41 protein-coding genes and 1 pseudogene are annotated in these 43,519 nt (G+C 60.9%); 26 read left to right on the forward strand and 16 right to left on the reverse strand.

Translation table 11 applies throughout. From position 1 onward, the window contains the following. Window positions 1-156: 156 nt before the first annotated feature. Together AC07VO_RS29385 and aptA are read right to left on the reverse strand one after the other, a co-directional pair. Entirely contained in the window at window positions 157-1,650 is a 1,494-nt protein-coding gene (locus AC07VO_RS29385) for a CoA-acylating methylmalonate-semialdehyde dehydrogenase (protein WP_086944018.1), read from the reverse strand. A gap of 63 nt (window positions 1,651-1,713) precedes the next feature. After that, window positions 1,714-3,063: an omega-aminotransferase AptA gene (aptA, locus tag AC07VO_RS29390; protein ID WP_018928366.1), complete on the reverse strand. Its 1,350-nt coding sequence runs from the start codon at window positions 3,061-3,063 to the stop codon at window positions 1,714-1,716. A 126-nt stretch (window positions 3,064-3,189) separates the two neighbouring features. Between aptA and AC07VO_RS29395 the strand changes: the two genes are divergently transcribed. The 3 genes from AC07VO_RS29395 (at window position 3,190) to AC07VO_RS29405 (ending at window position 5,460) form a co-directional block, all read left to right on the forward strand. Continuing rightward, window positions 3,190-4,110: a LysR family transcriptional regulator gene (locus tag AC07VO_RS29395; RefSeq protein ID WP_007940170.1), complete on the forward strand. Its 921-nt coding sequence runs from the start codon at window positions 3,190-3,192 to the stop codon at window positions 4,108-4,110. A gap of 110 nt (window positions 4,111-4,220) precedes the next feature. Beyond that, window positions 4,221-4,871: a TetR/AcrR family transcriptional regulator gene (locus AC07VO_RS29400; RefSeq protein WP_018928367.1), complete on the forward strand. Its 651-nt coding sequence runs from the start codon at window positions 4,221-4,223 to the stop codon at window positions 4,869-4,871. Window positions 4,872-4,878: 7 nt separating this feature from the next. After that, window positions 4,879-5,460 carry an IMPACT family protein gene (locus AC07VO_RS29405; RefSeq protein ID WP_086944019.1) on the forward strand — a complete coding sequence of 194 codons (582 nt, stop codon included), beginning with the start codon at window positions 4,879-4,881 and terminating at the stop codon, window positions 5,458-5,460. Window positions 5,461-5,830: 370 nt separating this feature from the next. Here the strand turns inward: AC07VO_RS29405 and AC07VO_RS29410 are convergent, their stop codons facing one another. Further along, window positions 5,831-6,007, reverse strand: a complete 177-nt coding sequence (locus AC07VO_RS29410) for a hypothetical protein (RefSeq protein ID WP_156523279.1) — start codon at window positions 6,005-6,007, stop codon at window positions 5,831-5,833. Between the two features lie 30 nt (window positions 6,008-6,037). Here AC07VO_RS29410 and AC07VO_RS29415 point away from each other — a divergent pair, with 30 nt between their 5' ends. The 3 genes from AC07VO_RS29415 to AC07VO_RS29425 are packed head-to-tail and all read left to right on the forward strand — an operon-like array spanning window position 6,038 to window position 9,647. Continuing rightward, window positions 6,038-7,603 (forward strand): ABC transporter ATP-binding protein, encoded by a 1,566-nt coding sequence (locus AC07VO_RS29415; RefSeq protein WP_086944020.1) that lies wholly within the window; start codon window positions 6,038-6,040, stop codon window positions 7,601-7,603. Between the two features lie 11 nt (window positions 7,604-7,614). Then, entirely contained in the window at window positions 7,615-8,721 is a 1,107-nt protein-coding gene (locus AC07VO_RS29420; RefSeq protein ID WP_018928370.1) for an ABC transporter permease, read from the forward strand. Continuing rightward, window positions 8,721-9,647, forward strand: a complete 927-nt coding sequence (locus AC07VO_RS29425) for an ABC transporter permease (RefSeq protein ID WP_019582313.1) — start codon at window positions 8,721-8,723, stop codon at window positions 9,645-9,647. The genes AC07VO_RS29420 and AC07VO_RS29425 overlap by 1 nt, the downstream gene beginning before the upstream one ends. On the opposite strand, the gene AC07VO_RS29430 is transcribed toward AC07VO_RS29425, so the two are convergent. Next, window positions 9,644-10,057 carry a hypothetical protein gene (locus AC07VO_RS29430; RefSeq protein WP_086944021.1) on the reverse strand — a complete coding sequence of 138 codons (414 nt, stop codon included), beginning with the start codon at window positions 10,055-10,057 and terminating at the stop codon, window positions 9,644-9,646. The two genes, AC07VO_RS29425 and AC07VO_RS29430, sit on opposite strands and share 4 nt — an antisense overlap. Window positions 10,058-10,149: 92 nt before the next feature. Between AC07VO_RS29430 and AC07VO_RS29435 the strand changes: the two genes are divergently transcribed. The 5 genes from AC07VO_RS29435 to AC07VO_RS29455 all read left to right on the forward strand — a co-directional run bounded on the left by AC07VO_RS29435 (window position 10,150) and on the right by AC07VO_RS29455 (window position 15,891). Further along, complete coding sequence (locus AC07VO_RS29435; RefSeq protein WP_019582311.1) at window positions 10,150-10,836, forward strand: SDR family oxidoreductase; 687 nt, start codon at window positions 10,150-10,152, stop codon at window positions 10,834-10,836. A gap of 199 nt (window positions 10,837-11,035) precedes the next feature. Next, window positions 11,036-12,394 carry an 8-oxoguanine deaminase gene (locus AC07VO_RS29440; protein WP_086944022.1) on the forward strand — a complete coding sequence of 453 codons (1,359 nt, stop codon included), beginning with the start codon at window positions 11,036-11,038 and terminating at the stop codon, window positions 12,392-12,394. 277 nt (window positions 12,395-12,671) lie between these two features. After that, the gene (locus tag AC07VO_RS29445) at window positions 12,672-13,754 is read left to right on the forward strand and encodes a BMP family ABC transporter substrate-binding protein (protein ID WP_018928375.1); all 1,083 of its coding nucleotides are present in this window, start codon (window positions 12,672-12,674) and stop codon (window positions 13,752-13,754) included. Window positions 13,755-13,890: 136 nt separating this feature from the next. Further along, window positions 13,891-14,856 (forward strand): 2-oxoglutarate and iron-dependent oxygenase domain-containing protein, encoded by a 966-nt coding sequence (locus AC07VO_RS29450; protein WP_086944023.1) that lies wholly within the window; start codon window positions 13,891-13,893, stop codon window positions 14,854-14,856. An 81-nt stretch (window positions 14,857-14,937) separates the two neighbouring features. Continuing rightward, on the forward strand, window positions 14,938-15,891 hold the full coding sequence (locus AC07VO_RS29455) for an adenosine deaminase (RefSeq protein WP_018928377.1): 954 nt from the start codon (window positions 14,938-14,940) through the stop codon (window positions 15,889-15,891). Between the two features lie 55 nt (window positions 15,892-15,946). Here AC07VO_RS29455 and AC07VO_RS29460 read toward each other — a convergent pair whose 3' ends face one another. From AC07VO_RS29460 to vimR, 3 genes are all read right to left on the reverse strand, one after another. Then, window positions 15,947-17,329: an MFS transporter gene (locus AC07VO_RS29460; protein ID WP_086944024.1), complete on the reverse strand. Its 1,383-nt coding sequence runs from the start codon at window positions 17,327-17,329 to the stop codon at window positions 15,947-15,949. 136 nt (window positions 17,330-17,465) lie between these two features. Beyond that, entirely contained in the window at window positions 17,466-18,200 is a 735-nt protein-coding gene (locus AC07VO_RS29465; protein ID WP_028940370.1) for an ArsR/SmtB family transcription factor, read from the reverse strand. 316 nt (window positions 18,201-18,516) lie between these two features. Further along, entirely contained in the window at window positions 18,517-19,446 is a 930-nt protein-coding gene (gene vimR, locus AC07VO_RS29470; protein WP_495007730.1) for a transcription regulator VimR, read from the reverse strand. 119 nt (window positions 19,447-19,565) lie between these two features. Between vimR and AC07VO_RS29475 the strand changes: the two genes are divergently transcribed. Together AC07VO_RS29475 and AC07VO_RS29480 are read left to right on the forward strand one after the other, a co-directional pair. Continuing rightward, window positions 19,566-20,579: a zinc-binding alcohol dehydrogenase family protein gene (locus AC07VO_RS29475; RefSeq protein ID WP_086944025.1), complete on the forward strand. Its 1,014-nt coding sequence runs from the start codon at window positions 19,566-19,568 to the stop codon at window positions 20,577-20,579. 163 nt (window positions 20,580-20,742) lie between these two features. After that, a complete protein-coding gene (locus tag AC07VO_RS29480; protein WP_018928382.1) occupies window positions 20,743-20,913 on the forward strand; it encodes a hypothetical protein in 171 nt (56 codons plus the stop codon). 8 nt (window positions 20,914-20,921) lie between these two features. On the opposite strand, the gene AC07VO_RS29485 is transcribed toward AC07VO_RS29480, so the two are convergent. Both AC07VO_RS29485 and AC07VO_RS29490 read right to left on the reverse strand, forming a co-directional pair. Next, window positions 20,922-22,118 carry a multidrug effflux MFS transporter gene (locus tag AC07VO_RS29485; protein WP_019582302.1) on the reverse strand — a complete coding sequence of 399 codons (1,197 nt, stop codon included), beginning with the start codon at window positions 22,116-22,118 and terminating at the stop codon, window positions 20,922-20,924. A gap of 109 nt (window positions 22,119-22,227) precedes the next feature. Further along, entirely contained in the window at window positions 22,228-22,425 is a 198-nt protein-coding gene (locus AC07VO_RS29490) for a heavy-metal-associated domain-containing protein (protein ID WP_018928384.1), read from the reverse strand. Between the two features lie 174 nt (window positions 22,426-22,599). On the opposite strand from AC07VO_RS29490, the gene AC07VO_RS29495 reads away from it, so the two are divergent. From AC07VO_RS29495 to cueR, 3 genes are all read left to right on the forward strand, one after another. Next, window positions 22,600-22,983, forward strand: coding sequence for a hypothetical protein (locus tag AC07VO_RS29495; protein WP_018928385.1), 384 nt, complete (start codon window positions 22,600-22,602; stop codon window positions 22,981-22,983). Window positions 22,984-23,077: 94 nt separating this feature from the next. After that, complete coding sequence (locus AC07VO_RS29500; RefSeq protein WP_192351874.1) at window positions 23,078-25,471, forward strand: heavy metal translocating P-type ATPase; 2,394 nt, start codon at window positions 23,078-23,080, stop codon at window positions 25,469-25,471. After that, window positions 25,468-25,881 carry a Cu(I)-responsive transcriptional regulator gene (cueR, locus tag AC07VO_RS29505; protein ID WP_007940146.1) on the forward strand — a complete coding sequence of 138 codons (414 nt, stop codon included), beginning with the start codon at window positions 25,468-25,470 and terminating at the stop codon, window positions 25,879-25,881. Before AC07VO_RS29500 ends, cueR begins: the two co-directional genes overlap by 4 nt. Here the strand turns inward: cueR and AC07VO_RS29510 are convergent. Both AC07VO_RS29510 and AC07VO_RS29515 read right to left on the reverse strand, forming a co-directional pair. Then, window positions 25,835-27,061 carry an MFS transporter gene (locus AC07VO_RS29510; RefSeq protein ID WP_495007731.1) on the reverse strand — a complete coding sequence of 409 codons (1,227 nt, stop codon included), beginning with the start codon at window positions 27,059-27,061 and terminating at the stop codon, window positions 25,835-25,837. The genes cueR and AC07VO_RS29510 overlap by 47 nt on opposite strands. A 72-nt stretch (window positions 27,062-27,133) precedes the next feature. Next, window positions 27,134-28,027: a PA4780 family RIO1-like protein kinase gene (locus AC07VO_RS29515; protein WP_086944028.1), complete on the reverse strand. Its 894-nt coding sequence runs from the start codon at window positions 28,025-28,027 to the stop codon at window positions 27,134-27,136. A 600-nt stretch (window positions 28,028-28,627) separates the two neighbouring features. On the opposite strand from AC07VO_RS29515, the pseudogene AC07VO_RS29520 reads away from it, so the two are divergent. After that, window positions 28,628-29,560, forward strand: a pseudogene (locus tag AC07VO_RS29520) (cache domain-containing protein); the annotation flags it as partial. Window positions 29,561-29,689: 129 nt separating this feature from the next. Then, window positions 29,690-30,418 carry a methyl-accepting chemotaxis protein gene (locus tag AC07VO_RS29525; protein WP_370694720.1) on the forward strand — a complete coding sequence of 243 codons (729 nt, stop codon included), beginning with the start codon at window positions 29,690-29,692 and terminating at the stop codon, window positions 30,416-30,418. A 179-nt stretch (window positions 30,419-30,597) separates the two neighbouring features. On the opposite strand, the gene AC07VO_RS29530 is transcribed toward AC07VO_RS29525, so the two are convergent. Then, complete coding sequence (locus AC07VO_RS29530; protein WP_064616082.1) at window positions 30,598-31,389, reverse strand: AraC family transcriptional regulator; 792 nt, start codon at window positions 31,387-31,389, stop codon at window positions 30,598-30,600. Between the two features lie 84 nt (window positions 31,390-31,473). On the opposite strand from AC07VO_RS29530, the gene AC07VO_RS29535 reads away from it, so the two are divergent. Further along, entirely contained in the window at window positions 31,474-32,502 is a 1,029-nt protein-coding gene (locus tag AC07VO_RS29535; protein WP_086944029.1) for a bile acid:sodium symporter family protein, read from the forward strand. Here the strand turns inward: AC07VO_RS29535 and AC07VO_RS29540 are convergent, their stop codons facing one another. Beyond that, window positions 32,503-33,780: an acetyl-CoA C-acetyltransferase gene (locus AC07VO_RS29540; protein ID WP_064616081.1), complete on the reverse strand. Its 1,278-nt coding sequence runs from the start codon at window positions 33,778-33,780 to the stop codon at window positions 32,503-32,505. A 192-nt stretch (window positions 33,781-33,972) separates the two neighbouring features. On the opposite strand from AC07VO_RS29540, the gene AC07VO_RS29545 reads away from it, so the two are divergent. Continuing rightward, window positions 33,973-35,325, forward strand: coding sequence for a 3-oxoacyl-ACP reductase (locus tag AC07VO_RS29545; RefSeq protein WP_086944030.1), 1,353 nt, complete (start codon window positions 33,973-33,975; stop codon window positions 35,323-35,325). A gap of 2 nt (window positions 35,326-35,327) precedes the next feature. Beyond that, complete coding sequence (locus AC07VO_RS29550; protein ID WP_064616079.1) at window positions 35,328-36,182, forward strand: MaoC family dehydratase; 855 nt, start codon at window positions 35,328-35,330, stop codon at window positions 36,180-36,182. A gap of 42 nt (window positions 36,183-36,224) precedes the next feature. Here AC07VO_RS29550 and AC07VO_RS29555 read toward each other — a convergent pair whose 3' ends face one another. Then, window positions 36,225-36,635 carry a response regulator gene (locus AC07VO_RS29555; protein ID WP_064616078.1) on the reverse strand — a complete coding sequence of 137 codons (411 nt, stop codon included), beginning with the start codon at window positions 36,633-36,635 and terminating at the stop codon, window positions 36,225-36,227. 84 nt (window positions 36,636-36,719) lie between these two features. Continuing rightward, the gene (locus AC07VO_RS29560; protein ID WP_064616077.1) at window positions 36,720-36,917 is read right to left on the reverse strand and encodes a Flp family type IVb pilin; all 198 of its coding nucleotides are present in this window, start codon (window positions 36,915-36,917) and stop codon (window positions 36,720-36,722) included. Window positions 36,918-37,244: 327 nt separating this feature from the next. Here AC07VO_RS29560 and cpaB point away from each other — a divergent pair, with 327 nt between their 5' ends. From cpaB to AC07VO_RS29585, 5 genes are all read left to right on the forward strand, one after another. Further along, complete coding sequence (gene cpaB / locus AC07VO_RS29565; RefSeq protein ID WP_018928397.1) at window positions 37,245-38,177, forward strand: Flp pilus assembly protein CpaB; 933 nt, start codon at window positions 37,245-37,247, stop codon at window positions 38,175-38,177. 86 nt (window positions 38,178-38,263) lie between these two features. Continuing rightward, window positions 38,264-39,469 carry a CpaE/TadZ family protein gene (locus AC07VO_RS29570; protein WP_086944031.1) on the forward strand — a complete coding sequence of 402 codons (1,206 nt, stop codon included), beginning with the start codon at window positions 38,264-38,266 and terminating at the stop codon, window positions 39,467-39,469. Then, complete coding sequence (locus AC07VO_RS29575; RefSeq protein WP_018928399.1) at window positions 39,466-40,746, forward strand: TadA family conjugal transfer-associated ATPase; 1,281 nt, start codon at window positions 39,466-39,468, stop codon at window positions 40,744-40,746. Before AC07VO_RS29570 ends, AC07VO_RS29575 begins: the two co-directional genes overlap by 4 nt. 10 nt (window positions 40,747-40,756) lie before the next feature. After that, window positions 40,757-41,641 (forward strand): type II secretion system F family protein, encoded by an 885-nt coding sequence (locus AC07VO_RS29580; RefSeq protein WP_086944032.1) that lies wholly within the window; start codon window positions 40,757-40,759, stop codon window positions 41,639-41,641. After that, window positions 41,638-42,528 (forward strand): type II secretion system F family protein, encoded by an 891-nt coding sequence (locus tag AC07VO_RS29585; RefSeq protein ID WP_064616076.1) that lies wholly within the window; start codon window positions 41,638-41,640, stop codon window positions 42,526-42,528. The genes AC07VO_RS29580 and AC07VO_RS29585 overlap by 4 nt, the downstream gene beginning before the upstream one ends. A gap of 144 nt (window positions 42,529-42,672) precedes the next feature. Here the strand turns inward: AC07VO_RS29585 and AC07VO_RS29590 are convergent, their stop codons facing one another. After that, entirely contained in the window at window positions 42,673-43,047 is a 375-nt protein-coding gene (locus AC07VO_RS29590) for a DUF6124 family protein (RefSeq protein ID WP_086944033.1), read from the reverse strand. Between the last annotated feature and the right edge of the window lie 472 nt (window positions 43,048-43,519).

The raw sequence follows: 43,519 nt of genomic DNA on the forward strand, positions 1-43,519 counted from the left end.
CAAGGAGTTTTCCGTTTCGACTGCGCCGGAAGTGGGGCGAATTATAGACGTCCAGGATCTGCCGTCAACCTCTAATTTCACATTTCTGTCATATCGGTCAAAACAGCCCGAAAACACAAAGGCCGACCTCAAGAGGTCGGCCTTCTGCCCTTCTACTTACAAGCTAGGGAATGCGAATTGCGAAGCTTCATGGCTTGCCCGTTGTGGCCAGCGCTGGGTAATAGCCTTGCGACGCGTATAGAACCGCACGCCATCCGGGCCATAAGCATGCAGATCGCCGAACAGCGAACGCTTCCAGCCGCCAAAGCTGTGATACGCCACTGGCACCGGCAACGGTACGTTGACGCCGACCATACCCACTTCGATCTCATCGCAGAACAACCGCGCCGCTTCCCCATCACGGGTAAAGATGCAGGTGCCATTGCCATACTCGTGATCATTGATCAGTTGCATCGCCTCTTCCAGGCTGTTGACCCGGACGACGCACAGCACCGGCCCGAAGATCTCTTCTTTATAGATGCGCATCTCTGGCGTGACGTTATCGAACAAGCAGCCACCCAGGAAGAAGCCGTCCTCATGACCGGCCACGCTCAGACCACGACCGTCCACCACCAGCTTCGCACCGGCGGTTACGCCGTCTTCAACATAACCGCTGACCTTGTCCCGCGCCTGACCGGTGACCAGAGGCCCCATGTCCAGGCCACAAGTTGTACCAGCGCCGATTTTCAGTGCCTTGATCTGCGGTGTCAGTTTGGCCACCAACGCATCCGCCACCTGGTCACCGACACACACGGCCACCGAAATCGCCATGCAGCGCTCACCGCACGAACCGTAAGCGGCGCCCATCAACGCGCTGACCGCGTTATCCAGATCCGCATCCGGCATCAATACCGCATGGTTCTTCGCCCCGCCCAGCGCCTGGACGCGTTTGCCGCGCTTGGTGCCTTCGGCGTAGATGTATTCGGCAATCGGCGTCGAACCGACGAAGCTCAACGCTTTGACTTCCGGCGCTTCAATCAGTGCGTCCACTGCGGCCTTGTCGCCATGCACCACACTCAGCACGCCTTTCGGCAGGCCGGCTTCCAGTAACAATTGAGCGATCAGCAGCGTGGAGCTTGGATCGCGCTCGGACGGCTTGAGGATAAAGCAGTTGCCACAGACGATCGCCAACGGATACATCCACAGCGGCACCATGGCCGGGAAGTTGAACGGGGTAATGCCGGCCACTACGCCCAATGGCTGGAAATCCGACCAGGCATCGATGTTCGGCCCGACATTACGGCTGTACTCACCCTTGAGGATTTCTGGTGCCGCGCACGCGAACTCGACGTTCTCGATCCCGCGCTTCAATTCACCGGCAGCATCTTCCAGGGTCTTGCCGTGTTCTTCGCTGATCAGTTGTGCGATGCGGGATTCGTTCTGTTCCAGCAGTTGCTTGAAACGGAACATCACCTGAGCGCGCTTGGCCGCTGGCGTATTGCGCCAGGCCGGGAACGCAGCCTTGGCCGAGTCGATGGCTTTCTGAATGGTTTCGCGGCTGGCCAACGGCAGCTTGTGGATAACCTGGCCGGTGGACGGGTTGAACACATCGGCCGTGCGACCGTCTTCGGTCACCAGTTCGCCATTGATCAAATGCGGGATGAGGCTCATGCGGGGCTCCTGAAATTGTCCACAGGCGTCCTTTGAAAGGACGCCTTTATATAGAAGAGGGAATCAGTCGATCTTGTTCAGCACTTCGCCGACTGCATCGAACAGACGATCAAGGTCCTGCGGCTTGCTGTTGAAGGTTGGGCCGAACTGCAGGGTGTCGCCGCCGAAGCGCACGTAGAACCCGGCTTTCCACAGCGCCATGCCAGCTTCGAACGGACGCACGATGGCATCGCCGTCGCGAGGTGCAATCTGGATCGCACCGGCTAACCCGTAGTTGCGAATGTCGATGACGTTCTTGCTGCCCTTCACACCGTGCAGTGCGTTTTCGAAATGCGGTGCGACTTCGGCCACGCTCTGCACCAGGTTTTCCTTTTGCAGCAGGTCGAGTGCCGCCAGGCCTGCGGCGCAAGCCACCGGGTGCGCGGAATAGGTGTAGCCGTGCGGGAATTCCACCGCGTACTCAGGCGTCGCCTGGTTCATGAAGGTCTGGTAGATCTCGGAGCTGGCAATCACCGCGCCCATCGGGATCGCGCCGTTGGTGACTTGCTTGGCAATACACATCAGGTCCGGAGTGACACCAAAGCTGTCGGCACCGAACATCGAACCGGTACGACCGAAACCGGTGATCACTTCGTCGAACACCAGCAGGATGTTGTGCTGATCGCAGATCTCGCGCAGACGTTTGAGGTAACCCTGCGGCGGTACCAGCACGCCAGCGGAGCCGGCCAATGGCTCGACGAATACCGCTGCGATGTTCGAGGCATCGTGCAGTTCGATCAACTTGAGCAATTCATCCGCCAGCGCGATACCACCCTGCTCCGGCATGCCACGAGTGAAAGCATTGCTCGCCAACAAGGTGTGCGGCAGATGATCGACATCCATCATCGCCTGACCGAACAGTTTGCGGTTGCCGTTCACGCCGCCGAGGCTGGTGCCGGCGATGTTCACGCCGTGATAACCACGAGCGCGGCCGATCATCTTGGTCTTGGTCGCCTGGCCTTTCAGGCGCCAGTAGGCACGCACCATTTTCACCGCGGTATCTGCACATTCGGAACCCGAATCGGTGAAGAACACGTGATTCAGATTGCCCGGGGTCAGGTCGGTGATTTTCTCGGCCAACTGGAACGACAGCGGGTGACCGTACTGGAAGCCCGGCGAGTAATCGAGAGTGCCCAATTGCTTGGCCACCGCCTCCTGGATTTCCTTGCGGGTGTGCCCGGCGCCGCAGGTCCACAGACCCGAGAGCGAATCGTAGACCTTGCGGCCCTTGTCGTCTGTCAGCCAACTGCCCTCGGCCGCCACGATCAGGCGCGGGTCGCGCTGGAAATTGCGGTTCGCGGTGTAGGGCATCCAGTGAGCGTCAAGCTTGAGCTGGCTGGCCAGGGAAGTCGGGGCGTTTTCAGGCACGTTCATGGGCAAAACCTCGCAGGGCAAAATAAGCGGCGTGGAGATCAAAAGCGTTCTTGCAGCTAAATTGCCACGGGGATAAAGTCGATGAAATCCAACTTTTCTAACCTTCAGTCAGACCCGGACTAAACTATGAGTACCCGTCGCCCCGATCCGCTGGCGCAAGTCAGTGACTTTGATATCCGCCTGCTGCGGATTTTTCGCAGCGTGGTGGAGTGTGGCGGCTTCTCCGCGGCGGAATCGGTGCTGGGTATCGGTCGCTCGGCCATCAGCCAGCAAATGAGCGATCTGGAGCAACGCCTGGGGCTGCGCCTGTGCCAGCGAGGTCGCGCGGGGTTTTCCCTGACCGAAGAAGGCCGTGAGGTCTACCAATCTGCGTTGCAGCTATTAAGTGCGCTGGAAAGTTTCCGCACCGAGGTCAACGGCCTGCACCAACACTTGCGCGGCGAATTAACCATCGGCCTGACCGACAACCTGGTCACCCTGCCCCACATGCGCATCACCCACGCCCTGGCCCAATTGAAGGAACGCGGCCCCGACGTACAGATCCAGATCCGCATGATTGCGCCCAATGAAGTCGAACAAGGCGTGCTCGACGGTCGCTTGCATGTCGGCGTGGTGCCGCAAGCCAGCGCGTTGTCGGGGCTGGAGTATCAGCCGCTCTACAGCGAACGCTCGCTGCTGTATTGCGCGGTCGGCCATCCGCTGTTCTATGTCGACGACAAACAACTGGATGATGAGCGCCTCAACAGCCAGGACGCCATCGCCCCGACCTTCCGTTTGCCCGCCGAGATTCAGGCCCATTACCAGGCGCTCAATTGCACCGCCAGTGCGTCGGATCGCGAGGGCATGGCCTTTCTGATCCTGACCGGGCGCTACATTGGTTACCTGCCGGATCACTACGCCAGCCTCTGGGTGCAGCAAGGCCGTTTGCGTGCACTGAAACCCAAGGCACGTTTTTATGACCTGAGCCTGGCATCGGTTACACGCAAGGGCCGTCGCCCGCATCTGGTTCTGGAGAGTTTTTTGGAGAGTCTGGCGGCGACTCGCTGAAAGCTTGTGGGAGCGGTGCCCAAGGTTTTATCGCCATAGGACTTGTCTGAGGCCCGTGGGTGCGCTATCAACGCATCTGGTTGCACCCATCTACCTGTTCGGAAGTGCCTATGACCTTTGAAGTCCCAGCCCACGGCGGCAAACCCGCCGGCCGCATTCGTCAGAAGAACGAAGAGACCATCATCAAAGCCGCCGAAGACGAGTTCGCCCGTCACGGGTTCAAAGGCACCAGCATGAACACCATCGCGCAGAAAGCCGGGTTGCCCAAAGCGAATCTGCATTACTACTTCACCAACAAACTCGGTTTGTACGTGGCGGTGCTGAGTAACATCCTTGAATTGTGGGACAGCACCTTCAATACCCTGACCGTCGAGGACGATCCGGCAGAAGCATTGACGCGATACATTCGCGCCAAAATGGAATTCTCCCGGCGCCAGCCACAAGCTTCGCGGGTCTTCGCCATGGAGGTCATCAGCGGCGGTGATTGCCTGACCGAGCATTTCAACCAGGACTACCGCACCTGGTTTCAAGGTCGGGCCGCGGTATTCCAGGCGTGGATCGACGCCGGCAAAATGGACCCGATCGACCCGGTGCACCTGATTTTCCTGCTGTGGGGCAGCACCCAGCATTACGCCGACTTTGCCACGCAGATCTGCCGTGTCACCGGGCGCACCAAGTTGACCAAGCAAGACATGGAAGACGCCGGCAGCAACCTGATTCGCATCATTCTCAAAGGCTGCGGCCTGACGCCGGCTATTTAAGACACCCATGCCTTTTACCCTCAGCGATTTTTGCGAATACCGCGAAGAGATTCGCAAGAGCCGCTTCATCGCCCTCGCCGCGCCGATCGCCAGCGCAGCCGATGCCCAGGCGTTCATCGAGCAACACAGTGATTTGAACGCCTCGCACAATTGCTGGGCCTGGAAGCTCGGCGATCAATACCGCAGCACTGACGATGGCGAACCCGGTGGCACCGCTGGCCGGCCGATCCTTGCGGCGATTGAAGCGCAGGATTGCGATCAGGTCGCGGTCGTAGTGATCCGCTGGTATGGCGGCATCCAGTTGGGCACCGGCGGCCTCGCCCGAGCGTACGGCGGCAGTGCCAACAAATGCCTGCAAGGGGCACCGAAAGTCGAGTTGATCAGTCGGGTGCCGGTCAGTTGTGCCTGTGCATTTGGCGAGTTGGCGTTGGTGAAGCTTCGGGTCGCGGAGCTGGGTGGTTTGGTGGTGGAGGAAACCTTCACGGCCAGTGGTGTGGAACTGCAATTGGCGATTGGCGACGGGCAGATAAGTACGCTGCAAACGCAGCTGGCGGACTTAAGTCGCGGGCGTATTTTGTTGCAGCGTTAAGATCAAAAGATCGCAACCTTCGGCAGCTCTACGCGCCTGTGGCCGCTGCGATCTTTTGGGGCACCCCGATTTTCTTTGCTCTCGACACTTGCCCACATCTGCTGTGCACCCGGCTGTGGATAACCTGAGCACATTCTGCTGTAACCCTTCTGTCATGCGGCTTTGCGGGCTTTGCTCATTTTTCGTCCAACTCGCCATCCGCGACGTTTATTCCACGTAAAAACAATCAGTTAGAGTGGTTTATCGCCATTAGAAGAAAGCCCCTCGGTGCTTATGCCCACACGGTCGGCTTGCGCACAGATACTGTGGAACAAGCTGTGGATAACCCGTTCATGGCTGGCGCAGCCCCATGCCTGACAATGCCTGCAGCTTATTGCTCGTTTTTTGACCAATTGATCACGCGCAAAACCGGAGCCTGATCAAAAGGCTTGCCCTCAAGTGGTGCCTCTCCAGGAATTGGAATAGGTCGAGGCAGCGTCCGCAACGCCTGTGCCAGCAGGCTTTTGTCGATTTCCTGACTCAATGGCCAGGAAATTGCTTTATCCACAGGCATATTCTTTTGCGACCCGAGCCTGTCATGTCCAACCCTGCACCTCCCCCCGATCAAACACCCCGCCTGCAATTGCGCAGAATCAGCAAACGTTACCCCGGTTGCCTGGCCAACGATGCCATCGACTTGAGCATTGCGCCCGGTGAAATCCACGCCCTGCTCGGCGAAAACGGTGCGGGCAAAAGTACCCTGATGAAGATCATCTACGGCGTCACACACGCCGACTCAGGGGAGATGATCTGGCAGGGCCAGCGCGTGACCATGCGCAATCCGGCCCAGGCCCGCAGCCTCGGGATCGGCATGGTGTTCCAGCATTTCTCGCTGTTCGAAACCCTGAGCGTGGCGCAGAACATCGCCTTGGCGATGGGCGCTGCGGCCGGTACGCCGAAGCAGCTTGAACCGAAAATCCGCGAGGTGTCCCAACGCTATGGCATGGCGCTGGAACCGGAGCGACTGGTCCACAGCCTGTCCATCGGCGAGCGTCAGCGGGTGGAAATCATTCGCTGCCTGATGCAGGACATCCGCCTGCTGATTCTCGATGAACCGACGTCGGTACTGACCCCGCAAGAGGCCGACGAATTGTTCATCACGTTGCGCCGACTGGCCGCCGAGGGCTGCAGCATTCTGTTCATCAGCCACAAGCTCGGCGAAGTGCGTGCGTTGTGCCACAGCGCCACGGTGTTGCGCGGCGGACGAGTGGCCGGGCATTGCGTGCCGGCCGAGTGTTCGGACCAGCAACTGGCGCAGTTGATGGTCGGTGAAGCCGCTGAGCTGATTACTGACTATCCGAAGGTCAGGGGGGCTGATGCGTTTCTGAACGTGACCGGATTGTCCTGGCACAACCCGGACCCGTTCGGCTGCTCGCTCAAGGGCATTGATCTCGAGGTGCGCAGCGGCGAAATCGTCGGTGTCGCCGGGGTGGCCGGCAATGGCCAGGATGAGTTGCTGGCCTTGCTTAGCGGTGAAGAACGGCTGCCGGGAAATGACGGGGCGAAAATCAGTTTCGGCGGGCAACCGGTGGCGCACCTGCGGCCGGATGCACGACGCAAACTCGGCCTGGCCTTCGTCCCCGCCGAGCGTCTGGGCCATGGCGCGGTACCGGAACTGAGCCTGGCGGATAACGCCCTGCTCACCGCATTTCAACAAGGGCTGGTCAGCAATGGATTGATCCAGCGCAGCAAAGTCGAGGCACTGGCCGAAGACATCATCCGCCGCTTCGGGGTCAAGACACCCGATGCCCAGGCAGCGGCTCGCAGCCTGTCTGGTGGCAACTTGCAGAAATTCATCCTCGGCCGGGAAATCCTTCAGCAACCCAGGTTGTTGGTGGCCGCGCACCCGACCTGGGGCGTGGACGTCGGCGCCGCCGCAACCATTCACCGAGCACTGATTGCCTTGCGCGACGCTGGCGCGGCGATCCTGGTGATCTCCGAAGACCTCGACGAACTGTTCCAGATCAGCGATCGCCTCGGCGCCCTGTGTGGCGGTCGACTGTCGACACTGCAGCCCACCGTCGACACCCGCCTGATCGATATCGGTGGCTGGATGGCCGGCCAGTTCGACACCCCTCAATCACCTGCACCCGTAACGCTTTAACGGAGTTTCACATGCTGCTTTCTCTCGAACCCCGTGGCCAGCAATCGCGCCTGATGTTGTGGTGCTCGCCGTTGCTGGCGGCTGTGTTGACCCTGGGCTGTGGCTCATTGTTGTTTATCGCGCTGGGCCACGACCCGTTGCTGACCTTGCACACCTTGCTGATTGCACCGATCAGCGACCTGTACGGGGTCTCTGAGTTGTTGGTCAAAGCATTGCCGATTCTGCTCTGTGCATTGGGCCTGGCAGTGGCGTATCAGGCACGGATCTGGAACATCGGCGCCGAAGGTCAGTTGCTGCTCGGCGCCTTGGCCGGCAGTGCATTGGCGGTGAACATCATCGACCTGCAAAGCCGTTGGGCGCTGGTGTTGATCCTGCTCACCGGCACCCTGGCCGGTGCCGCATGGGCCGGGCTGACGGCATGGTTGCGCACACGCTTCAACGCCAATGAAATCCTCACCAGCATCATGCTCAATTACATCGCGTTGAACCTGCTGCTGTTCTGCGTCCACGGGCCGCTGAAGGACCCGGCCGGGTTCAACTTTCCGGAGTCGGCGATGTTTGGCGATGCCAGTCGTTTGCCGTTGTTGATGGAGGACGGTCGGGTCCATGCGGGCGTGTATTTCGCCTTGCTCGCGCTGGTTGCGGTGTGGGTGTTGTTGCAGAAGAGCTTTGTCGGTTTCCAGATCAAAGTGCTCGGGCTGGACAAGCGCGCGGCGGGTTTTGTCGGCTTTCGCGAGAAGCGGCTGATCTGGCTGGCGCTGTTGATCAGCGGTGGCTTGGCGGGGCTGGCCGGGGTTTGCGAAGTCACCGGGCCCATTGGACAACTGGTGCCGCAGGTTTCGCCGGGTTATGGCTATGCGGCGATCACCGTGGCGTTTCTCGGGCGGCTGAATCCCATCGGCATTCTGTTTTCCAGCCTGTTGATGGCGCTGCTGTACATCGGTGGCGAAAGCGCGCAGATGAGCATGAACCTGCCGCAAGCCATCACTCAATTGTTCCAGGGGATGATGCTGTTTTTCCTGCTGGCCAGTGACGTGCTGATTCTCTACCGACCACGTTTGAACCTGCGCTGGGTACGGCGCACCTCGACCACCGCCGTACAAGCAGGAGCCTTGTGATGGATATCGATCTGCTGAGCAATATTTTCTATGCCATGGTTCGCTGTGGCACACCGCTGTTGTTGGTGGCGTTGGGCGAGTTGATCTGCGAGAAGAGCGGCGTCCTCAATCTTGGGCAGGAAGGCATGATGCTGTTTGGGGCGGTGATCGGTTTTATCGTCGCCCTGAACAGCGGCAACCTCTGGCTCGGCGTGTTGCTGGCGATGTTCGCCGGGATGTTGCTGTCGTCGCTGTTCGCCCTGGTGGCGCTGGTGTTCAACGCCAACCAGGTGGCGACAGGGTTGGCATTGACGATCTTCGGCGTGGGCCTGTCGACCTTCGTTGGCGCTGCGTGGGTCGGCAAACCGTTGGCGGGTTTCGAGCCGCTGGCGATTCCTTATCTGAGTGAAATTCCGCTGATCGGGCGGATGCTGTTTGCCCAGGACCTGCTGGTGTATCTGTCGTTTGCCCTGTTTGCGCTGGTGGCCTGGGTGATTGTGAAAAGTCGCGTCGGGTTGATTATTCAGGCGGTCGGCGAAAGCCCGGACGCCGCCAGTGCAATGGGCTTGCCGGTGTTGCGCGTGCGTACGCTGGCGGTGCTGTTTGGCGGGGCGATGGCGGGATTGGCTGGGGCATATTTGTCCCTGGCCTATACGCCGATGTGGGCGGAGAACATGAGCGCCGGTCGCGGCTGGATTGCCCTGGCGCTGGTGGTGTTTGCCAGTTGGCGAGTGTGGCGGTTGCTGCTTGGAGCTTATCTGTTCGGTCTCGCCAGCATCCTGCATTTGGTGGCGCAGGGCTTGGGGCTGGCGATTGCGTCGAGTCTGCTGGCAATGCTGCCGTATGTCGCGACCATAGTGGTGTTAGTGCTGCTGTCCCGGGATGCCGTGCGCACACGATTGTATGCGCCGGTGTCGTTGGGGCAGCCGTGGCGGGCGGGGCATTAAGTGGTGGCCCGCGAAGGCGTACGAACAGGCAACGCTTGGGCCACACCCCACATCAGTTCAAAGAACAGGAAAATCACCAATAGCGAACTCGCCCCATGGGCCAGCGCATAAACCTGCCAGGCCGAAAACAGAAACCTCCCCACCGCGTCATATCGCCCAAACATCTGCTGCGGATCGCGAATCCGCAGCACGGCCCATACGCACACAATCGAGCCCAACAGATTCGCCATCAACATGTGCACCGGCTCGAACGGCGGTAGCTCGCCGGGCAGATTGAAAGTCTGACTCAGGTTTAACAGCACGCCATGCAACGCCGCAAAACTCCACGGCGTGGCAAATGCCGCCGTGACGATCAGGTCGTACCATGCGCTGCCACGCACCAGTTGACGATATTGCGTTGAAGTCCACATTGGCATTGCTCCATACATTCAGGGAGCAACAAGGCTAAAGCCTGGAGTATGCTCCAGGGTCAAGCCCTCTCGAGACATCAAGGAAGCCATTCATGTCCACGGCAAAAACCGCACTCATCATCGGCGCCTCCCGGGGACTGGGCCTCGGTCTGGTGAAAACCCTGCTGGCCGACGGCTGGCAAGTCACCGCCACCGTGCGCAACCCACAGGGTGCCGAAGCCTTGCAGGCGTTGGGCAAGGTACGGATCGAAAAACTCGACATGGACGACCAGCAAGCGGTCATCGCCCTCAGCCAACAGCTCAAGGGCGAGGTGTTTGACCTGTTGTTCGTGAATGCCGGGGTCAAGGGGCCGGAGGTCCAGACGCCGGGTGGCGCGACCCTGGCCGAGGTCGGTCAACTGTTCTTCACCAACGCCGTGGCGCCGATCAACCTGGCCCAGCGTTTCGTCGCGCAGATTCGTGAAGGCAGTGGCGTGCTGGCGTTCATGAGTTCGGTGCTGGGCAGCGTGACCATGCCCGACGCGCCGGAGCTGGCGCTGTACAAGGCCAGCAAAGCGGCGCTGAACTCGATGACCAACAGCTTCGTCACGCAATTGGGCGAACAGAAACTCACCGTGCTGTCGCTGCACCCGGGCTGGGTGAAGACCGACATGGGTGGCGAAGGTGCCGACATCGATGTGGAAACCAGCACCCGCGGGCTGATCGATCAGGTGAATGCGTATGCCGGCAAGGGCGGGCATCATTTTGTGAACTACCGGGGTGAAACCATTCCCTGGTAATCGGGTGTTGGATTTGACGCCTTCGCGGGCAAGCCTCGCTCCTACAGGTCCGACGCATGACTCTGTAGGAGCGAGGCTTGCCCGCGAAGCTTTTTTGATTGAAACTCCGCACCTCGCCCCCCGCGGCGACCCTGGATCAGCAGACAGGGCAACACTGAGCTGGCAACCCTGAACCCCACTTTCAGAGGAGCCGGCCACTATGCCTGCGACCCGTACCTGGTTAAAAAATCCCCTCGCCATTTTCACGGCCAACGCGCTCGATGCCCGTGGCGGTCTGGTGCTGCAAGACGGTTTGATCGTCGAAGTGCTCGGCGTCGGCCAGCAACCGTCAGCACCCTGTGGACAAGTCTTTGATGCCCGCGAACATGTGATCTTGCCGGGGCTGATCAACACCCATCACCACTTCTATCAAACCCTGACCCGCGCCTGGGCGCCGGTGGTCAATCAGCCATTGTTCCCGTGGTTGAAAACCCTCTATCCGGTCTGGGCCCGGCTCACGCCGGAAAAACTCGCCCTCGCCACCAAAGTCGCCTTGGCCGAGTTGCTGCTGTCCGGCTGCACCACCGCGGCCGATCACCATTACCTGTTTCCGGAAGGCCTGGAAAATGCGATCGACGTGCAGGTCGAGAGTGTCCGCGAACTGGGCATGCGCGCCATGCTCACTCGCGGTTCAATGAGCCTTGGTGAAAAAGACGGGGGGCTGCCGCCGCAGCAGACCGTGCAGCAGGGCGAAGTGATTCTCGCCGACAGCCAACGCTTGATTGCCGAGTACCACGAACGGGGTGACGGCGCGCAAATCCAGATCGCTTTAGCGCCCTGCTCGCCGTTTTCAGTCACCCCGCAAATCATGTCCGCCAGCGCCGAACTGGCGAATACCCTCGACGTGCGCCTGCACACTCACCTGGCCGAAACCCTCGACGAAGAAGAGTTCTGCCTGCAACGCTTCGGCCTGCGCACCGTGGATTATCTGGACAGCGTCGGCTGGCTCGGCCCACGCACCTGGCTGGCCCACGGCATTCATTTCAACCCCGACGAAATCGCCCGCCTCGGCGCGGCCGGCACCGGTATTTGCCATTGCCCGAGTTCGAACATGCGCCTGGCTTCAGGGATTTGCCCAACCATCGAGTTGACCGACGCTGGCGCGTTGCTGGGCCTGGGCGTGGACGGTTCGGCGTCCAACGACGCCTCGAACATGATGCTCGAAACCCGACAGGCGCTGTACATCCAGCGTCTGCGTTATGGCGCGCAGAAGATCACCCCGGAACGCGTACTGGGCTGGGCCACCAAGGGCTCGGCGCAGTTGCTCGGGCGCAGCGACATCGGCGAACTGGCGGTGGGCAAGCAAGCGGATCTGGCGCTGTTCAAACTGGATGAGCTGCGCTTCTCCGGCAGCCATGATCCGGTGTCGGCGCTGCTGCTGTGCGGCGCGGACCGGGCAGACCGGGTGATGATCGGCGGCAAGTGGCGGGTGATCGATGGGCAGGTTGAGGGGCTGGACCTGAAAGGGTTGATCGCCGATCACAGCCAAGCGGCTCGGCAGTTGATCGCCGGCGTCTAAGTCGACGCAGACCTATTGCGGGAGACACTCGCACCAGCGGATGGCGTGAATTCGCGAGGGTGCACCGGGATGGTTCTGTGGTGGTCGTTAGGGCCCCTTCGCGGGCAAGCCTCGCTCCTACAGGAATTGTGCCTATCGCGGGATTGGGTGCAACGCAAAACCTGTAGGAGCGAGGCTTGCCCGCGAATGCCGTTATGCGGCCCCGGATTTTGTTGTCCTGTTGGTCAGCAATTTGCATTGACCCGGTACACCTCACAACAAAATGGAGTTCCAGTTCATGCACAAACGTCCGTTGAAGCAGCTGCTTTGCGCTGTCGCCGCAGCCATCGGTCTGAGCGCCAGCCTGACCGCCAGTGCTGCCGCCCCGCTGAAAGTCGGCTTCGTCTATATCGGCCCGATCGGTGATCACGGCTGGACGTATCAGCATGAACAGGGACGCAAGGCACTGGCGGAGAAGTTCGGTGACCAGATCACCACCAACTACGTGGAGAACGTCGCCGAAGGCGCCGATGCCGAGCGGGTGATCCGCAACATGGCCAAGGACCAGTACGACCTGATCTTCACCACGTCTTTCGGCTATATGAACCCGACCCTGAAAGTTGCCAAGCAATTTCCCAAGGTGACCTTCGAACACGCCACCGGCTACAAGCAGGACAAGAACCTCGGCACTTACCTGGCACGCACTTACGAGGGCCGCTACGTCGGCGGTTTCCTTGCGGCGAAGATGACCAAGACCAAGAAAATCGGCTACGTCGCTTCCTTCCCGATTCCAGAAGTGATCCGCGACATCAACGCCATCCAGCTGGCCCTGAACAAGTACAACCCGGGCACCGAGATCAAAGTGGTGTGGGTCAATTCCTGGTTCGATCCGGGCAAGGAAGCCGACGCCGCCAATGCGCTGATCGATCAGGGCGTGGACGTGGTGTTCCAGCACACCGACAGCCCGGCGCCGATCCAGGCAGCAGAACGGCGTGGCGTGTATGCCGTCGGTTATGCATCGGACATGGCGCACTTCGGGCCGAAAGCGGTGTTGACGTCTATCGTCAACGACTGGGGCCCGCACTACATTCAGGCGACCCAAAGTGTGCTCGACCATGCATGGAAATCCCAGGATTACTGGGGCGGTTTGCAGGAAGGCACGGTTGAGCTGCCAATCAGCGACCTGGTGCCGGCCGCAGTGAAAACCGAAGCCGAGCAGATCATTGCCGACATCAAGAGCGGCGCGTTGCATCCGTTCACCGGGCCGATCAAGGATCAGGCCGGCGTGGAGAAAATCCCGGCGGGCGTGAGCGCGACCAATGCACAACTGGCGTCGATGAACTACTACGTGGAAGGCATGAAGGCCGAGATGCCGAAGTGATTTTTTACCCGTGACACCGCCAAGATCGCAGCCTGCGGCAGCGCCTACATGGATTGACTTACACCTGTAGGAGCTGTCGAGCGAAGCGAGGCTGCGATCTTTTGGCCCCAGCATAAAACCTCGCCTGGAACACTTCATGAACCAACTCCCGATCATCGACATCGCCCCGCTCTACAGCGATGACGCTCAAGCCTGGCAATCGGTCGCCACAGGCATCGACCGCGCCTGCCGCGAATGGGGCTTTTTCTATATCAAGGGCCACCCGATCGCTTCGTCGCGCATCGAGGCCGTGCTCGACCATGCCCAACGCTTCTTCGCCCTGCCCGCCGCCGAAAAACTCAAGATCGACATCACCCGGACCCGCCACCACCGCGGCTATGGCGCCATCGCCACCGAACAACTCGACCCGAGCAAACCCAGCGACCTGAAAGAAACCTTCGACATGGGCCTGCACCTGCCCGCCGATCATCCCGAGGTGCTGGCGGAAAAACCCTTGCGCGGACCCAACCGTCATCCGTCGATGCCCGGTTGGGAATCGCTGATGGAGCAGCACTACGTCGACATGCAAGCACTCGCGCAAACCCTGCTGCGAGCCATGACCCTGGCATTGGGCATCGAGCGTGACTTCTTCGATAGCCGTTTCAAAGAGCCGGTCAGCGTGCTGCGGATGATCCATTACCCGCCGCGCCACACTGCCAGCTCCATCGATCAGCAAGGTGCCGGCGCTCACACCGATTACGGTTGCATCACCCTGCTCTACCAGGACGCCGCTGGGGGGTTGCAAGTGCGCAACGTAAAAGGCGAATGGATCGATGCACCGCCGATCGAAGGCACGTTCGTGGTCAACCTCGGCGACATGATGGCGCGCTGGAGCAACGACCGTTACCTGTCGACGCCACATCGGGTGATCAGCCCGCTGGGAGGGGATCGGTACTCGATGCCGTTCTTTGCCGAGCCACACCCCGACACCCCCATCGAATGCCTGCCCGGTTGCCAGGACGAACAGCATCCGGCGAAGTATCCGGCCACCACTTGCGCCGAATTCTTGCTCTCGCGCTTTGCCGACACCTACGCTTATCGACGGGAACAGGAAGCCGTGTAATGAACCGGCTGGTCAGGTTTTACTCATTGTTTCGGCGGGCATCTGTAGAATGCCCCCATTGCACTTGATGAGATTTCAAAAATGTACGACTGGCTGAACGCTCTGCCCAAGGCAGAATTGCACTTGCACCTGGAAGGTTCGCTGGAGCCTGAGCTGCTGTTCGCCCTGGCCGAACGCAACAAGATCGCCCTGCCGTGGAACGACGTCGACACCCTGCGCAAGGCCTACGCCTTCAACAACCTGCAAGAGTTTCTCGACCTGTATTACCAGGGCGCCGATGTGCTGCGCACCTCCCAGGATTTCTACGACCTGACCTGGGCCTACCTGTTGCGCTGCAAGGAACAGAACGTGATTCACACCGAACCGTTCTTCGACCCGCAAACCCACACCGACCGTGGCATCCCGTTCGAAGTGGTGCTCAACGGCATCGCCGCCGCATTGAAAGATGGCGAGCAGCAACTGGGGATCACCAGCGGTTTGATCCTCAGCTTCCTGCGCCACTTGAGCGAAGACGAAGCGCAGAAAACCCTCGACCAGGCGCTGCCGTTCCGTGATGCATTCGTGGCCGTGGGCCTGGACAGCTCTGAAATGGGCCACCCGCCGAGCAAGTTCCAGCGCGTATTTGACCGTGCCCGCCACGAAGGCTTCCTGACCGTGGCCCACGCCGGTGAAGAAGGCCCGCCCGAGTACATCTGGGAAGCCCTCGACCTGCTGAAAATCCAGCGCATCGACCACGGCGTGCGCGCCATCGAAGACGAGCGCTTGATGCAGCGGATCATCGATGAGCAGATCCCGCTGACGGTGTGCCCGTTGTCGAACACCAAGCTCTGCGTGTTTGATCACATGTCCCAGCACAACATCCTCGACATGCTCGAACGCGGCGTGAAGGTCACGGTGAACTCCGATGATCCGGCGTACTTCGGTGGCTATGTCACCGAGAACTTCCACGCGCTGTACACCGATCTGGGCATGACCCAGGATCAGGCCAAGCGTCTGGCGCAGAACAGCCTGGATGCGCGGTTGGTGAAACCTTAAAGGTCACCCGATAAACCTGTAGGAGCGGGCCAGCCCGCTCCTACAGGTTCGGTGATTAACTGATGATCACCGGCTCGCTCAATTCTTCCAATGTCTTGCCCCGGGTTTCCATCCCGAAGATCCACACCACTGCCGCCGCAATCGCAAAGCACATCGCCCCCAACGCAAACACCCCGCCCTGCCCCGTCATCGGGAACACCAGCCCGGTCACCATTGGCCCGAGCAGCGAACCCACGCGGCCGATGGCCGAAGCGAACCCCGAGCCCGTGGCCCGTGCCGACGTCGGGTACAACTCCGGAGTGTAGGTGTAGAGCACCGCCCACATGCCGAACAGGAAGAACTGCATCAGCAGCCCCGATGTGATCAACAGGCTGACGTTGCCGCCGAACACCGCGCTCTGACCATAAAGAAACGCCATCACCCCGCCGCCGAGCAAGGTCACGACGCACACCGGTTTGCGCCCCCAACGCTCCACCAGCCAGGCGGCCATGAGGAACCCGGGAATCCCGCCGAGGGAAATCAGCACCGTGTAATACACCGACTGGGTCACGGCGAAACCCGACTGTTGCAGCAGCGCACTGAGCCAGGACGTCAGGCCATAGAAACCCAGCAAGGCGAAGAACCACACGCTCCAGATCATCATCGTGCGCCGGCGATATTGCACCGACCAGATTTCCCGCAGCGCGGAGAAGAAGTTGCCCGGTTGACTCGCCACCCGTGGCAGGCGAATCGGCTCAGGCAGATCCGAACGGCCCAATGAAGCCCGAACCCGTTCTTCAATGCGGTGTAAAACCGTGTCCGCTGCATCATGATGCCCGGCCTGTTCCAGCCATCGCGGCGACTCGGGAATGAAAAAACGAATCGCCAGGACGAACACCGCCGGCACCGCCAACACCAGGAAGATGTCGCGCCAGCCAATCACCGGCAACAGGAAGTACGACAGCACCCCGGCCGCGACGAAACCGAGCGGCCAAAAGCCGTCCATCAATGCGATGTAACGCCCACGACGCTTGGCCGGAATCAGCTCCGACAGCATCGACTGCGCAATTGGAAACTCCATGCCCATGCCGATCCCCAAGAGGATACGGAACAGCGTCAGCATTTCGACGTTCTGCGCCGTGGAACACAGGTAGCTGGCGATGCCCCACAACACAATGCTCCACTGGAACACCGGTTTGCGCCCGAAGCGGTCGGCCAGCATGCCGGACAGCGAGGCGCCCACCACCATGCCGAAGAAACTCGAACTGGCCAGCAACCCGGCCTGCGCCGTGCTCAGGCCGAACTCGGTTTTGATCGAGCCTAGCAGGAAGGTCATCATCGCCAGATCCATGGAGTCGAAGAAAAACGCCAAGGCAATGATGATGAAAATGATGCGGTGATAACCACTGATGGGCAGCCGTTCCAGTCGTTCTGCCGCGCTGAAGCTTCGTGTTTCCATGCCACCTTCCCCCAATCCGAAAGTCCCCGGATCGAGTGTGCGCGATAGTGACTGGGGGTTATTGCTGGATACGACCTGCCCACAGCTCTGAACGACGCCTGAAGCCCAGAATCCCGGACATCGTCCCCCAATGGCTCTAAAGCGCCATTTCCAGCTCGGTTTCCTTGGCGAAACGATGGATTTCACGTTGCCCCGTGGCCGTGATTTGCAAGGCTCGCGAATCGCTGGGCAGGCTCAACCAGCCGGACTGCATGAACAGTTGCAACAAGGCCGCCCCCAAGGAACCACCCATGTGCGGGCGTCTTTCGCTCCAGTCCGGGCACGCGCAGGCGACTCTGCCGTTGCGGTGGGCCAGCGCCTGGATGAACACACCGCGTGCTGCCAATTGCGTGGAACCCTTGTGAGTGATCATGACCCTCTGATCGAGCTGCTCGATCCAGCCGGCATCCAGCAGTCGCTGGTAAAGATCCGCGGCCAGGGTGCCTCCCAGATGGTCGTCACAAAGCCTGGCCCGCAGCAGTGACGAAGGCGCCGCCTGAGGTTTGGCGATAGGGCTCGTGCGTTTGAACACCTCTGGAATATCCCGAGGCGCGCTGGCCAGGGTAGCACTGGCCAGGGCTTCTATCGCGGCGCCGACTTCGGGCGCGGCAAGCCGGAAAAACCGTTTGCGCCCACGGGTTTCGACTTTCAACAGACCGCCGGTGGACAAGCGCCCCAGATGCGCACTGGCCGAAGACGGCGACAGGCCCGCCAGCAACGCCAGCTCCTCAGTGTGCCGTGCCGTGCCGTCCATCAAGGCCCACATCATTGCGCTGCGCTTTGGGTCAGCCAGCAACGTGGCAATCTGGCTGATGCAAGGTGCATGTTCCATGTATTCACTCCCTGTTGAATCGTTTCGTCTACTGCTCAGAGACATCTTGACCAGTAATGTGTCCTCGGCCAAGACGCGAAAACCGCCATAAGCCGGGCAAAGCCACCCGCTCACCCAGGCCATTGCTTCGCGGGTGCAGCGAAGGTCCGGTGATGACCGTAGGGTCTGACCGACTCGAACGTGGACTCGCCATTGCGAGATCGACGGCGCGTACATGAGGCGGGCGCTAGTATAAGCGGGTTAACCGCCGGTTCCTGCCCTCGGGAATCCATTGGTGGTGATAGTTCCTGACAGAAATTTCGCTATTTGCCTGCGACTAATGATCGACACCCGATATCGTCGGAAATTGACTGCTTATCCGAGCGCATCGGCTGGCAAGCATTTCCCGCAAAAGGTTCACCGGCTTACTCAATTGTGCGCGATGGGCGCTCAGTAAATTCAGCGGTGCGCGCTCACAGAGCAATTCAGGCATCAGCACTTTCAAGCGACCGGCGAGCACATCGGTGGCGACATCGAGCCAGGACTTATACGCAATCCCCGCTCCCGCCACGGCCCACAGCCGCACCACATCGGCATCGTCACTGAAGCGATCGCCGCTGACGGTCAGGCTCACCTCACGTTTGCCGTCGTGAAAACTCCAGTGATCGTGGACCCGGCTACCGAGCATAAACAGCAGGCAATTGTGCTGCGCCAATTGCTCCAGCTGCCGTGGTTCGCCATGTCGGGCCAGATAACTCGGCGCAGCACACAGCACGCGGCGGTTCTGCGGTGCGATGGGTAAGGCCACCAGGCTCGAGTCTTCCGGCTCGCCGTAACGCAGGGCGATGTCCACCGGTTGGCGGAACAGGTCGGCGATGCGGTCGCCCAGCAGCAACCGTACGGTGAGTTTCGGATGCTCGCGCTGAAACTCGTCGAGCCATGGCAGCAGCAGGTTGCGCCCGAAATCCGAAGGCGCCGACAGCTGCAAAATCCCACTGACCTGATCCTGCCCACTGGCCAGCAAACGGCGGCCCTCATCGAGATTACTCAAGGCGGCCCGGGCGTACTCCAGAAAGCCCTCGCCTTCGGCCGTCAGGCGCAGGCTACGGGTAGAGCGGGTGAGCAAGCGTGCGCCAAGTTGTTGTTCGATGCGCTTCAACGCCGCGCTGGCCACCGCCGCCGACATATCCATCCCCCGTGCCGCCGCCGACAGACTGCCCAGGTCCGCCGCCCGAACGAACAACTGCAAGTCATCGAAACGCAACATCTTCAGCCCCGATTATCAAAAAAATGTTGAAAGAGACTGCTCTTTTAGCGGGTTTTATCTTGCAGAGAAATAACCAATCATCTGTGCCATCGAAATCATCTCTCTCCCAGGACCCCACTATGAAAGCCATTGCCTACTTCGCCTCCCTGCCGATCAGCGACGAAAAATCCCTGCAAGATATCGAACTGCCAGAACCGGTCGCCGGCCCTCGCGACCTGTTGGTGGAGGTCAAAGCCATTTCGGTCAACCCGGTGGACACCAAGATTCGCCAGAACGTACAGCCTGAAGGTGGCGCGGCCAAAGTGCTGGGCTGGGACGTGGCGGGAGTGGTCAAGGCTGTTGGCAGCGAAGTGACCTTGTTCAAGGCCGGCGACAAGGTGTTCTACGCCGGCTCCATCGTCCGTGCCGGCGGCAACAGCGAGCTTCATTTGGTGGATGAGCGCATCGTCGGCCATATGCCCAAGACCCTTGGTTTCGCCGAAGCCGCCGCCCTGCCGCTGACCGCCATCACCGCGTGGGAACTGTTGTTCGAACGCCTGCAAATACGCGAAGGCAAAACCGATGAGGGTCAGAGCCTGCTGATCGTCGGTGCCGCCGGGGGCGTTGGTTCAATCCTCACGCAATTGGCCAGCCAGCTCACCGGGTTGAAAGTCATCGGCACCGCGTCCCGTGCCCAAACCCAGAGTTGGGTGCGTGACATGGGCGCCGATCAGGTGATCGATCACAGTCAGCCGCTGAGTGAAGCACTCAAACGTGCCGGGTTCGAGCATGTGACCCACGTTGCCAGCCTGACCCAGACTGACCAACACCTGGATCAATTGGTGGAGGCATTGGCGCCGCAAGGCAAACTGGCGCTGATCGATGATCCGAAGGCGCTGGACGTGACCAAGCTCAAACGCAAGAGCCTGTCGCTGCACTGGGAGTTCATGTACACCCGCTCGCTGTTCGAAACCGCCGACATGATCGAGCAACACAAACTGCTCAACCGCGTCGCCGGGCTGATCGATGCCGGCACACTGAAAACCACGGTCGGTGAGCACTTCGGAACCATCAACGCCGCCAACCTGCGTCGCGCCCATGAACGGCTGGAAAGCGGCAAGTCCAAGGGCAAGATTGTGCTTGAAGGGTTCTGACCCGAAGATCAAAAGATCGCTGCGCCAGCGATCTTTTGCCGTCAGTCAGAGAGTTGATCGTTGTCACAATTGCGATCGTATTCAGGTCTACAATCGAAAACTCTGCGAACAATCTTTTACGTGATGTCTTTTGCAAGACGTCTTTCACAAGAGGAACTCAGCAATGAAGATCCTGATAAAAGAATTGGCAACATCCCGCTGGCAGGTTCGCCTGGATCAACACGCTGTGACGTTCCGCAGTGAAGCCGAAGCCCTGGCCTTCACTAAAACGCTTGAAGCGCGCTTGCTCGCGCCCCATCAGATTCCCGGCCGTCAGCAGCGCACTGCTGGCTGAGTCCGTCCTCAGGCCTGGGCTTGTTCCAACGCCCGGGCATTCTGCAAACGCCGGGTGAGCATCGCCACGCTCACCACCACAATTGCGCACAGGCTGATGACCATGGCCATCGGCATGGCACTGCCATCGTGCAAAACACCCACCAGCGCCGCGGCCCCGGCGGCGACGCTGAATTGCAGGCAACCGAGCATCGCCGAGGCACTGCCCGCCCGTGCACCCTGGCCGCTCATCGCGCAGGCCGAGGCGTTGGGCACGATACAACCCAGGCTGGCGATGCAGACAAAAAGTGGAATCAGCAATGGCCACAAGTGCGCAGGGTGCAGCGAGCTGACCGCCAACAGGGCCAGGCCGCCCGCCAGGTAGAGCCAGACAGTGCGCGCCAGCAAGAAGGCTGGACCGCGTCTCGCCAGCAACCGGGCATTGACCTGGGCCACCAGGATGAACCCCGCCGCGTTGATCCCGAACAGCCAGCCGAAATGCTCGGCCGGCACACCATAGAGTTTGATGAAGACGAACGGCGAGCCCGCGATGTAGGCAAACATCCCGGCGATGGCGACACCACCGGTCAGGGCATGACCGAGGAATATCGGGTCCGCCAGCAACCGACCGTACTGGCGTAGCGCGCCCGACAACGGTTGGCGCGGCACATGGGCCGGTAGACTTTCCGGTAGCCCGAGGGCTACCGCCAACCCGGCCAGCGCACTGAAACCGGTCAGCACGAGAAAGATCGACTGCCAACCCGTCGTGTTGACCAACAACCCGCCCAGCATCGGCGCAAGAATCGGCGCCAGGCCCATCACCAGCATCAACTGCGAAAAGACCTTCGCCGACCCCACCGCATCGCATTTATCGCTGACCACTGCCCGGGCGATCACCATGCCCGCGCAACCACCCAGCGCCTGGACAAAGCGGGCGCCGATCAGCCACTCAAGACTCGGCGCGTAAGCACAGGCCAATGAGGCCACGGTGAATAAACCGACACCGGTCAGCAAGGGAAGCCGTCGCCCAAAGCGATCCGCCACCGGGCCGTACGCCAGTTGGCCGATGGACAGCCCTAGGAAATAGGCTGCCAGGGTCAGTTGAACATGTTTTTCGTCGGTACCGAAAGCGAGCGCCATCGCCGGGAAGGCCGGCAGGTAGAAATCGATCGCCAGCGGGCCGAAAGCGCTCAAGGCGCCGAGAATCAGGATTGTGCGCAGGTTCATCAGGCGTCCAGGTTGGGCAGACAGGTTAGCCATGGATCGGCAGGCTGACAGTCTAGCCGGGCGTGGACGCCTTGAACATTCCGATAGGTCGCTAACTATTAAAAATAGCTCAGGCCTGTTTTACCCCGTAACCCTCTTCAGTGATGGCGGCGATTACCTGATCGGCTGTCAGCACACTTTCTACGCCGACTTCTTTTGCCGCCAGATCGATGCGTACGCTGGCTGCCGGATCCTTGGCTTGCAGCGCCTCAGTGATAGCCTTGACGCAGTGACCGCAGGACATGCCTTCAACGTTGAACACTTGCATGGGACGTCTCCTTTAATGAAGTCCTTTCATGAAGCCCTTAATTAAGGCTTGCGCGCAGTCTCGAGCTTGCCACCATGGCAAGGTCAAGTTCTGAATCAAGCTGCCGGGCTGGCAATCGGCGTCGCGCTCGGCCAAGCTGCGTCCATCTATGACTCGACATCAGGAGATTCAGCCATGCGCTGGTCAGCTCTCAGCCTGTTTGGCTTCCTCAGCCTCTTTGCCGCGACACCTTCGGTTCAAGCCGCCGGGGAGGACTACGGCGTGCTGATCATTTCCCGCGAGCGCCTGGAAGTGTCGACTTCCTGCGAGATCGGCGTGTACATCCAGGATCAGTTGGCCGGGCGGCTGTTCCAGGAACAGAGCACCTCGTTCAACCTGCCGCCGGGCAATGTGTCCCTGCGCCTCAAACTGCTGCCGGGCCAGGCGCCGGGCTGCAACCCGGGCATGCTCGCGCCGGGGTCGCAGGACATCAAACTCAAGGCTGGGGATGTGTTGAAGTTCCGGATTGCGATGACGCAGGAAGGGATGTACCTCAAGCCTGCGGCTTTGGAATACTGAGTCGGCTGCGATCTTTTGATCTGAGACATGGCACTTGACCTTGCCAGCATGGCAAGGTTGATCCTGTAGGCAATTTCTACAGGGAGCGTGACCGATGTCCGAATCCACCACTTTCGATCTGCCGATTGCCGGCATGACCTGCGCCAGTTGCGCCGGGCGTGTCGAGCGAGCCTTGAGCAAAGTCATCGGCGCCACGGCCGTCAGCGTCAACCTGGCCACCGAACAGGCCCGGGTGCAAGCGCCCAGTGACAGCCTGCCGGCCTTGATGGACGCCGTGCAGCGGGCTGGTTACAGCGTGCCGCAGCAGACCCTTGAATTGAGTATCGACGGCATGACCTGTGCGTCTTGCGTCGGCCGCGTCGAACGGGCGCTGACCAAGGTGCCGGGGGTGAAAAGTGTCAGCGTCAACCTGGCCAACGAACGGGCGCACCTTGAGCTGCTCGGCCAGGTCGATCCGCAAACCTTGATCGGCGCCGTGACCAAGGCCGGTTATTCCGCCCGCGTCTGGGAAGTCGAACACCCGCAAACCGATAATCAGCAACAACGCCTGCAGCGCGAACGCTGGGCCTTGCTGGCGGCCATCGCCCTCGCCTTGCCGCTGGTGCTGCCGATGCTGCTGCAACCTTTCGGTGTGCACTGGATGCTCCCGGCGTGGGTGCAGTTCGCGCTGGCAACGCCCGTGCAATTCGTCTTCGGCGCCCGCTTCTATGTCGCTGCGTGGAAAGCCGTGCGCGCCGGTGCCGGCAACATGGATTTGCTGGTGGCTCTGGGCACCAGCGCCGGCTACGGCTTGAGCATTTACGAGTGGGCCACCGCCGCCGGTCGCATGCCGCACCTGTATTTCGAAGCCTCGGCGGTGGTGATTGCCTTGGTGTTGCTGGGCAAATACCTGGAAAGCCGCGCCAAGCGCCAGACCGCCAGCGCCATCCGCGCCCTCGAAGCCTTGCGTCCGGAGCGAGCCATTCAAGTGATCGACGGCCGCGAGCAGGAGGTTGCGATCAGCGCTTTGCGCCTCAACGATCTGGTTCTGGTAAAACCCGGCGAGCGCTTCCCGGTGGATGGCGAAGTGGTGGAAGGCCAGAGCCACGCCGATGAAGCATTGATCAGCGGCGAAAGCCTGCCGGTGCCCAAAGCTCCGGGGGACAAGGTCACCGGCGGTGCGATCAACGGTGAAGGTCGGCTGCTGGTGCGGACCATGGCGCTCGGCGCAGAAACCGTGCTGGCGCGGATCATCCGCCTGGTCGAAGACGCGCAGGCGGCGAAAGCGCCGATCCAGAAACTGGTGGATAAAGTCAGCCAGGTGTTCGTGCCCGTGGTGCTGCTGATTGCACTGGCGACCCTGGTTGGTTGGTGGCTGTATGGCGCGCCGCTGGAAACTGCATTGATCAACGCCGTCGCGGTGTTGGTGATCGCCTGTCCTTGTGCGCTCGGGTTGGCCACTCCGACCGCAATCATGGCAGGCACCGGTGTGGCGGCGCACCACGGAATTCTGATCAAGGATGCCGAAGCCCTGGAGCGCGCCCACGAAGTCAGCGCCGTGGTGTTCGACAAGACCGGCACACTGACCTCGGGCACGCCGCGCATCGCGCATTTGAGTGCCATCGAGGGTGACGAAGCCGCCTTGCTGCAAATGGCCGGAGCGCTGCAACGGGGCAGTGAGCACCCGCTGGCCAAGGCGGTGCTGGATGCCTGCGCCGAACGCGGCTTGACCGTGGCCGATGTCAGCGACAGTCAATCGCTGACCGGGCGCGGCATTGCCGGCAGCCTCGCTGGTCGGCGATTGGCCCTGGGCAATCGGCGTTTGCTGGAAGAAAGTGGCTTGAATGCCGGACCATTGGCTGACTCCGCAAGCGCTTGGGAAACCGAAGGCCGGACGCTGTCCTGGTTGATCGAACAAAGCCCCGAACCTCGGGTGCTGGGCCTGTTCGCCTTCGGTGACACGCTCAAGCCCGGTGCCCTGCAAGCGGTGCAACGCCTAAGCGCCCGCAATATCAGCAGCCACCTGCTGACCGGCGATAACCGCGGCAGCGCCAAAGTCGTCGCCCAAGCGCTGGGCATCAAGGATGTTCACGCCGAAGTACTGCCGGCGGACAAAGCCGCCACCGTCGCCGCGCTGAAAAAAACCGGCGTGGTGGCGATGGTCGGCGACGGCATCAACGACGCCCCGGCCCTGGCTGCTGCTGACATCGGCATTGCCATGGGCGGCGGCACCGATGTCGCCATGCACGCTGCCGGTATCACTCTGATGCGCGGTGACCCACGGCTGGTGCCGGCGGCGCTGGAGATCAGCCGCAAGACCTACGCGAAAATTCGCCAGAACCTGTTCTGGGCCTTCGTCTATAACCTGATCGGCCTGCCACTGGCGGCATTCGGCTTCCTCAACCCGGTGCTGGCCGGCGCGGCCATGGCGCTGTCGAGCGTCAGCGTGGTCAGCAATGCGTTACTGTTGAAAACCTGGAAGCCCAAAGACCTGGAGGACAACCGATGAACATTGGCCAAGCGGCCCGCCAGAGCGGTCTGAGCGCGAAGATGATCCGCTATTACGAATCCATCGGCCTGCTCAAGGCGGCCCATCGCACCGACAGTGGCTACCGGGTCTATGGCGACGACGACCTGCACACCCTGGCGTTCATCAAGCGCTCTCGGGACTTGGGTTTTTCACTGGAAGAAGTCGGCAAACTACTGACCCTCTGGCAGGATCGCCAGCGCGCCAGTGCCGATGTGAAGGCCTTGGCCCGTCAGCACATCGATGAGCTGAACCAGAAAATTCGCGAACTTGGTCAGTTGCGCGACACCCTGCAAGACCTCGTAGAACACTGCCACGGCGACCACCGCCCGGACTGCCCGATTCTCAAGGAGCTGGCCTCGGGTTGCTGCGTCGAACCCGCTCATTCTTGAGCGCCACCCCCTTCACCACCAGCAACAGGGTGAGGGGAATGCCGTGGAACAACAACACCACCGCGCCGGGTGTCCACCAGGAATAGAACGGCGCGGCGATCAACATGCCGACGCCGAACCCGGTCATTTGCAGCAGCGTCAGAAAACTGAAAATCGGCAGGCGCAGGCTGTCCGGTTCACGTTGCAGGCGCGACATCAGGCCAACCTCCGAGAACCCGTCGCCTATCCCGGCGGGCAACGAAAACAGCAGCAAACCGTACAGGGTCTGCTGCTGAAACGTCAGGATGAAACCGCAGGACATCAGCAACACGCCAAAGAAAAATCGCCGCTCAAGGTGCGCGTTGTCCGTGCCTTTCAGGCGACTGGCGATTCGCGCACCGATGAACTTGCCGCAGGCCCACACCGCCAGCATCAGGCCCAGGGTGGTGCTGGCCGACTCGGGTGTGAGCAGTTTTGAAATGATTGGAAGACCGACGTTGTGCGCGGCGCTGCCCAGGGTGTCAGCCATGGCAACGGCCAGCATCGCCGCCAGTACCGGCGCCGTGCGCAAACCCTGGCGCAAGGCCTGCCATTCGCCCTGTTTGTGAAGAGGTTCATCACAGCTGGGGGCCGGTCCGCAAAACCGCAGTGGCACAATCAGCAGCGCTGCCAGCAGGTACGTGACCACGTTCAATGCAAATACTGTTTCAAAGCCAAATCCCGCCACCAACAACCCGGCCACCAGACTCCCGCTGACCATCGCCGCAGACGACGCTGAGGTTATCCAGGCGTTGGTCTTGAGTAATTGCGCCTCTTCGATCAGGTGCGGCAATTGGCTGTTGAGGCCGATGGCGAACATCGAATTACCAAACCCCAGGCCGAACGCGATCAGCGGCAATAGCAACGCTTGTTGGCTGACCGGCAGCACCAGCAGCACCAGCAGCAGACCCAGCAAACCGGCACGCAGCAGATCGAAGGCAATCAGCGGCAGGCGCCCGGCCCAGCGGCGATAGAACCGGGTGCCGATCAGGCTGGCCAGGATACCCCCGGCGACACGGCTGGCGAGGAAGATGCCGACGCTCATGGCGCTATTGCTGAGCAGGTAGACGTAGGTAGCCAGGGCGACCATGTTGAGGAAAGCGCCGAAGTCCGAAATCAGCCGGGCGGCGATGATCAACTGAGCATTGCGGATGGAGTTCACATTCAGTCCTTGAGTGTGCGGGGTATTGCTGGTGTAAAAAACCCGGCCAAAGCCGGGTTTTGGGTCAACCGATCACTGCATCCACGGCGGAGGCGGTTCTTCGGCTTTGCTCGGTGGCGCATCGTCCGCCGCCCGAATCGCTTGGCGACGCTCTTCGTCGAGACGGGCCGCCTCGATCTCGCGCATGATCCCGCCGACGTCCGCCAGTTCTTCCGGCTCGTCGAACTCGCCGGTCAACACGCTGGCCGGGTGCAAGGTGCCGGCTTCGTACAATGCCCACATTTCCTTGGCGTACCGGGTGCGTTTCAACTCCGGCGCGAAGCGACCGAAGTACGACGCCATGTTGCCCACATCCCGCTCAAGCATGCTGAACGCGTGGTTGTTGCCCGCCGCATCCACTGCTTGCGGCAGATCGATGATGACCGGGCCGGTCGGCGTCAGCAGCACATTGAACTCGGACAGGTCACCGTGCACCAGACCGGTACACAACATCAGCACGATTTGCGAAATCAGATAGGCGTGATATTCGCGTGCCTGATCCGGCTCCAGCACCACATCGTTCAGACGCGGCGCGGCATCGCCGTACTCGTCGGCCACCAGCTCCATCAGCAGCACGCCTTCGAGGAAGTCGTACGGCTTGGGCACCCGCACCCCGGCACTGGCCAGGCGGAACAGCGCCGCCACTTCGGCGTTCTGCCAGGCGTCTTCGGTTTCCTTGCGGCCAAACTTGGAGCCCTTGGCCATTGCGCGAGCCTGCCGGCTGTTGCGCACCTTGCGACCTTCCTGATACTCGGCCGCCTGACGAAAACTGCGTTTGTTCGCCTCCTTGTAGACCTTGGCACAACGCAGCTCGTTGCCGCAGCGCACCACATAAACAGCTGCTTCTTTACCACTCATGAGTGGGCGCAGCACCTCGTCGACCAGACCGTCCTCGATCAGGGGTTCAATGCGTTTTGGAGTCTTCATCAGCTTTTATTGTGGGTCCTTTATTACCAAACACGCGAAAGTCATTCGTTATACGGCAATCCTCTCATTCGGGGGAGGGGTTGCCGACCTATGAACGTTCCCATGAACATCAAGAAGCACACAATGTGCCGGATTAATCAGGCAAAACTCATCGACCGCCCCGGATCATAGCTGAGCGAGAACCACTTGTTGACGACGGAGTGCCAAGGTATTTGCGACAGAATCTAACCTCGATCCCTGGCGTTCGCAGGATTTTTCTCAAAAGACCTCAATTTCCCCGCGCTTCAGCCGAAGTCATTAGAGAGAAAAGGAATTGTCTGACAATCGCCTCAACAACAATCAAGAAGGCGCGCTCAAGGATCGGGGCGTATCAAACGTTTTCGGCTGCCAATAATCCGCGAGTCATCAGTACTGCGTGGGCCTACAAGAAAAACTGGAGCGCGGATGAACATCAAACAGAAGTTGACCTGGGCGTTTGCAATCATCGCCTGCTTGCCCGTGGTGCTGGTCGCCACCCTCGTCGTGCTGAACTTGCGCAGTGATGCCAAGGACAATTTTGTCGACGGCAGTGGCCGCGAGATTCGTCAGGTCAGCAATGCCATGCAACTGTTCTTTGATGGCATCAGCCAGAACGTTGACTACCTGGCCACCCAACCGCTGATCAAGAACTCCGACGACAGCCTCAAGACCTACATGAGTGCCAACGCCGAGAGCATTCCCCAAGGCGAAATGGACAAGAAGGTCTTCGCCCTCCTCCAGGACCTGGGCAACAGCCACCCGGCCTACGCCTACGCGATTCTCGGGACGGCGGCGGGCGGTTACGTGTCCTGGCCGGACGATGCGAAGCTGAGCAATTACGACCCGCGCCAGCGCCCTTGGTACAAGGCGGCCCAGGCCAAGCCGGGCAAGCCGCTTCGCACCGAGGCCTATTACTGGGCCCAGGATGACGCGACCTACGTCAGCACCGTGCGCACCATCGATAACAAACTGGGCAGCAATGGCGGCGTGGTCAGCATCGACGTGACGCTCAAGCAGCTCACTGAAATCGTCAAACAGATCAAACTCGGCGAAACCGGCTACCTGATGCTGGTGGAAAACACAGGCACCATACTGGTCGATCCCAAGCAGCCGGAACACAATTTCAAAGCACTGAGCAGCCTCGGCGACGGTTACGCGCAACTCGGCAAGGCCGGCAAAGGGCTGGTAGAGGTTGAGCTCAATGGCGAGCGCTACATGGCCAACGTCTGGCCGTCGGAGCAACTGGGCTGGACCTTTATCGGCCTGATCAAGCAGACCGACGTGATGAGCTCGGCCACTCAACTGACCTGGCTGATCGCGATCATCGCGGCGGTACTGGCGGTGTTCTTCGCCATCGTCGGCGCCAGTTTCGCCAGCCTGATCGTGCGGCCGATCCGCAGCGTGGCCAGCGGTCTGGAAGGCATCGCCCAGGGTGAAGGCGACCTGACCAAGAACCTGCACATCCGTGGCAGCGATGAAACCGCGCAACTGGCCAACTGGTTCAACCAGTTTCTGGCGGCGATCCGCAACCTGATTCAAAGCATCGGCGGCGCCGCGACCAAGATCCTCGCCACCTCCAAGAGTTCGACCCAAGTGTCCAGCGACATGGCCGAAGCCGCCGGGCGTCAGCGTGAAGCGGTGGACATGGTGTCCACGGCGTTCCACGAAATGGTCGCCACCGCCAACGAAGTCGCGCGCTCTTGCAGCCAGGCCGCCGAGTCGGCCGACAGCGGTCAGCGCCAGGCCCGTGAAGGCCAGCAGCAGATCGATGCCGCGGTGAGCAGTGTCGATCGCTTGAGCCAGGAAATCGAACAGTCGGCGCAATCGATGCAACAGCTTGAGCGCGACAGCAACGACATTCAGTCGATCCTCGGGACCATCCGTTCCATCGCCGAACAGACCAACTTGTTGGCCCTGAACGCGGCCATCGAAGCAGCCCGGGCCGGTGAACAGGGTCGTGGCTTTGCGGTGGTGGCGGATGAAGTTCGCGCCCTGGCCAAACGAACTGCCGATTCCACGGCGGAAATCGACGGCCTGCTGGGCAACCTGGCCAAGCGCACCAGTCAGGTAACACAGCAGATGCATGCGAGCCTGGAGGTGTCTCAGCAATCGGTGACCCGCATCGGTGAAGCGCGCAGCAGCTTTGGGCAGATCCGTGAGTCGGTGGATGTGATTCGTGACATGAATACTCAAATCGCCACGGCGGCTGAGGAACAGCATCAGGTGGCCGAGGACATCAATCGGCATATCAGCCAGATTCATGGCGATGCGCAGTTGGTGGCGGAATTGGCAAACTCGGCGCGGCTGGATTCTCAGAGCCTGGCAGGGTTGTCGAATGAGCTGGACGGGTTGGTTCGCCGCTTCAGAACCTGAAGTCACTGATCCAACTGGTCGAAACCGATACCTGTGGCGAGGGAGCTTGTCGGATCGCCGCACCGTCCCGCTCGGCTGCGAAGCAGTCGTAAACCGGCAAACGCGGAATATCTAATGCACCGCGTTGGCTGAATTGGGACCGCTTCGCGCTCCAGCGGGAGCAAGCTCCCTCGCCACAATTACTGCTTGAACAACTCCCCGGGGGTAAACCCGAACAACCCCTTGAACGCCGCAATAAACGCCGACGTCGAGTCATACCCGCAAGACAGCGCGGCATTGGTCACGCTGTCCCCCTCCTCCAGCAAACTCAACGACGACAGCAGCCGCATGCGCTGCCGCCAACTGCGGAAGCTCAACCCGGTCTCGCGCTGAAACAGCCGCATCAGGGTTTTCTCCGACATGCCCAAACGCTCGGCCCATTCCTGCAAGGTCACCGAGCACTCGGGACTTTCGATCAGTTCGTTGCACAAACCCAGCAGTCGCTCATGCCGGGGCAGCGGCAAGGAAAACCCCACCTCCGGCAGACTCGCCAACTGATCGAGCAGCACGCCCACCAATCGCGCCTCCTGACTGTCGCCCTGTGGATACTCCACCGGCAACTGGCAAAAGCGCTTGATCAGCTCCCGCGCCAAAGGCGTGACTTCCAGTACCCGGCAACGCCCGTCCGCCCATTGGCAGTCCTCGCGGCGCACATACAGGCTGCGCATTTCGGCACGCATCGAGGTCACGACCTGATGCTCGAGATCCGCCGGAATCCAGATGCCCCACTGCGGCGGCGCAAAGAAACTGCCCTCGGCGGTGTGCACGCCGAGAACACCGCTGATGGCGTAGGAAAACTGCACCCAATCATGACGATGAGGCGGCGTCCACGAACCGGCGTTCAGGCTTTCCGCCCGCGCATACAACGGACGCGGCAACACCGTCAGCGCCGGGATGGTCCGCTCGAGGGTAAGTTGTCCGTTAGTCGGCATTGATTGGCCTTATGTCGCAAGACGGCTGACAGGGCCGACGTTAGGCTAAGTCATCAATTCTTACAAATGGATTCGGTGCCGGTTATGCATGCCTTCAAACACCTTAAACGCGTGGTCACCGACTGGTTCTTGTGCGGCATGCTGATCGCCACGCTGCTGGCGTATTTCTTCCCGACCTTCGGCGCTACCGGCGGCGGGATGCACGCTGAGTATGTAATCAACATCGGCGTGTTCCTGGTGTTCTTCCTGCACGGGATCAACCTCTCCAGCGAGCAGATCCGCCACGGGCTGAAAAACTGGAAGCTGCACGTGATGGTTCAAGTCTTCACCTTTGCGGTGTTTCCGTTGATCTGGCTGCTGAGCGACACACTGCTGGGCTCACACATTCCATCGTTGCTGATGCTCGGTTTCCTCTACCTCTGCGCCCTGCCCTCGACCATCTCTTCGTCCGTGGCCCTCACCGGCAGCGCGGGCGGCAACGTACCGGCGGCGATTCTCAACGCGAGCCTGTCCAGCGTCTTGGGGATTTTCCTGACACCGTTGCTGGTGAGTTTCGTGGTCGGCAGCGGCGCTGGCGGCATCGACCTGGGTTCAACCCTGCTCGACCTGTGCGCGATGCTGTTGTTGCCGCTGGTACTCGGGCAATTGCTGCGGCCATGGCTGGGCAGGTTTTTCGCTCGGCACAAGCGCTACACCAACATCGCCGACAAGCTGGTGATCCTGCTGCTGGTGTACTCGGCGTTCTGCAACTCGATGGTCTCGGGGATGTGGCAGCAACAGGGCAACAGCGTGATTCTCACGGCGTTGATTGGCAGCGCGATTCTGCTGGCGATCATCCTGTGGATGACCACCCGCACCGCCCACGCGCTGAAGTTCAGCCCCGCCGACGAGATCGCCGCGGTGTTCTGCGCCAGCAAAAAATCCCTGGCGGCCGGAGCACCGATGGCGGCGTTGATCTTTGGTGCCAACCCCGGCCTTGGGTTGATCCTGCTGCCAATCATGATCTACCACCCGTTGCAGCTGATCGTGTGCTCGGTGATGGCCGAGGGTTACGCCAACCGCAACCGGCAACTGGCCGCGCAGCAAAACGCGGCAGTGCTCAGCCCTCAATAATCAGCGCTCGATAATCGCCGTCACGCCCTGACCGCCGGCGGCGCAGATCGAAATCAACCCTCGGCCCTTGCCCGCCGCGTCCAGCAGCTTCGCCAGGTTGGCGACAATGCGTGCACCGGTAGCGGCAAACGGATGCCCGACGGCCAGTGAACTGCCTTTGACGTTGAGGCGACTGCGGTCGATGGAACCCAGCGCCGCGTCGAGGCCGAGACGGGTTTTGCAGTACTCCGGATCTTCCCAGGCCTTCAACGTACACAGCACCTGCGCGGCAAACGCTTCGTGGATTTCGTAGTAATCGAAGTCCTGCAAGGTCAGGCCGTTGCGCGCCAGCAATCGCGGCACCGCATACACCGGCGCCATCAGCAGCCCTTCGGCACCGTTGACGAAATCCACCGCCGCCGCCTCGCCATCGCGCCAATAGGCAAGCACCGGCAAACCGCGCTCCTTCGCCCATTCCTCACTGCCCAGCAGCACCACCGACGCGCCATCGGTGAGTGGCGTGGAGTTGCCCGCGGTCAGGGTGCCCTTGGCACTTTTCTCGAAGGCCGGTTTCAGTGAGGCGAGTTTTTCCAGGGTCAGCTCCGGGCGCAGGTTGTTGTCCCGGGTCAGGCCGAGGAACGGCGTCATCAGATCGTTGTGCCAGCCTTCGGCGTAGGACGCCGCCAGTTTCTGATGGCTTTCGAGGGTCAGCCGATCCTGCTCGTCACGCGGGATGCCCCAGGTCTGGGCCATCAATTCACAGTGTTCGCCCATCGACCGGCCGGTGCGCGGCTCGCCGATACTTGGAAAGTCCGGGATCAGGTGTCGGGGACGCAACTGCAGGAAGGTTTTCAGTTTGTCAGCGGTGCTTTTGGCACGGTTGGCTTGCAAGAGAATCTTGCGCAAGTCTTCGTTGACGCCGATCGGCACGTCCGAGGCCGTGTCGACACCACCGGCAATGCCACATTCAATCTGCCCCAGGGCGATTTTGTTCGCCACCAACAACGTCGCCTCCAGCCCCGTACCGCAGGCCTGCTGGATGTCGTAGGCCGGCGTCGTCGGCGACAACCGCGAGCCCAATACGCATTCACGGGTCAGGCCGTAGTCGCGCAAATACTTGAGCAAGGCCCCGGCGGCCACTTCGCCCATGCGCACACCGTGCAGGTTATAGCGCTCGATCAGGCCTTCCAGCGCTGCGGTGAACATCGCCTGGTTACTGGCAGTGGCGTACGGCCCGTTGGAACGGGCAAAAGGAATACGGTTACCACCGATAATCGCGACGCGACGCAGCTGAGTCATGAAAAAAGCTCCTTCTGATAGTCAATGGTGAACACACATCCCTGTGGGAGCGGGCTGCAATTCCTGAAAGACCTGCTAAACCCAAGCTCAAACCAACCTGCAATGTTCAAGCGTAGGCCTTATCTCGTGGATCGAACGACTAATTGCCATTCCTGGTCCACACTTTTAACCCCGGCTTCTGGAGCGTGATTCATGTCTGACCGCTATATCGATTTCGCCAATTCGTCCATCGGCCATCGTGTGGTCGCTGCCCTGGGTCTACCGTCGCCGGTACGGCTGGAACGCTGGCAAGCAGGCCGATTGCGGCCTGTCGAGGGGGCGCTGTTGATTGGCGGTGGCCCGCTGACGGAAAAAATCAGCACCCTCGCCAACCGCTTGACCGACACGATTTACAGCTACGGCACCGATCCGACCCTGGCCACCGCGTGGATTCCCGGCCACGGCCAGAAACTCAAAGCCGTGGTGTTCGACGCCAGTGACCTGGTGCAGGTCGATCAGTTGAAACAGCTGCGCGAATTCTTCCAGCCACTGATGAAAAATCTCGATCACCATGCGCACCTGGTGATTCTCGGTCGCGCGCCAGAGACCTTGAGCGACCCGTTCGCCGCCAGCACCCAACGGGCGCTGGAAGGGTTCAGCCGTTCGCTGGCCAAGGAACTGCGCAACGGCGGCACCTTGCAGCTGATCTATGTCGGCGAAGGGGCCGAAGATCAACTCGAAGGCCCGTTGCGGTTTTTCCTCTCGCCCAAAAGTGCGTTCATTTCCGGACAAGTCATACGTTTGAAGGCGTGTGCGACGCAGGTGATGGACTGGACACGCCCCTTGTCAGGGCGCAAGGCACTGGTAACCGGGGCAGCCCGGGGCATCGGCGCCTCGATCGCCGAAACCCTGGCCCGGGACGGCGCCGAGGTGATCCTGCTCGACGTGGCGCCGGCCAAAACCGATCTCGACGCCCTGGCCGCTCGCCTCGGCGGACGCAGCATCACCCTGGACATCTGCGCCGAAAACGCCGCCACGCAACTGATCGAACACTTGCCCGACGGCGTCGACATCGTGGTGCACAACGCGGGCATCACCCGGGATAAAACCCTGGCCAACATGACCCCGGAATTCTGGGACGCGGTGCTGGCGGTCAACCTCAACGCACCGCAAGTGCTGACCAAGGCGCTGCTCGACAGCGGCACCCTGCGCGACGACGGCCGAGTGATCCTGTTGGCGTCCATCAGCGGCATCGCCGGCAATCGCGGGCAAACCAATTACGCCGCGAGCAAGGCCGGGCTGATTGGCCTGGCCCAGGCCTGGGCGCCACTGCTGGCAGGGCGCGGCATCAGCATCAACGCGGTGGCGCCAGGGTTTATCGAAACCCAGATGACCGCGCACCTGCCCTTCGGCGTACGCGAAGCCGGGCGGCGCTTGAGTTCGTTGGGCCAGGGCGGCCTGCCGCAAGACGTCGCCGAAGCCGTGGCCTGGATGGCACAACCGGGCACCGGAGCGTTTACCGGGCAAGCACTGCGCGTGTGCGGGCAAAGCGTGTTGGGAGCCTGACCATGACCACCGACTGGCACACACTCAATAGCGAACCGGGCCTGCAGACGCTGTATTTGAGAGCGGCGACGCGACGCAAAATCACCGGCACCACACTGCCTGAGCTGGGTTATCACTGTTGGGTCAACGTCGATCCGAAACGCCTGGAGGCTTATCGCAAAGTGTGTGGTTTCGCCGACAACGGGCTGCTGCCACCGACGTATCCGCACATCCTGGCGTTTGCCTTGCAGATGCAACTACTCACCGCCAAGGCGTTTCCCTTCCCGCTGCTGGGGCTGATTCACTTGAGCAATCGCATCCGCATCTTGCGCCCCATGGGTGGCGTGAGCCGCGTGCGGGTCAGCGTGAAGGTGCAGAACCTGCAACCCCATGCCAAGGGCGCGACCTTCGAGTTAGTGACGACGCTCGACGACCAATTGGGGCTGCTGTGGGAAGCCGAAAGCCAGATGCTCTGTCGCGGGGTCAAACTGGCAGGCGAGCCTGTCGAGCAAGCGTTTGCAACGACCTTGTCGCTGACCGAAGTGGCCCACTGGAAAGCACCGGCGGACATTGGTCGCCGGTACGCCAAAGTGTCTGGAGACTACAACCCGATTCACCTGAGCGCGATCAGCGCCAGACTCTTCGGCTTTCCCAGCGCCATCGCCCATGGCCTGTGGAACAAGGCGCGCACCCTGGCTGCCCTGAGCGATCATCTACCGACGGCCAACGTCGAGATTGCGGTGCAGTTCAGAAAACCGGTGCGTTTGCCCAGCGAAGTGACGCTGATGTCCAGCGCGGCGGGGTCCAGTGGGGACTTCCAGTTGATGGGGGCCGGGGAGATCGAGCATATGGCGGGGCAGTGGCGGCCGGTTGCCTGATGGATTGTGGTGAGGGGGGCTTTCCCCCTCGCCACAGTACGCTCAGGAACTCAGCAAACCCCGAGGCTGCGGAAACAAATTATTCAACGTATCCAACAAACGCACGTGATAGATCGGCTTGCGAAACAGATCCAGCACCTGCAACCGCAACATGTCACTCACATCCTCCATATCCGCATGCCCCGACGTCACAATCACCGGCAAATGCTGACGAGCCGTGTGCTCACGCAGACGCTTGATCAACGAGATGCCGCTTTCCTCCGGCATCCGCAAATCAGTAATCACCAGCGCAATATCAGGATGACGAGTCAAATGATGCAGGGCGAGCTTGACCGACGTTGCCGTAAAACACGTAAAACCCTCGCCCTCCAGCAACTCCGCCAGTTCCAGTAACGCATCCTCCTCATCATCGACCAGAAGAAGCTGTTGCCGAGGGAGGGTTGGAGCGTTCATGGGGCAACACCTGCAATGGACTAAGCCATGACGTTAGAAGCCCTTTGCAGGATTGGCAAATGACTGCCTGTGCCAGTCTTCAAATCAAAGCGCAGCTGAAATCGTGTTGAACATTGTGGTGACCGCCGTGGAGATAGGTGCCACAAACGTTGCCAGCACCACGGCCACCATGCCTGCAATGATTGCGTACTCGATGCCCGAAGCACCTTCGGTGTCTTTGGCAAGGTCTTTGTAAAAAGCGATGTGGGATTTGATCTTCTGAACCGTTTTAGAGAAGGACATGACGCGTCTCCTGAATGACAGCGGTTGTTGCACTGCCGCAACATGATTCCCATATGCCAGCATCAGCATTGTCGGCAAACCCATGCCCAACAACTGTAAGAACGCATTAATACTTAAGCAGTAACCGGTTGATTAACGTCACAAAACAGTACTTTGGGCATCAGCCCGTTACTTTTGTCAGATATTTACCGCTCAGTGATGGCATTTTGCTTTACCTGCGCTACCGTCAAATAGCGAAACAGTCCCACGTTCATAACTGCCTGATTACGAAGTCATCTCGTTAGAAGGCTTGGGGGCGTTACGCCGCAGGAAAGGGGGAGAGCCTTCATGAACAGCCGCGTCACCCTGGGCCTGGCCGGGCTGTTTCTGGCAGGCGCCATCATTGCCGGTTACTGGGGGCTGGCGCTGAGTCGCCAACCGGCCCCCGAGCCTGTCGCACAAATCGGCACATCAACGCCCTCGATACTGGCCTCGGTGGACGACCCGACCCGCCAACCGGTGGTGGTGCTGCTGCGTGATATCGCACCGTTCGAGCAGATCACCGCCGCCGACGTGACCCTGGAAAAACTGCGTACCGCCCCGGTGGGCTGCCTGACCCGTCTCGAACAAGCCATTGGCCGTACACCCTGGCGCGCGCTCACCGCCGGCAGTTGGCTCAATGATCAGAGTTTCGAAGCCGGCGGTACGCTGGCGCGGATGATCCGCGCCGATGAACGCGCCCTCGCCGTGGCGGCGGATGATGTGATCAATGTCGGCGGCCAATTGAGCCCCGGCGATTATGTCGATGTGCTGCTGTTTCTGCGCATGGACACCAACAACCTCCAGCAGTCGGCCCAGGTCGTGGTCCCGGCGTTGCGCGTACTCGGGGTCGGCGAGCAGTTGGGGCTGACGAATGATGGCAAGCCTGCCAACCCGGCACTCAGCCATGAAGAGAAACTCAAGCAGGAACAACTGCGCACCAGCGCCCGCACCGTGTTGCTCGCCGTCCCTGAATCCCTCTTGAGCCGCCTGATGCTCGCGGCGCAGGTCGGGGTTTTGCGTCTGGCTGTGCGCAGCGCCGAAGAACAACGCCTGAGCCAATACTGGGCCGGCCGTGGTGACTCATCGGCGAGCCTGGCCAACGCCAACCGCGAGCTGGTGCAGTTCAGTCAACTGGCCCTGGCCGGCACTCCACAATCCCCCGCCCCCAGAGGCGCAGCACCTCGCAAGCCGAGCGTGGAAGTCATTCGCGGCAATGCCGTCACCCAACAAACGCCCTGAATCGAGCGAGGACTCTCCATGCGCAGATGTTTCACGCAGCACTTCCTCGAAAACGGCCACGTCGATAAACACGGCGGATTATCGCAATGAGCCAAAGCCAGAACCTGAGCCAGACCTTCCTCGCGATCACACGCAACAACACCGACTTGGAGTGGCTGCAAGGGGCGCTCGCCCCTTTGGGTCGAGTGATCAGCGCCGGTGGCGGCAACCTCGACGAGCTCCTGACACTGGTGGACGTGACCTTCGCCAGCCTGGTGTTCGTGGGCCTGGACCATGAGCATGTGGTGGCCCAGAGCGCGTTGATCGAAGGTGCCCTGGAAGCCAAACCGATGCTGGCGATCGTGGCCCTGGGCGATGGCATGGACAACCAACTGGTGCTCAATGCCATGCGCGCCGGAGCACGGGATTTTGTCTCTTACGGCTCGCGGTCCAGCGAAGTCGCCGGCCTGGTGCGACGCCTGAGTAAACGCCTGCCGACCGTGGCGCCGAACACCCAACAGATTCCACAAGGTGGCCTGACCGTACTTTACGGCGCGCAGGGCAATGGCGACGGCGCGTTGCTCGCCAACCACCTGGCGCACGTGGTGCAAAAGAGCGGCCAGCAAACGCTGTTGCTGGATCTGGGGCTGCCCCGTGGCGACAGCCTGGCCTTGCTGGGGTTGGAGAGTTCGTTTCATTTCGGCGATGCATTGCGCCACCTCAGGCGCCTCGACGCAACGCTGATCGACAGCGCCTTCACTACCTGCGACGCCGGGCTGCGAATCCTCGCCTACGCCAGCAACGATGAACCGCTCGAACAGACCAGCGCCGCCGAGCTGTACATGCTGCTCAGTGCCTTGCGCCAACATTTCCAGCACATCGTGGTGAACCTCACCGGCCAGTCGGACAGTGAAGCATTGCGCACCTTCGTCAGCCATTGCGACAAGTTGCTGTGGTACACCGATCAAAACGTGCTCGACTGCCGACGCAACCTTGAGGTGCTCAGCCGCTGGCGCGAAAAAGGCCTGAAGCTCGACCACGCCAGGTTGCTGGTGGACCGCTACCTGCGCAGCGTCCCGCCGGACTCCGACACCTTGGGCAAAACTTTCGGCATGGAGGTGATCGCGGTGTTTGCCTACAGCCCGGAAGTGCGACTCAACGCCAAGAATCAAGGGCTGAGCCTGTTCGAGCTGGCCCCGCGCGAGGGCCTGACCCAAAGCCTGCGCGCCCTCGGCGAACAGCTGGCCAAACGCTCCGAAAGCCCGGATAAGCCCAAGGCTGGCTGGTTCAACCGGTTGAGGGGCGTGCAATGAGCGGGGAAAAACTCTTCGGCGCGCCTTCGCACGGGCCGACCGGCAATACCGACCACGAAGGCCTGAAACTGGTGCTGCACCGCTACATCATCGACGCCATCGAAGAGTCCGGAAAAAACCTGCTGGAAGGGTCGCGGCCCATGCTGTCGCAGTTCGTCACCGACAAAGTCGCCGAATACATCGCCCGTCTGCACCTGGCGATTTCCCGCTACGAGATGGAACGGCTGGCGGAAGAAATCGTCGACGAACTCACCGGTTTCGGTCCGCTGGAAGTGCTGCTGCGCGACTCGGCGGTGACCGAAATATTGGTCAACGGCCCGCACCGGGTGTTCGTCGAACGTGAGGGAGTGTTGCACCTCAGTGACCTGCGGTTCATCGACGACCACCACGTCGAGCGGGTCATGCAACGGATTCTCGCGCCCCTGGGCCGACGGCTCGATGAGTCTTCGCCGATGGTCGATGCACGCCTGCCCGATGGCAGTCGGGTCAACGCGATCATTCCACCGATCGCCCTCGACGGCCCATGCCTGTCGATTCGGAAGTTCCGCAAGGACATGCTCAAAAGCACCGACCTGATGGCGATGCAAACCATCGACCAGGCGATCTTCGAGTTCATTCAGGAGGCTGTGGGCAAGCGTTGCAACATCCTGGTCAGCGGCGGTACCGGTACCGGCAAGACCACACTGCTGAACATTCTCAGCCAATTGATCGCCCCTCACGAACGGCTGGTCACCATCGAAGACGTCGCCGAACTGCAACTCGGCCATCCTCACGTGGTGCGCCTGGAAACCCGACCGCCGAATGCCGAAGGCCACGGCGAAGTGAAGGCCAGCGACCTGATTCGCAACGCGCTGCGGATGCGCCCGGACCGGATCATCCTCGGCGAGATTCGCGGCGTCGAAGTGGTCGACGTGCTCACCGCCATGAACACCGGGCACGACGGCTCCATGAGCACCGTGCACGCCAACAACGCCCAGGATGCACTGTTGCGCCTGGAGACGCTGGTGGGCCTGACCGGACGGCTCATCGCCGAACGCACCCTGCGGCAAATGATTTGCGCGGCGCTGGACGTAGTGATCCAACTCACGCGCCTGCCCGATGGCCGCCGCTGCGTCAGCGAAGTGGTGGAGGTCGTCGGTATTCGTGACGACGTCTACGTGACCAACACCCTGTTCCGCTTCGACCGACACACCGGCCGCGGTTTTCTGCGCGAGGCGGCCAACCCCGCCGGCGACAAACTGCGTCGCGAGTCGGCACTCTCTCCCTTGGCGTATTGAGGGTCACGGCATGCTCAAACCGGCGCTGCTCATCCTGCTTTGCCTGACGCTGTTGGGGGTGTCGATCCGTTTGTTCTACAACAGTCTGCGACAGGCCGGCATCGACCGAACCCTCGGCCGCCTGACCCAGGGGCAACCGCAACTGACCGTGGCGAAATCATCCTGGTCTGGCCTGGAACGGACCTTTCTACGCGCCGGCCTCGGGCGCCCCACCGAGCGCATCGGGTCGTGGCTGCTGCTCTGGGCCTTGGGCGCCCTGCTGGGGTTTGCCCTCGCGGGCTGGATCGGTTTGTTGATGTTGCTACTGGTGCCGCCCCTGGCTCTGCGGCTGTACATCAGCTGGCGATATCAGCGCCGACTCAAGCGCATGATCGAACAACTGCCGACGCTGCTCGACCACACCGTGCGCAGCCTGAAGTCCGGACGCACCCTGGCCGATGCAGTGCTGGGCGCCATCAACGCCGCCGAAGCGCCACTGAAAGACGCCATGGGTCGGGTTCAACGCAACGTGCACTTGGGCGTCAGCCTGCCGGACGCCATCTCGGACCTCGCCGAGCTGTATGAGAAAGACGAGTTTCGCCTGTTCGCCCTGGGCCTGAAGGTCAATCACCGCTACGGCGGCAATGCCAGTGAGCTGTTTGAAAACCTGATCAAAATGATCCGCGAACGAGACCAGGCGGCGCGCCAACTGCGCGCCATGACCGGCGAAACCCGCGTCACGGCCGTGGTGCTGGGGCTGATGCCTGTGGGGCTTGCCGGTTACTTTTTGGTGTCCAATCCGAAATACCTGTTGGCCATGTGGAACAGCGGCTCGGGACAACTGATGCTGGCGACCGCGTTCGGCTTGCAGGTCGTGGGCTGCCTGGCGCTGTGGCGCATGTTGCGAAGCGTATGAAAATCGCCCTGCTGCTGAGCGCACTGCTGTTTCTGGCGGCCACGCTGTTGCTGCTCAGCGGCCTGCTGGACCAGCACCGGCGTGCGCGCCAGGTGGCCCAACGATTGGACGGCAAACCGCTGAGCGACCATCGCGTCAGTCACTGGCTACAACTGCTGGGCGACAGCCGCATCGGTCAGCGTTCGATCCAACTGGACAACGAAACCCAGACCCTGCTCAACCGCCTCGGCTGGCGCAGCGCCCGACAACGCTCGCTGTTCGCCGCCTGCCAGATCGGCACACCGGTGCTGGCGTTGGCCCTGTGCCTGTTGATCCAGGGCCTGTTCTTCCCGCAGGTGAACAACCACTGGATCACTCCAACCCTCGCCACAGCCCTCGGCTACCTGCTGCCCAAACGCTTACTGGCCGCCGCCGCGCAGCAGCGGCAAAAACAACTGGCGATCGAGGTATCAACCTTCATTCCACTGCTGCGCATCCTGTTCGAATCCGGCATGGCGGTGGAACAGTCACTGCGAGTGTTGAGCGTCGAAGGCAAACAACTGCTACCGACCCTGACCCACGAATTGCGCCTGATACTGGCGCGGGTCGATTCTGGTCTGGAACTGGGCGAAGAACTGAACAAGGCCACCCAATTGCTCGCGGTGGACGAATTCACCGACACCTGCGTGATCCTTCAACAACTGATTCACCAAGGCGGCGGCGCGATGAAATCACTGCTGGCGCTCAAGCTGCTGCTCGATGACCGACGCCTGACTCGCTTACAGGAATACATCTCCAAAATGTCCGCGAAAATGTCCGTGGTGATGATGCTGTTCCTCTTCCCGGCATTGCTGATCGTGCTGGCCGGACCGAGCTTCACCGCGCTGGCGCGGGCCTTTGGTTCTTGAATGACCAACGAGCCTGTGGCGAGGGGGCTTGCCCCCGTTGGGCTGCGAAGCTGCCCCAAAACCTCTGGTGGTCCAAAGATCTTGTGAGTGCTACGCACTCAAACGGGGGCAAGCCCCCTCGCCACAGGTCGTTCCTACAAGGGGTCAGCTGTGTGGCGCGGCTTTTGGTACGTCGACGTTATCCAGCACCCGATTCACCGCCAGCTCGGCCAGCATGATCACCTGCTGAATCGCCAGGAGCGTATGCCGCTGCGGGGCGTCGACATAGGCGGCGATATCGCTGGTCATGACGCTGGCTGAGGCCAGTGATTCGCAGACATGGGCCAGCAGGCTTTCGTTGTCCATGTCCGGGGCGACCTGAAACATCCTGCTTGGCTTGCGGCCTTCGGGTTGTTTGGGTGGTGGTTTTAGGTAGTGGTCGAGCGCGCGTTCGGCGGCTTCGTTAAGTTTTTTCGAATCGAGGGATTCGTAGGGCGAAACGTCGTCAGTTTCAGGGGGATTCGGGGTTGCTTTGAACATGGTGACACCTCTCAGATTTGAAATGGAGCCACACCCAATTGCCGCGACGCAATTTTAGGTGGCAACTGTACGCGGGTTCGCGGACCGAGATCTGAGTAACTCGACATACCCGAAGGTATCCCGCGCACAGTCGCCATAACACGAAACGACAGACACAAAAGTGCTGTTGCTAGGTGGAGCGATTATGCATCAGATCAAAGGGCCGCGACGCCCAGACGCTGAATTGTCAGCGACGGACAAAGGCTAGAGATTCCACTTCCGACGGACAACCTGAAAAACATGTGGGAAGGTTCTGACGTTTTTACCGACCAATAAACATCGTTGCCTGTAAGGCCACCATCGCGAGCAAGCCCGCTCCCACAATGGAGCGGCGTACACCCGCCCCTCACCACTCAACAGGCCGAGCGTTAGCTCGCCTGCCGCTTTTGATCTTGATTCACCCGCCCCTTCGGGAGGCTGAGTGGAGGTGTTC

This window comes from Pseudomonas sp. GW821-FHT03E01 (assembly GCF_059420765.1).

Bases quoted from the DNA above. Each gene is read 5' to 3' on its own strand.
- AC07VO_RS29530 (WP_064616082.1), bottom strand. From the start codon at position 31,389: ATGCCGACTAACGGACAACTTACCCTCGAGCGGACCATCCCGGCGCTG.
- AC07VO_RS29490 (WP_018928384.1), bottom strand. From the start codon at position 22,425: ATGCAAGTGTTCAACGTTGAAGGCATGTCCTGCGGTCACTGCGTCAAG.
- AC07VO_RS29495 (WP_018928385.1), top strand. From the start codon at position 22,600: ATGCGCTGGTCAGCTCTCAGCCTGTTTGGCTTCCTCAGCCTCTTTGCC.
- AC07VO_RS29570 (WP_086944031.1), top strand. From the start codon at position 38,264: ATGAGCCAAAGCCAGAACCTGAGCCAGACCTTCCTCGCGATCACACGC.
- AC07VO_RS29435 (WP_019582311.1), top strand. From the start codon at position 10,150: ATGTCCACGGCAAAAACCGCACTCATCATCGGCGCCTCCCGGGGACTG.
- AC07VO_RS29560 (WP_064616077.1), bottom strand. From the start codon at position 36,917: ATGTCCTTCTCTAAAACGGTTCAGAAGATCAAATCCCACATCGCTTTT.
- aptA (WP_018928366.1), bottom strand. From the start codon at position 3,063: ATGAACGTGCCTGAAAACGCCCCGACTTCCCTGGCCAGCCAGCTCAAG.
- AC07VO_RS29540 (WP_064616081.1), bottom strand. From the start codon at position 33,780: ATGACTCAGCTGCGTCGCGTCGCGATTATCGGTGGTAACCGTATTCCT.
- AC07VO_RS29420 (WP_018928370.1), top strand. From the start codon at position 7,615: ATGCTGCTTTCTCTCGAACCCCGTGGCCAGCAATCGCGCCTGATGTTG.
- AC07VO_RS29485 (WP_019582302.1), bottom strand. From the start codon at position 22,118: ATGAACCTGCGCACAATCCTGATTCTCGGCGCCTTGAGCGCTTTCGGC.
- AC07VO_RS29400 (WP_018928367.1), top strand. From the start codon at position 4,221: ATGACCTTTGAAGTCCCAGCCCACGGCGGCAAACCCGCCGGCCGCATT.
- AC07VO_RS29440 (WP_086944022.1), top strand. From the start codon at position 11,036: ATGCCTGCGACCCGTACCTGGTTAAAAAATCCCCTCGCCATTTTCACG.
- AC07VO_RS29480 (WP_018928382.1), top strand. From the start codon at position 20,743: ATGAAGATCCTGATAAAAGAATTGGCAACATCCCGCTGGCAGGTTCGC.
- AC07VO_RS29415 (WP_086944020.1), top strand. From the start codon at position 6,038: ATGTCCAACCCTGCACCTCCCCCCGATCAAACACCCCGCCTGCAATTG.
- AC07VO_RS29385 (WP_086944018.1), bottom strand. From the start codon at position 1,650: ATGAGCCTCATCCCGCATTTGATCAATGGCGAACTGGTGACCGAAGAC.
- AC07VO_RS29500 (WP_192351874.1), top strand. From the start codon at position 23,078: ATGTCCGAATCCACCACTTTCGATCTGCCGATTGCCGGCATGACCTGC.
- AC07VO_RS29535 (WP_086944029.1), top strand. From the start codon at position 31,474: ATGCATGCCTTCAAACACCTTAAACGCGTGGTCACCGACTGGTTCTTG.
- AC07VO_RS29450 (WP_086944023.1), top strand. From the start codon at position 13,891: ATGAACCAACTCCCGATCATCGACATCGCCCCGCTCTACAGCGATGAC.
- AC07VO_RS29405 (WP_086944019.1), top strand. From the start codon at position 4,879: ATGCCTTTTACCCTCAGCGATTTTTGCGAATACCGCGAAGAGATTCGC.
- cueR (WP_007940146.1), top strand. From the start codon at position 25,468: ATGAACATTGGCCAAGCGGCCCGCCAGAGCGGTCTGAGCGCGAAGATG.
- AC07VO_RS29545 (WP_086944030.1), top strand. From the start codon at position 33,973: ATGTCTGACCGCTATATCGATTTCGCCAATTCGTCCATCGGCCATCGT.
- AC07VO_RS29430 (WP_086944021.1), bottom strand. From the start codon at position 10,057: ATGTGGACTTCAACGCAATATCGTCAACTGGTGCGTGGCAGCGCATGG.
- AC07VO_RS29590 (WP_086944033.1), bottom strand. From the start codon at position 43,047: ATGTTCAAAGCAACCCCGAATCCCCCTGAAACTGACGACGTTTCGCCC.
- AC07VO_RS29455 (WP_018928377.1), top strand. From the start codon at position 14,938: ATGTACGACTGGCTGAACGCTCTGCCCAAGGCAGAATTGCACTTGCAC.
- AC07VO_RS29575 (WP_018928399.1), top strand. From the start codon at position 39,466: ATGAGCGGGGAAAAACTCTTCGGCGCGCCTTCGCACGGGCCGACCGGC.
- AC07VO_RS29475 (WP_086944025.1), top strand. From the start codon at position 19,566: ATGAAAGCCATTGCCTACTTCGCCTCCCTGCCGATCAGCGACGAAAAA.
- AC07VO_RS29580 (WP_086944032.1), top strand. From the start codon at position 40,757: ATGCTCAAACCGGCGCTGCTCATCCTGCTTTGCCTGACGCTGTTGGGG.
- AC07VO_RS29460 (WP_086944024.1), bottom strand. From the start codon at position 17,329: ATGGAAACACGAAGCTTCAGCGCGGCAGAACGACTGGAACGGCTGCCC.
- cpaB (WP_018928397.1), top strand. From the start codon at position 37,245: ATGAACAGCCGCGTCACCCTGGGCCTGGCCGGGCTGTTTCTGGCAGGC.
- AC07VO_RS29395 (WP_007940170.1), top strand. From the start codon at position 3,190: ATGAGTACCCGTCGCCCCGATCCGCTGGCGCAAGTCAGTGACTTTGAT.
- vimR (WP_495007730.1), bottom strand. From the start codon at position 19,446: ATGTTGCGTTTCGATGACTTGCAGTTGTTCGTTCGGGCGGCGGACCTG.
- AC07VO_RS29555 (WP_064616078.1), bottom strand. From the start codon at position 36,635: ATGAACGCTCCAACCCTCCCTCGGCAACAGCTTCTTCTGGTCGATGAT.
- AC07VO_RS29425 (WP_019582313.1), top strand. From the start codon at position 8,721: ATGGATATCGATCTGCTGAGCAATATTTTCTATGCCATGGTTCGCTGT.
- AC07VO_RS29515 (WP_086944028.1), bottom strand. From the start codon at position 28,027: ATGAAGACTCCAAAACGCATTGAACCCCTGATCGAGGACGGTCTGGTC.
- AC07VO_RS29465 (WP_028940370.1), bottom strand. From the start codon at position 18,200: ATGGAACATGCACCTTGCATCAGCCAGATTGCCACGTTGCTGGCTGAC.
- AC07VO_RS29525 (WP_370694720.1), top strand. From the start codon at position 29,690: ATGGTGTCCACGGCGTTCCACGAAATGGTCGCCACCGCCAACGAAGTC.
- AC07VO_RS29550 (WP_064616079.1), top strand. From the start codon at position 35,328: ATGACCACCGACTGGCACACACTCAATAGCGAACCGGGCCTGCAGACG.
- AC07VO_RS29585 (WP_064616076.1), top strand. From the start codon at position 41,638: ATGAAAATCGCCCTGCTGCTGAGCGCACTGCTGTTTCTGGCGGCCACG.
- AC07VO_RS29445 (WP_018928375.1), top strand. From the start codon at position 12,672: ATGCACAAACGTCCGTTGAAGCAGCTGCTTTGCGCTGTCGCCGCAGCC.